This window comes from Gemmiger formicilis, assembly GCF_018784445.1.
In the GTDB taxonomy this organism is placed as follows: domain Bacteria; phylum Bacillota; class Clostridia; order Oscillospirales; family Ruminococcaceae; genus Gemmiger.
The window spans coordinates 103,649-151,340 of the sequence record NZ_WQOH01000031.1; the positions used below are offsets into that span (position 1 = coordinate 103,649).

At 59.8% G+C, this 47,692-nt stretch carries 37 protein-coding genes, 1 tRNA gene and 1 rRNA gene; 17 read left to right on the forward strand and 22 right to left on the reverse strand.

Going from position 1 to position 47,692, the window contains the following annotated elements; genetic code table 11:
* The first annotated feature begins 338 nt into the window (after positions 1-338).
* The 3 genes from GPK89_RS10580 (at position 339) to GPK89_RS10590 (ending at position 1,562) form a co-directional block, all read left to right on the forward strand.
* Positions 339-539, forward strand: coding sequence for a hypothetical protein (locus tag GPK89_RS10580; protein ID WP_215692959.1), 201 nt, complete (start codon positions 339-341; stop codon positions 537-539).
* 64 nt (positions 540-603) lie between these two features.
* The gene (locus GPK89_RS10585) at positions 604-1,014 is read left to right on the forward strand and encodes a peptide deformylase (protein WP_215692961.1); all 411 of its coding nucleotides are present in this window, start codon (positions 604-606) and stop codon (positions 1,012-1,014) included.
* Positions 1,015-1,313: 299 nt separating this feature from the next.
* Positions 1,314-1,562, forward strand: coding sequence for an AbrB/MazE/SpoVT family DNA-binding domain-containing protein (locus GPK89_RS10590; RefSeq protein WP_215692963.1), 249 nt, complete (start codon positions 1,314-1,316; stop codon positions 1,560-1,562).
* Positions 1,563-1,679: 117 nt separating this feature from the next.
* Here the strand turns inward: GPK89_RS10590 and GPK89_RS10595 are convergent, their stop codons facing one another.
* On the reverse strand, positions 1,680-2,378 hold the full coding sequence (locus GPK89_RS10595; RefSeq protein WP_215692965.1) for a helix-turn-helix domain-containing protein: 699 nt from the start codon (positions 2,376-2,378) through the stop codon (positions 1,680-1,682).
* 339 nt (positions 2,379-2,717) lie between these two features.
* Here GPK89_RS10595 and GPK89_RS10600 point away from each other — a divergent pair, with 339 nt between their 5' ends.
* The gene (locus GPK89_RS10600) at positions 2,718-3,353 is read left to right on the forward strand and encodes a histidine phosphatase family protein (protein ID WP_215692967.1); all 636 of its coding nucleotides are present in this window, start codon (positions 2,718-2,720) and stop codon (positions 3,351-3,353) included.
* A 152-nt stretch (positions 3,354-3,505) separates the two neighbouring features.
* On the opposite strand, the gene GPK89_RS10605 is transcribed toward GPK89_RS10600, so the two are convergent.
* The 3 genes from GPK89_RS10605 to GPK89_RS10615 all read right to left on the reverse strand — a co-directional run bounded on the left by GPK89_RS10605 (position 3,506) and on the right by GPK89_RS10615 (position 7,135).
* Positions 3,506-4,951 (reverse strand): DUF3048 C-terminal domain-containing protein, encoded by a 1,446-nt coding sequence (locus GPK89_RS10605; RefSeq protein WP_215692969.1) that lies wholly within the window; start codon positions 4,949-4,951, stop codon positions 3,506-3,508.
* 68 nt (positions 4,952-5,019) lie between these two features.
* Positions 5,020-6,513 carry a DUF3048 domain-containing protein gene (locus tag GPK89_RS10610; protein ID WP_215692971.1) on the reverse strand — a complete coding sequence of 498 codons (1,494 nt, stop codon included), beginning with the start codon at positions 6,511-6,513 and terminating at the stop codon, positions 5,020-5,022.
* Between the two features lie 100 nt (positions 6,514-6,613).
* The gene (locus GPK89_RS10615; protein WP_215692973.1) at positions 6,614-7,135 is read right to left on the reverse strand and encodes a hypothetical protein; all 522 of its coding nucleotides are present in this window, start codon (positions 7,133-7,135) and stop codon (positions 6,614-6,616) included.
* A gap of 414 nt (positions 7,136-7,549) precedes the next feature.
* On the opposite strand from GPK89_RS10615, the gene GPK89_RS10620 reads away from it, so the two are divergent.
* From GPK89_RS10620 to GPK89_RS10630, 3 genes are all read left to right on the forward strand, one after another.
* Positions 7,550-9,640: a glutamine synthetase III gene (locus GPK89_RS10620; protein WP_215692975.1), complete on the forward strand. Its 2,091-nt coding sequence runs from the start codon at positions 7,550-7,552 to the stop codon at positions 9,638-9,640.
* A 234-nt stretch (positions 9,641-9,874) separates the two neighbouring features.
* On the forward strand, positions 9,875-11,185 hold the full coding sequence (locus tag GPK89_RS10625) for a glutamine synthetase family protein (protein ID WP_215692976.1): 1,311 nt from the start codon (positions 9,875-9,877) through the stop codon (positions 11,183-11,185).
* Between the two features lie 77 nt (positions 11,186-11,262).
* Positions 11,263-11,835: an ANTAR domain-containing response regulator gene (locus tag GPK89_RS10630; RefSeq protein WP_215692978.1), complete on the forward strand. Its 573-nt coding sequence runs from the start codon at positions 11,263-11,265 to the stop codon at positions 11,833-11,835.
* Between the two features lie 245 nt (positions 11,836-12,080).
* Here the strand turns inward: GPK89_RS10630 and GPK89_RS10635 are convergent, their stop codons facing one another.
* On the reverse strand, positions 12,081-13,427 hold the full coding sequence (locus tag GPK89_RS10635) for an MATE family efflux transporter (protein ID WP_215692980.1): 1,347 nt from the start codon (positions 13,425-13,427) through the stop codon (positions 12,081-12,083).
* Positions 13,428-13,526: 99 nt separating this feature from the next.
* Positions 13,527-13,985 carry a MarR family winged helix-turn-helix transcriptional regulator gene (locus tag GPK89_RS10640; protein ID WP_215692982.1) on the reverse strand — a complete coding sequence of 153 codons (459 nt, stop codon included), beginning with the start codon at positions 13,983-13,985 and terminating at the stop codon, positions 13,527-13,529.
* A gap of 159 nt (positions 13,986-14,144) precedes the next feature.
* Between GPK89_RS10640 and GPK89_RS10645 the strand changes: the two genes are divergently transcribed.
* Positions 14,145-15,134, forward strand: coding sequence for an aldo/keto reductase (locus GPK89_RS10645; RefSeq protein ID WP_215692984.1), 990 nt, complete (start codon positions 14,145-14,147; stop codon positions 15,132-15,134).
* A 537-nt stretch (positions 15,135-15,671) separates the two neighbouring features.
* On the opposite strand, the gene pflA is transcribed toward GPK89_RS10645, so the two are convergent.
* The 3 genes from pflA to eno form a co-directional block, all read right to left on the reverse strand.
* Entirely contained in the window at positions 15,672-16,433 is a 762-nt protein-coding gene (pflA, locus tag GPK89_RS10650) for a pyruvate formate-lyase-activating protein (RefSeq protein ID WP_215692986.1), read from the reverse strand.
* 329 nt (positions 16,434-16,762) lie between these two features.
* Positions 16,763-19,015 (reverse strand): formate C-acetyltransferase, encoded by a 2,253-nt coding sequence (gene pflB / locus GPK89_RS10655; RefSeq protein ID WP_215692988.1) that lies wholly within the window; start codon positions 19,013-19,015, stop codon positions 16,763-16,765.
* 224 nt (positions 19,016-19,239) lie between these two features.
* Positions 19,240-20,535 (reverse strand): phosphopyruvate hydratase, encoded by a 1,296-nt coding sequence (gene eno, locus GPK89_RS10660; protein WP_215692990.1) that lies wholly within the window; start codon positions 20,533-20,535, stop codon positions 19,240-19,242.
* 501 nt (positions 20,536-21,036) lie between these two features.
* On the opposite strand from eno, the gene GPK89_RS16625 reads away from it, so the two are divergent.
* The 3 genes from GPK89_RS16625 (at position 21,037) to GPK89_RS10675 (ending at position 24,916) form a co-directional block, all read left to right on the forward strand.
* On the forward strand, positions 21,037-22,050 hold the full coding sequence (locus tag GPK89_RS16625; protein WP_215692992.1) for an HD domain-containing phosphohydrolase: 1,014 nt from the start codon (positions 21,037-21,039) through the stop codon (positions 22,048-22,050).
* Positions 22,051-22,371: 321 nt separating this feature from the next.
* Positions 22,372-22,638: a DUF6110 family protein gene (locus GPK89_RS10670; RefSeq protein ID WP_215692994.1), complete on the forward strand. Its 267-nt coding sequence runs from the start codon at positions 22,372-22,374 to the stop codon at positions 22,636-22,638.
* Between the two features lie 205 nt (positions 22,639-22,843).
* Entirely contained in the window at positions 22,844-24,916 is a 2,073-nt protein-coding gene (locus tag GPK89_RS10675) for a heavy metal translocating P-type ATPase (protein ID WP_215692996.1), read from the forward strand.
* 220 nt (positions 24,917-25,136) lie between these two features.
* Here the strand turns inward: GPK89_RS10675 and GPK89_RS10680 are convergent, their stop codons facing one another.
* The 4 genes from GPK89_RS10680 to glpK form a co-directional block, all read right to left on the reverse strand.
* Positions 25,137-25,505: a DUF1667 domain-containing protein gene (locus tag GPK89_RS10680; protein WP_215692998.1), complete on the reverse strand. Its 369-nt coding sequence runs from the start codon at positions 25,503-25,505 to the stop codon at positions 25,137-25,139.
* A gap of 2 nt (positions 25,506-25,507) precedes the next feature.
* Positions 25,508-26,761: an NAD(P)/FAD-dependent oxidoreductase gene (locus GPK89_RS10685; protein ID WP_215693000.1), complete on the reverse strand. Its 1,254-nt coding sequence runs from the start codon at positions 26,759-26,761 to the stop codon at positions 25,508-25,510.
* 16 nt (positions 26,762-26,777) lie between these two features.
* Positions 26,778-28,214, reverse strand: coding sequence for an NAD(P)/FAD-dependent oxidoreductase (locus GPK89_RS10690; protein WP_215693001.1), 1,437 nt, complete (start codon positions 28,212-28,214; stop codon positions 26,778-26,780).
* A gap of 318 nt (positions 28,215-28,532) precedes the next feature.
* Positions 28,533-30,035, reverse strand: coding sequence for a glycerol kinase GlpK (gene glpK / locus GPK89_RS10695; RefSeq protein WP_215693003.1), 1,503 nt, complete (start codon positions 30,033-30,035; stop codon positions 28,533-28,535).
* Positions 30,036-30,440: 405 nt separating this feature from the next.
* Here glpK and GPK89_RS10700 point away from each other — a divergent pair, with 405 nt between their 5' ends.
* From GPK89_RS10700 to nagA, 3 genes are all read left to right on the forward strand, one after another.
* Positions 30,441-31,910: a PTS transporter subunit EIIC gene (locus GPK89_RS10700; protein WP_215693006.1), complete on the forward strand. Its 1,470-nt coding sequence runs from the start codon at positions 30,441-30,443 to the stop codon at positions 31,908-31,910.
* Positions 31,911-32,129: 219 nt separating this feature from the next.
* On the forward strand, positions 32,130-32,858 hold the full coding sequence (gene nagB, locus GPK89_RS10705; RefSeq protein WP_215693008.1) for a glucosamine-6-phosphate deaminase: 729 nt from the start codon (positions 32,130-32,132) through the stop codon (positions 32,856-32,858).
* 19 nt (positions 32,859-32,877) lie between these two features.
* The gene (gene nagA / locus GPK89_RS10710; RefSeq protein ID WP_215693010.1) at positions 32,878-34,005 is read left to right on the forward strand and encodes an N-acetylglucosamine-6-phosphate deacetylase; all 1,128 of its coding nucleotides are present in this window, start codon (positions 32,878-32,880) and stop codon (positions 34,003-34,005) included.
* Between the two features lie 311 nt (positions 34,006-34,316).
* Here the strand turns inward: nagA and GPK89_RS10715 are convergent, their stop codons facing one another.
* Positions 34,317-35,651: an alanine/glycine:cation symporter family protein gene (locus GPK89_RS10715; RefSeq protein WP_215693012.1), complete on the reverse strand. Its 1,335-nt coding sequence runs from the start codon at positions 35,649-35,651 to the stop codon at positions 34,317-34,319.
* A 215-nt stretch (positions 35,652-35,866) separates the two neighbouring features.
* On the opposite strand from GPK89_RS10715, the gene GPK89_RS10720 reads away from it, so the two are divergent.
* Both GPK89_RS10720 and GPK89_RS10725 read left to right on the forward strand, forming a co-directional pair.
* Positions 35,867-37,102, forward strand: a complete 1,236-nt coding sequence (locus tag GPK89_RS10720) for a hypothetical protein (protein WP_215693014.1) — start codon at positions 35,867-35,869, stop codon at positions 37,100-37,102.
* Positions 37,103-37,104: 2 nt separating this feature from the next.
* Positions 37,105-38,334, forward strand: coding sequence for a hypothetical protein (locus GPK89_RS10725; RefSeq protein WP_215693016.1), 1,230 nt, complete (start codon positions 37,105-37,107; stop codon positions 38,332-38,334).
* A 168-nt stretch (positions 38,335-38,502) separates the two neighbouring features.
* On the opposite strand, the gene typA is transcribed toward GPK89_RS10725, so the two are convergent.
* On the reverse strand, positions 38,503-40,332 hold the full coding sequence (gene typA / locus GPK89_RS10730; protein WP_215693019.1) for a translational GTPase TypA: 1,830 nt from the start codon (positions 40,330-40,332) through the stop codon (positions 38,503-38,505).
* A 191-nt stretch (positions 40,333-40,523) separates the two neighbouring features.
* Here typA and GPK89_RS10735 point away from each other — a divergent pair, with 191 nt between their 5' ends.
* On the forward strand, positions 40,524-42,179 hold the full coding sequence (locus GPK89_RS10735) for a putative manganese-dependent inorganic diphosphatase (protein WP_215693021.1): 1,656 nt from the start codon (positions 40,524-40,526) through the stop codon (positions 42,177-42,179).
* A 596-nt stretch (positions 42,180-42,775) separates the two neighbouring features.
* Here GPK89_RS10735 and GPK89_RS10740 read toward each other — a convergent pair.
* The 7 genes from GPK89_RS10740 to rrf form a co-directional block, all read right to left on the reverse strand.
* Positions 42,776-43,774 (reverse strand): acyltransferase family protein, encoded by a 999-nt coding sequence (locus GPK89_RS10740; protein WP_215693023.1) that lies wholly within the window; start codon positions 43,772-43,774, stop codon positions 42,776-42,778.
* Positions 43,775-44,254: a COG2426 family protein gene (locus GPK89_RS10745; RefSeq protein WP_215693025.1), complete on the reverse strand. Its 480-nt coding sequence runs from the start codon at positions 44,252-44,254 to the stop codon at positions 43,775-43,777.
* A gap of 163 nt (positions 44,255-44,417) precedes the next feature.
* On the reverse strand, positions 44,418-45,176 hold the full coding sequence (locus GPK89_RS16630; protein WP_215693027.1) for a ComF family protein: 759 nt from the start codon (positions 45,174-45,176) through the stop codon (positions 44,418-44,420).
* Positions 45,163-45,465, reverse strand: a complete 303-nt coding sequence (locus GPK89_RS16290; RefSeq protein WP_252261632.1) for a GGDEF domain-containing protein — start codon at positions 45,463-45,465, stop codon at positions 45,163-45,165. The genes GPK89_RS16630 and GPK89_RS16290 overlap by 14 nt, the downstream gene beginning before the upstream one ends.
* A 261-nt stretch (positions 45,466-45,726) precedes the next feature.
* Positions 45,727-46,713 carry a zinc ribbon domain-containing protein gene (locus GPK89_RS10760; RefSeq protein ID WP_215693029.1) on the reverse strand — a complete coding sequence of 329 codons (987 nt, stop codon included), beginning with the start codon at positions 46,711-46,713 and terminating at the stop codon, positions 45,727-45,729.
* A gap of 656 nt (positions 46,714-47,369) precedes the next feature.
* Positions 47,370-47,444, reverse strand: a tRNA-Glu gene (locus GPK89_RS10765).
* Positions 47,445-47,458: 14 nt separating this feature from the next.
* A 5S ribosomal RNA gene (gene rrf / locus GPK89_RS10770) occupies positions 47,459-47,575 on the reverse strand.
* Positions 47,576-47,692 lie beyond the last annotated feature (117 nt).

A 47,692-nucleotide genomic window follows, 5' to 3' on the forward strand; every position in this document is an offset into this window, starting at 1 on the left:
GGAATTGATTATCGTAGGTTTCCAAACCCACGTTCAAGGTTCCACAAGTTTCAGTTTTGTTCAATTTTCAAGGTCCTGCTGTGCTGTCGCGTCTCCGTGACAGCTTGTATATTATAGCCTGTCCAACCAAAAATGTCAATAGGGTTTTTAAAAGTTTTTTAATTTTTTTGAAGGCTGTGTGGTCACGCACAATTCTTTACAAAACACTTACACGTTTCCCCTTGATGTGACAAAGCTTATGGTGTATACTATAAGCATAAGAACGGTTCTTTCCCACTATATCTTGTGCCAGTTATTCCCATTCTGTTGCCTGATCTGCCGAAAGGAGCGTGTTCTCTATGCTGCCTTGTCAAAAAGGCTGTCATGCCTATTGCCCCGGTTGCCACAAGTCCTGCCCGCATTTCCGCGCGATGCAAGAGGCCCAGCGCCGCGACCTGGCTCGCAAGAAGGAGTACTTACGCCGCGCTGATGAATCCTGCCGCACCGTGCTGCACCAATGCCGCGCGGCGGGCGGGTATCTGGGGCCGCTGCCCTATTGAGCTTTACAGCGTACTCTGCCTGCGGTATACTACTATAAAATAGCACACGCAGGAGGTTTCCCCCATGGTTCGACCGCTTATGACCAATACCGTTTTCCTGGCGCAGAAGGCCCAGCCCGCTGACGCCGGGGATGTTGCTGTTGCCGATGATTTGCTCGACACGCTGAAAGCCCACGAGGACGGCTGTGTCGGCATGGCCGCCAACATGATTGGCGTGAACAAAGCCATCATCGTGTTCGACAACGACGGCACACCCCTTGAAATGTTCAACCCGGTCATCCTCTACCGCAAGGGGCTGTACCTGGCTGAGGAAGGCTGCCTGTCCCTGCAAGGGCAGCGCAAGACCAAGCGCCACCGCACCATCAAAGTGCAGTGGCAGGACCGCACCATGCAGACCCACGTAAAGAATTTTACCGGCTGGACGGCGCAAATCATCCAGCACGAGGTCGACCACTGCAACGGCATTCTTGTATAATAAGGTAAGGCGATGCGCTTTTCGGAGCGCATCGCCTTTTGTTATCTCCTATCCAATTTAACAAATATCCTGTCTGTGTCAAATTTGTTACAAAACGCATTGACTGCGCAACAAACGCTATTGCCTATTCGTGTGGATAACAAAAATTCACGAAATATCCTCATTTTTGTTTTCTTCCAAATATTGACAATGTTTCCAATAGCTCGTATAATAGAGACAACAAGTCCGACTGTACGACAGGAACGGACACCGTTTTTCGGCATTTGTTATGTCGAAACGTAAAATAGGAGGTTAGAAAGATGATTTCTACCGGCATCGTCCGCAGTATTGACAACCTGGGGCGCGTGGTATTACCCAAGGAGCTGCGCAACACCTACAGCATCACGCCCGACACCCCGCTGGAGATTTTCACCGATGGGGAATCCATTGTGCTGCGCAAGTACCGTGCCCAAGGCGCCTGTGTATTCTGCGGCGAGATTTCGCCCGACGCAGTTTTGCTGCACGGGAAGTATATTTGCCCGGCCTGCCGCAAGGCACTGGGGAAATAAGGCCTCGATAAAAAGTAAAGCAGGGCATCCGCGTTGGATGCTCTGCTTATTTTTTGTGTCCGTTTTGTTGGCGGGCGAGCCATGTTCGCCTCCTACATTTTCTATGAGGCAACGGCTTCATTCTCCCTTTTTCAGCCCGCGCATAGATTCCTCGGCGTTTTTGACGAGGTTGAACAGGCTGGTGGCGTGGCGTGGGTAGTCCCGGGCCAGCTGGTCGGTGCTCAGGGCCAGGGTGGCAGGTTCCAGGCTGTCCTTCGTGCCGTCCTCGCCGGTCAGGGTGGCCGCCAGGTCGCCCTCGGCCATGTGCATGGCGGCGTCGGCGCTGCTGTTCCAGCGGGCCGAGCCGACGCGGAACATACCACTGATATTTTTCGGCGATGCCTCGTACATCTGGCGGAACATCTTGTAGACAGCCAGCATCAGGTAGTTGCTGACGCCCACGACCAGCTGCTTGTCCTTGCTCTCCTGCAGTTTATCGTAGAGGATATCTAACGAATTTTCGATCAATTTTTTGTACATTGTGGGCAGGACACTGCCTCGGTAGACGCTGCCGCCGGTGGCGGTGTTGCCCTCGGGCAGGTCGTCCACGTTGATGGTCTGGCCGCTGCGCTCGGCACTGCGGCCCAGCAGGTAGTCACAGCTGACGTCGTAGTAGTCCGCCACCTGCACCACGAAGGCCAGGCCGCACTCGCGGATGCCTTTTTCATAATGGGAAAGCTGAGCCTGGCTGATGCCAAGGTCCTGCGCCGCCTGCTTTTGGGTGATGCCGCGCTCTTTGCGCAGCAGCGTGATGATCCGATTAAATTCGATCCCCATGATCTATCCTGTTCCGGGGCATTGCCGGCTTGCACCGGGCCGCAGTATGCCCCTGCTATGTTTTCTACACGCTGTATATTATAGCGGGTGGAAAACGCTTTGTAAACCCGAAAATTCGACAGATTTTTCGCTGAAAAAGCCGTCAAAGCGCCGAAGTGCAGGACTTTTCCCACATCTAGTCATTATACAGCGAGTACAGCTATAAATATTGTGGGCAAATTTTGGCAGTTGGGCGCAGCCGGCGTCGGCTGTAACCAAATTGTAACATTTTATAGTTGCGCAGGACACGATTTTAGGGTATGCTGATAGGTAGACATTTACGAAAGTGAGAGCTGCATAGTGAAATATTACAAACTGCATTTGATCCGTCACGGCCTGACGGCGGGCAATTTACAGGGGCTGTACATTGGCAGCGGCAGCGACCTGCCTCTGTGCGATGAGGGCCGCGCCCAGCTGAAAACGCTGGTGAAGGATTTTGATTACCCCCAGGTGCCGCTGGTGTTCACCAGTCCGATGAGGCGCGCCACCGAGACGGCGGAGATTTTGTTCCCGGGCGTGCGGCAGATCGAGCTGGACGACCTGCGCGAGATGGCCTTTGGCAAGTTTGAGGGCCGTGCCGTGCAGGAGTTGGTAAAGGACCCGGAGTTTGCCCAGTGGATGGACCCGACGAGCCGCACGGTGCCTGAAGGTGCCGAGGACCGGCAGATGTTTTTCAACCGCACGTCCTCGATGCTGATGAAGATGTTTGAGTACATGCTGCGCACCCATACCGAGGAGGCCGCCTGTGTGACCCACGGCGGCGTTATCATGAATATGCTGTCCCAGCACGCGCTGCCTTTCCGCAAGCCGGAGGAGTGGATGACCGACCCGGGCGCGGGGTACAGTGTGCGGCTGGACGCCGAAATGTGGATGCGTGATCATCTGGCCGAGGCGTACGACGTCGTACCTCACGGGTATCTGGACGGGATGGAATAATGCGGGGTTTTGTTCCTTCTTTACAAAGAAGGAAGCAGAAATTCCAAACAAAAAAGCACCTGCTTATGGTAAGCAGGTGCTTTTTTATTGCAGGGGGCGGCGTCCTCGACGCCCCGCGGGCGGATGCAGGCATCCGCCCCTGCAAGTCGTTTTTATTCTGCCGGGTTCTCGGACTCGGATCCCGATTCTGCCGGTTGTTCTTCCTCGGGGGCCGGGGTTTCCTCCGGTGCGGCGGCGTCGAGGATAGCCTGATTGTCAGCGATGGTCTGATTCAGCTCGTCGATTTTGGCCTGAACAGCGTCGCGGGCAGCCAACAGGTCGGCATTCTCACTGTCGGCATCGCAGGCAGCCTGAGCCTCCTGCAATTCGTCCAGCGCGTCGGCCAGATCAGCCTTGGCCTGATCCACGGCAGCCTGTGCGTCGATGATCCGCTGTGCCGCGCTCAGTTCTTCCTCGGCGGCTGCGGCAGCCTCATCGGAGACACCGCTTTCCAGCAGAATGGGCTTTTCCGGCAGAGTCTGCTCGCTGCCGTCGGCGGCGGTCAGGGTCAGGCCCTGACCGTAGTAGCCGCCCCAGATAGCGATAAAGCTCTTGCCGGGGGCCACAGTCAGCGGCGCACCGTCGGCATCCGTCAGAGTGAACGGCCCGGTGGCATCCTCTTTCGTCCAGTTGATCTGCTCCCACGCGCCGCCCTGCAAGTACAGGCCGGTGCCGCCGGTCATATCGTACTGGCGGGTGTAGCCGTCGTCCTTGATGCCGCTGGACGCGTAGAGCACGAACACGTTGGTAAAGCCCACCTGTTGGCCGTTGTCGGCGTCGGTCATCGGGCTGCCGTCTGCGTTCAGCTTCTCATACAGGCCGGTGCCGGTGTTGTAGTTCAGCTGTTCGCTGTCGGTCTTGGAAAAGGTAACGGTCAGGTTCATGCCGTTGCGGTTCTCGGGGCTGACTTCGGGCCGGGTGCCAAAGCGGAACAGCGGCGTGTTGTCGCCCTCAGCCGATGCGCCGTAGTTCGTCAGGCCGGTGCGGATCAACTCACCGGTGGTATACCAGCAGTTTTCCTCGCGGTAGCCTGCGTCCTGGCGGCCCTGGTCAAAGGCGAAGGCTGCCTTGCCGATGTGGTAGCCATCCAGGTCCTGATAGCCCAGCGTGTTCAGCAGGTTGGAGGCGTAAATGTTCTTGTCGATGGACACCGGCACAGCGTTCAGCGGCAGGGCCACCTGCAAAAACAGGTCGCGCCCCGCCCCGACCGGGCCGACTTTGCTGATGCTGTCCACATCGGCAAAAATAGCGGTCAGTCCTGCGGTGCTGCCCTCGGTCACGCCCTCGACCAGCACATCCGCGGAGGCAACGCCCCACTGAGGCTGTGCGCCGTCCAGCGTGCGCAGCGTCACGGCCACCGGGCGCTTGCCGGTGTAGTCGCCGTCGTCCAGGCCGGTCAGCGGGTTGGTGCTGGGAGCCGGGGCGGGTTCCGCCGTGGCTTCGGGGGCGGCGGTGGCCGCCTGTTCAGGCGTGGCAGGCACAGCCGTCTGGCTGCAGCCGCCCAGCAACAGTGCGGCCAGCAAAGCCGCCGCGCCGCCCAATGCCTGCAATTTTCTCATACAAAACCTCTTTCACAAAAACAACGCGGCCCGCCGCCGGGCGAGCCACGTTGTCGGGTTAGACCTGTTTAGCCTACGTTGTTTTCCTCTGCGGGGGCCTCAGTGTTCTCCACGGGGGTTTCCTCAGCCGGGGCCTCTTCGGCGGGTGCCTCTTCCACAGGGGCTTCCTCCTGGGCAGGGGTCTCGTTCGCGGTGGTCTCCTGGGCGGGTGCCTCGGTGACGGTCTCAGCCTCGCCGCTGCCGGTGGCAGCTGCAGTCAGGTCGTCGGTGGAAGAGCCCAGCGTCTCACCGGCCTTGGCGTCGTCCTCGACGTAGCTGCGCTCGTAAGTGACGGTGGTAGCGCTGGACAGGTCCACACCATCCAGGCTGCTGTGGACAAAGTTCTCGGCAAAGTCAACGTCGGTCACGGCCACATAGCTCTTGCCGGTGTTGATCTCCAGCGGGGTATCGCTGCAGGTGCCGTCCTCGTTCAGGTAGTACAGGCGCAGAGCCTCCAGCGGGGTGCCCTTCTGCCAGTAGATCTTCTCGCACTTGCCGCCGTAGCAGTAGTAGCCAACGCCGCCCCAGGCGTACTCAGCATACTGCAGATCCTTGGCCTCGTGGCCGGGGTAAACGTGGATATCGGTGTAGAGCACGATGACGTTGGGGAAGGTCAGCACCTGGTTGTCGGCAGCCTCGTCGACGGTATCGCGCCACTGACCGTCGGAGTAGTTCTGCTGCATCTTGTACTGGTTGGTGCTCTCGTCGTAGATGAAGCGGGTCTTGTAGGACTGGCTGTGGACGATCTCGATATACTGACCGTCGGAGACGACCGGGCCGTACTTATCGCTGTAAGCGCTGTCCAGGCTGTTGGACAGGTCGCGGGTGGTGCCCAGGCGGTAGTCCACAAAGTTGAAGAAGGTGGAATTGTAGGTGCGGTTCATATCCACGTTCTGGCTGGTGATATAATTCGCGATGTTGTCGGAGTTCGTGTACATCGTGTGCTCCAGCGCCAGCGTGCCGGCGTTGTAGCTCTTGCCGGCCCAGTTCACGCGGCCATAGTCGCGGTAGCCGTTGGCGCCGTCGTTGTTGTTCAGCTTGCCGTAATCGTAGTCGATGCCGTACTGCTGCATGACGACGGACTGGCCTTCATGGATATACAGTGCCTGCCAGGGCAGGATGAGACGGAAGAACTGGTCACGGCCGGAACGGACCGGGCCAATTTCGCCGATGGTCTTATAATCGGTAAAGACCGGCATAAAGCGGGTGATGCCGCCCTCGACCTTGATTTCAAACAGGATGTCGGCTTTGGACAGGCCGCGCTGGGGGCGGGCCGCCACGATGTTGTTGACCATGACCGCCGTGATGCGCTGGCCTTCGGGGTAGTCGGCCCCCTTCGGCTCGCCGGTCAGGACGTTGGCCTCATAGGGGGGCAGTTCGGTGGGCGCGGGGGTCGCCTCGACCTGGGCAGGGGTGCTGCCCGGGTTGGTGGCTGCAGAGGAGGTATCGTCGCTCTTTTTGCAGGCTGCCAGCAGCACAGTCAGGGAGAGCAGCGTCGCGATCACAAGCAGAAGACGTTTCATTCCATAGCTCCTTTTCGGGTTTCCGTATCGGTTTAGTAGTTATTTCTTATTGTATCCGTTTTGGGGGCATTTGTAAAGGTAGGCGGGGAGATTTTACAAATTAAAAATTCCTGCCTTCCCCTTTGGGGGCAGGCTCTTCCCCCCGCGTCTTGAGCCAGTATTCTCCCATGCTGCTGCCGGGTTTGCCGGTGCATTCATCGTGGAGGTAGTCGGCCAGGCCGCAGGTAGCCGGGTCCCAGGCGAGGGCCTGGGCTTCGGTTTCGTACTCGACCTCGGCATACCAGAAGGCGGTGGGCAGGTCGGGATCCACGCAGTTGACTTCCAGCGTCAGCCCGCCGGGCAGCCGATAGCCGCGGCGCTCCTTGTGGATGAGCGGCTTACCTATTAAATGTTCGAGCTTGGCGAACAGTTCGGCATTGATTTCCGTTTCGATTTCCTCCCGGCTCAAACCGCCCGCACCTTTAAAGCAGAGCACCAGCGCCGTGCGCCCGCCCTGCAAAGCCTCGCGCCGGATGCGCACCGTGGGCCGCACGCTGATGTAGCCTTGATCCATTTTATACACTTCGGTCTGTTCCAGCCCTTCCGGCCAGCCAACGACCATCCATTTGCGTTCGATTTCCATGTTGATCCTTGCCTCCCCTGTAGGGGCCGGACATGTCCGGCCCTCAACCTATCCGTTATCGCTGCAATGCCGTACAGCAGCGGGCCGGGCATGCCCGGCCCCTACGGCGCTGCGCGTAGGGGCGGATTCCATATCCACCCGCAAAGTTCCCGCTGCCATAAGGTCCACGGGAGGGATGAATCCCTCCCCTGCTATCTTTTATACCTTATCTGAAATTATACCACATTCCGTCCGCCGCACGCACCTCACAATCCTGCCAGTTTTCCACAAAAAATTTCGCCTTTCTTTCGTCAAATTGCCACTTGCATTTTGCGGGCTTACCCCGTATAATAGAGGCATAACAGCAAGGGCGCTGCGAATGTGTTTTCGCAGCGTCCTTTTTCTGTAAATAGAGGAAATAAAGGAGTAAGAAGTATGGCAGCAACCGTTATGGAACTTTACGGCAGCAAAGTCTTCAACGAGCATGAGATGCGCGAGCGTCTGCCTAGCTCGACCTACAAGAGTCTGAAAGCGACGATTGAAAAGGGTCAGCCGCTTGACCTTGAGGTCGCCAATGTCGTGGCCAGCGTCATGAAGCGCTGGGCCATTGAGCAGGGCGCGACCCATTACACCCACTGGTTCCAGCCCCTGACCGGCATCACCAGTGAGAAGCACGACGGCTTTGTCAGCCCCCAGCCGGACGGCACTGCCATCATGGAGTTCTCCGGCAAAGAGCTGATCAAGGGCGAGCCGGATGCTTCTTCCTTCCCCTCTGGCGGCCTGCGCGCCACCGCCGAGGCCCGCGGCTATACCGCCTGGGATCCCACCAGCTACGCTTTCGTGAAAGACGACACGCTCTGCATTCCCACAGCGTTCTGCTCCTACACCGGCGAGGCTCTGGACAAAAAGACCCCGCTGCTGCGCTCGATGCAGGCCATCTCCGACCAGGCCTGCAAGGTGCTGCATCTGTTCGGCAAGGATGTTGACCGCGTGGCCACCACCGTCGGCCCCGAGCAGGAGTACTTCCTTATTAAGAAGGAAGACTACGAGAAGCGCCTTGACCTGGTGCTCTGCGGCCGCACGCTGTTCGGTTCCGCCCCCTCCAAGGGCCAGGAACTGGAGGAGCACTACTTCGGCACCATCCGCCCCATCGTCTCCGGCTTTATGAAGGAGTTGGACGAGGAGCTGTGGAAGCTGGGCATCCCCGCCAAGACCAAGCACAATGAGGTTGCCCCCTGTCAGCATGAGCTGGCCCCCATCTACGACACCACCAACGTCGCCATCGATCACAACCTGCTGACGATGGAGATGATGAAGAAGATTGCCGACAAGCACGGCCTGGTCTGTCTGCAGCACGAGAAGCCTTTCGAGGGCGTCAACGGCAGCGGTAAGCACAACAACTGGTCCATCAGCACCAAGCACGAGAACCTGCTGGATCCCGGCGACACCCCGATGGAGAACCTGCAGTTCATGGTGTTCCTGACCGCGGTCATCAAGGCTGTTGACGACTACGCCGACCTGCTGCGCACCTCCGTCGCCACCCCGGGCAACGACCACCGCCTGGGTGCTAACGAGGCACCCCCGGCCATCATCTCTATCTTCGTCGGTGAGGAGCTGGAAGCTGTCATTGATGCCATCTGCACCGACTCCCCCTATGCGGGCCCGATCAAGATGAAGATGGATCTGGGTGTTGACGTCCTGCCCAAGTTCAGCAAGGATACCACCGACCGCAACCGTACTTCTCCGTTCGCTTTCACCGGCAACAAGTTTGAGTTCCGTATGCCCGGCTCTGCCGAGAACCTGTCCGACGCGAACACCATCCTGAACACCGCCGTGGCCAAGAGCCTGAAGGAGTTCGTGGCCGAGACCGCCGACGCCGCCGATTTTGAGTGCGCTGCCGCCGCCTGGGTCAAGAAAACGCTGAACGCCCACCGCCGCGTCATCTTCAACGGCAACGGCTACAGCGATGCGTGGGAGCAGGAGGCTGAGCGCCGCGGCCTGCCGAACCGCAAGTGCACCCCCGATGCTATGATTGCCCTGAAGGACGACAAGAACATCGCCCTGATGGAGGAGTTCGGCGTCCTGACCAAGACCGAGATGCTGAGCCGCTACGAGGTCGAGATGGAGCATTACTCCAAGATCCTCAACATCGAGGCCCGCACGATGCTCAAGATCGCCAACAAGCAGCTGATCCCCGCCGCCACCGCTTACATGGGGGAGGTCGCATCCAGCGCTGCTGCCAAGACCGCCGCAGTCGAGGGTATCTCCACCAAGGCCGAGACGAAGGTCCTGACCCGCCTGAGCAAGTACACTGACGAAATGTCCGACGCTGCCGATACCCTGACCGAAGTCACCGACAAGGTCAGCGCCATGGACGACGAGGCCGCCAAGGCACACGCCTTCCACGACGAGGTCATTCCCGCTATGGACGCCCTGCGTGCCGCCGCCGACGAGGCCGAGAGCCTGGTCGACGAGGACTACTGGCCGCTGCCCTGCTACTCTCGTATGCTGTTCTATACGGAGTAATTTAACCGTCACCCTCATGTTGTAGGGGTCGATGCCAGGCATCGGCCCGCACCCCCGCGGGCGGATGGCAAGCATCCGCCCCTACGACCAATCGCGGTTCCTACCGCATTTTACAATCGCCATTCTCCTTTTCCTATTTCTTACACCAGCTCGGAAGGCCCGCCTCGCACAAGGTGGGCCTTTCGAGTATGTGTGGCTTCCCCCTTGGGGGAAGGCTTTTACAGGAGGTTCCCTATGAAACGCACCGCACAGGACATTCTCAATTTTGTTGAGGACAACGACGTCAAGTTTGCCAAACTGACGTTCTGCGATATCTTCGGCAACCAGAAAAATGTCTCCCTCTTCGCCAGTGAGCTGCCCCGCGCTTTTGCCGAGGGCGTCAGCTTCGACGGCTCGTCCATCGCCGGGTTCATGAACGTGGAAGAGAGCGACCTGGTGCTCTGGCCCGACCCTGACACCGCCACCGTGCTGCCCTGGCGGCCTACCGAGGGCCGCGTCATCCGTATGTACTGCGATATCACGCTGCCCAACGGCAAACCGTTCGAGGGCAACTGCCGCGGCTACCTGCAATCCGTCGTCAAGCGCGCCCGCGCCATGGGCCTGACCTGCAATGTGGGCTGCGAGTGCGAGTTCTATCTGTTTGAGACGGACGAGAACGGCAACCCCACCCGCATCCCGCTGGATATGGGCGGCTATTTTGACATTCCGCCGCTGGACAAGGGCGAGAACATCCGCCGGGAGATCTGCTTTGCCATCGAGGAAATGGGCCTGCATCCCGAGCACAGCCACCACGAGAGCGGCCACGGCCAGAACGAGGTCTGCTTCCGCTACACCACGGCGCTGAAATCCGCCGATAATCTGAATACTTTCAAGAGCACGGTCAAAGCCATTGCGGCCCGCAACGGCCTGTTTGCCAGCTTTATGCCCAAGCCCCTTGCCAACCAGCCGGGCAGCGGCCTCCACGTCAATGTCTCGCTGCTGCGGGACGGCAAGAACCTGTTTGACGGTGATTTCACCCCCGACAGCGAGGCCGGGCATTTTGTGGCGGGCATCCTTGCCCACGCACGGGAGCTGACGGCCTTCTGCAACCCGGTTCCCAACTCCTACGCGCGGCTGGGTGCCAACGAGGCCCCGCTCTACGTGAGCTGGAGCCGCCAGAACCGCAGCCAGCTGGTGCGGCTGCCCAGCGCCCACGGCGAGTTCTGCCGCGTGGAGCTGCGCGGCCCGGACCCTGCGGGCAACCCGTATCTGGTCATCGGGCTGATTCTGGCAGCCGGCCTGGACGGCATCCAGCGCAAGCTGCCCCTGCCTGAGGCCGTGAACCGCAACCTGTTCCACCCCAGCGCTGCTGCCGGTCTGGAAAGTCTGCCCCACACCCTGCGCGAGGCCATCACCGTAGCAGGCCAGAGCGAGTTTATCAGCGCCGAGCTGCCGGTCGCGCTGCAAAATAAATACTTTGAGTACCAGACCCAGCTCTGCCACGACGCCGAATCCGCTCCCGACACCGACAGCTGGGAAAGAGCGCATAGCTTCCTGATTATTTGACCCTGCGACCCACCCGGAAATTTTCCGCCGCCCGCACACGGCAGGCACAAAAATTTATCAGGAAGGGAGGGCGGCCCATGGCCAAAGCATTGATCGTTTCGGCCGGGAACAACGCCAATGAATATTTAGCGCGGCATATCGGGGAACTGGGCTACACCCGCCCCACGATCGTTGCCAGCGGCGGTGAGGCACGCCGCCGCATGGACACAAACGACTATGAGGTCATCATCATCAATACGCCCCTGCCTGACGAGTTCGGCCATGAGCTGGGCACCGACGCGGTGCAAAAGACCGACGCCGGCGTCATTCTGCTGGCCAAGACCGGCACTGCCGAGCAGATCGCCGACAAATTGCAGGATTTCGGCGTGCTGGTGCTGGGCAAGCCGTTCACGGCGATCCAGTTCCGGCAGGCCGTACAGATCGCCGCCAGCAACTACAAGCGTTTGGCCGTGCTGCGCACCGAGAACGCCAAGCTGCTGGATAAGATCGCCCAGCTGCGGCTCGTTGACCGCGCAAAGTGCTATCTGATCGAGAAAAAGGGCATGACCGAGACCGAGGCCCACCGCCTCATCGAGAAGGGCGCGATGGATACCCGCCGCAGCCGCGGCGAGGTCGCGCAGGAGATTTTGGAGGCAGAAGAGGAAGAGTAACGCCTCAAGCCTTCCCCCTTCGGGGGAAGGTGGCCGAAGGCCGGATGAGGGGCGAGTTTGCCGCTATTGAGCCGCAAAAGGGCAAAAAGGCAAGCTCGCCCCTCATCAGTCCGCTTACGCGGACAGCTTCAGTCTCCGCGCTAAGAGCCGCCTCCGGCGGTTGCGCTTCGACACGCGCCTGCGGGCGCAGTCCCGAGGGGGAAGCCTTTTGGCGTAAAAAAGAGGACGCTTTCGCGTCCTCTTTTTTACATATACCCATATTTCCGGCGTCCCCACACAATAAACCCCGCCGTACACACCAGCGCCATGGCCTCGGCGGCCACGACAGCCAGCCAGATGCCGTCCACACCGATGAGGAGCGGCAGGGTCAAAATCGACACGATCTGGAACAGCAGCGTGCGCAAAAAGCTGATGGCCGCCGACACCGCGCCGTTGTTCAGCGCCGTGAAGAACGCCGAGCCGAAAATGTTGAACCCGGACAGAATAAAGCTGATGGAATACAGCTTCATGCCGTGTATCGTCAGCGCCAGCAGGCCCGCATCGTAGCCGACAAAGATTTTTGCCAAGGGGCCTGCCAGCAGCTCACTGGAAGCCAGCATCGCCACCCCGGCCACCGCAATGATGCCCGCACTTTTGCGCAGCAGGTTTTTCAGTTCGTCCTTATTGTCCGCGCCAAAGTGGTAGCTGACGATGGGCGCACAGCCCTGCGCATAGCCGATGAACACCGCCGCGAACACAAAGCCCACATACATAAGCACGCCGTAGGCCGCAACGCCGTCCGCGCCAAACAGCTTGAGCAGCTGGATGTTATACAGCGCGCTGACCAGCGACATGGAGATGTTCGTCATCAGCTCGCTCGCGCCGTTTGTGCAGGCCTTGAACAGCTCCCGCAGACTGAACAGCGGCTTGGTGAAATATAAGCGGCAGCCGGGGCGTCGCTTGATAAAGTAGAAGATGGGGGCCACGCCGCCGACCATCTGGCTGATGACGGTAGCCGCCGCCGCGCCGGCCAGGCCCAGCCCCGCCACACCTACAAGGACGAAGTCCAGCACCATGTTGGTCGCGCCCGCCGCCACCGTGAAGAACAGGCCCAGCTTGGGCTTTTCCGCGGCAATAAAGAAGCTCTGGAACAGGTATTGCAGCATGAACGCCGTCTGGAACGTCAGCAGAATGCGGCCATACAGCAGACAGCTGGGCAGCAGCTCCGGTGTTGCGCCCAGCAGCAGGGCCACAGGCTCCAACAGCGCAAGGCCGAAAGCGCTGAACAGCACACCCAGCACGGCGGTTGCCACCACCAGCATACTGAACAGCCGGTTTGCGCGCTTCTCATCGCCGGTGCCCAGCGTCATGGCAACAAGGGCGCTGCCGCCCGTGCCGATCATAAAGCCGAGGCAGCCCAGCATCTGAAGATACGGGTAGATGAGGTTCAGCGCTGTAAACGCCGTTTTACCCGCATAGTTCGAGACAAAGAAGCCATCCACGATGGTGTAGATGGAGGTAAAGATCATCATGATAATGGGCGATGCCGTGAATTTCAGCAGCCGCCCGGTGGTAAAGTGGTCGGATAGTTGGATCCGGTTTGATTTTGACATAAATGCTCCTGTTTTTACGGTAAACACGCTTGTAGGGGCGACCATTGGTCGTCTCAACAAGCGTTTTTCGACAGCCTGCGGGCCGGGCATACCCGGCCCCTACCGCGCAATTTTTTCAAACTCCTGCCGTAAGCATTCCAGATACCGCTGGGTCAGTCGGCAGTTCTGCTCGACCTCAGCAAGACCCTGACGGGTCATGGCCTGCTGCTCGGCTGCGATGACCGGCTCCACCGTGCGCTCGGCCAGGGCACGCCCCTCGTCCGTCAGGGTCACGATCTTACCGCTGTGCGCGCCATTTCCCGGGCAAAGCTCCACCAGCCCCTTTTTCACCATGGCGGCAACGGCAGAGTTCAGCGTCTGCTTGGGCTGCCCCCACTCTGCCGCCATACGGTTCTGGGTCTGCGGCTCATGCGTAGTGCGCAGCGCATACAGCACCCAGAACGCTGCGTCCGACAGGCCGCACCGCTGCGCCACCGCGTGGTACAGGGCGTTGCACTCATTGAACTGGCGGTTCGTTATTTCAAGCAGATCATATACCTGCCGCTGTTTCTCCTGCATAGGGCGCCTCTTTTCAAAATCCGATTTCGGATTTTTATTATAATCCGAAATCAGATTTATGTCAAGCCTACAAATTTTAACGCAGTTTTTTGTACACCTTTGCCATTGTGTGTCCGTTTTTCTGCTTTTATAATAGGAGTATAAAAGGGGGTTTTTACCATGTATCAGGCATCCCAGAACCGTTACTGTGTCCTGCCCTACCGCCGCTGCGGCGATAGCGGCCTGCTGCTGCCCGCCGTCTCGCTGGGGCTGTGGCATAATTTTGGCGACACGGCACCCTACGAAAATATGCGCGCGCTCTGCCGCACGGCGTTCGACAACGGCATCACCCATTTTGACCTTGCCAACAACTACGGCCCCGAGCCGGGCGCGGCCGAGCGGAATTTCGGTAAAATTCTGCGGGACGACCTCGGCGTCTACCGCGACGAGCTGATCATCTCCACCAAAGCCGGGTTCGAGATGTGGGACGGCCCCTACGGCAACTGGGGCAGCCGCAAGTACCTGTTGGCCAGCCTTGACCAAAGCCTGCGCCGCATGGGGCTGGACTATGTGGACATTTTCTACCACCACCGTATGGATCCGAACACCCCGCTGGAAGAGACAATGGGTGCGCTGGCACAGGCCGTGCGCAGCGGCAAAGCGCTGTATGTGGGCCTGTCCAACTACGACGGCCCGACACTGGAAAAGGCAGCGGCCATTCTGGACGAGCTGCACGTGCCGTTCGTCATCAACCAGAACCGCTATTCGATTTTCGACCGCACGGTGGAAAACAATGGGCTGAAAGAGACCGCCGCGAAGCTGCACAAGGGCATCATCACCTTCAGCCCGCTGGCGCAGGGCTTGCTGACGAACCGCTACCTGGACGGCATCCCGGCCGACAGCCGCGTACACACCGACGGGCGTTTTTTGAAGGAGAAGGACATCACGCCGGAGAAAATCGCAAAGATCCGCGCGTTGAATGAGATCGCCGCCGCCCGCGGCCAGACCCTGGCCGAAATGGCGCTGGCCTGGCTGCTGGGCCACGAGGAGATCACGACCGTTTTGATCGGCGCGTCCAAGACGCAGCAGATTTTGGATAACATCAAGGCCGTGCAGAACATGAAGTTTACAACCGAAGAATTGGCGGAAATCGACAGGATCAGCAAATAGAAAACGGCTTCCCCATGGGGGGAAGCCGTTTTTGTTGTAGGGTGGCCAGTCCTCTGGCCGCCGTGGCCGTTTGCGGCGGCGGGAAGTGCCCGGGAGGGATGAATCCCTCCCCTACAATGCGAACCGCAAAAAGGGATTTGGCGCAAGCTTGCGGGCCGGGCATGCCCGGCCCCTACAGGGCCGTCTCCTTTCCTTGCCCGCGTTCGCGGGCGGGGTCATCGGAACAACCGCTGTACGCGGTTGTTTTTTATTGTTGCGCCCTCTAAGGGGGTGCACCAATAAAAAATCCCCCATCGTCCGGAGCAGAGAACGATGAGGGCAAAACGCAATAAGCAGACCGCTAAAAAGGCGCAGAGCAAAACGCCAAAACGGAGGCGCAGCCTGTTATTGGCAGGAACCGTACCGGAGAGGCAAACAGCCGGTTGACGGTTCGAGGTTGGTTATGGTTAGCAGTTCCTAACCACGAGTATACTTTACCATATGGAAGCGCTGGTGTCAAGGGTTTTTCAAAAATAATTCCCACTATTTTTGTAGAAATTAGTTTTTCGGGGCATCGGGGTAATCCTGTACGTGCAGCAGCTGCTCCGCCGCAGCGATTTCCTCCGCCGTGGGCACGCGCACGCCGTCCAGCGGATAGGGAATCCCCAAATTCTGCCACTTGAACAGCCCCAGCGTGTGGTAGGGCAGAATTTCCACCCGGCGCACGGTGGGCAGCGCCTTGATAAACGCATCCAGCTGGCGCAGGCCGTCGGCATCGTCTGTCAGGCCGGGTACCAGCACATGGCGTATCCAGAGGTCAACGCCCCTGGCCGCCACATACTGCGCCATGGCCAGGATGTTTTTGTTGCTGTGGCCGGTCAGCTTCTTGTGCTTTTCGTCGTCAATTTCTTTTAAGTCGAGAATCACAAGGTCGGTGTTTTCCAGCAGTTTATCAAAGCGAGCCATCCACTCTGCGTCGTCAGGCGCAAAGGGCTGGGCGCTGGTGTCCAGCGCGGTCTGCACCTTTTTGGCGTGGGCCAGGCGGAACACCTCGCTGACAAAATCCATCTGCAGCAGCGGCTCGCCGCCGCTGATCGTCAGGCCGCCGTTGCTGCGCCAGTAGTTGCGGTAGCGGTAGGCGGCAGTAAAGGTCTCCTGCGGGGTCTTGGCGGTATCTTTGGTAAAGGCCCATGTCTCGGGGTTATGGCAGTATTGGCAGCGCATGGCGCACCCCTGCAAGAAGATGATATACCGCACGCCGGGACCATCGACCAGGCCGAAGGTCTCAACGGAATGGATGTAGCCTAAGGTTTCGGACATAAAGTGTGCCTCCGTTTATTGGGAAAATGAATTGGTAGGGGGCGGCGTCCTCGACGCCCCGCGGCTGCCGCACACGTCCCGGGAGGGATAAATTCCTCCCCTACGCATTCCTTTTGCGGGCGCTTGTAGGGCGGCCAGCCCTCTGGCCGCCGCGGAGGGGTCAAGACCCCTCCCTACAATGCAATTTGAAAAGGGGTGCTGTAAAACGTGAACGGGTAGCTTGCGTAAACCTGCGGGCCGGGCATGCCCGGCCCCTACCGGGTGGTATAACACAGTATACCACAAAAAGGCCCGCAGCCGCAGCTGCGGGCCTTTTTCAGCGCAGGAAATTACAGGACCTTATGGCAGGTACGCGCAATAACATCCAGCTGCTGCTCCTTGGTCAGGTCGATGAACTTGACCGCGTAGCCGGAAACACGGATGGTGAAGTTGGCGTACTCCTCCTTCTCGGGGTGCTCCATGGCGTCCAGCAGCTTCTCGGTGCCAAAGACGTTGACGTTCAGGTGGTGGGCACCCTGGTCAAAGTAGCCGTCCATGACCTGCACCAGGTTGTTCACACGCTCGCCCTCGCTGTGGCCCAGGGCATCAGGGTTGATGGTCTGGGTGTTGGAGATGCCGTCCAGCGCCCAGTGGTAGGGCAGCTTGGCAACGGAGTTGAGGGACGCCAGCAGGCCGTGGGTCTCGGCGCCGTAACTCGGGTTGCCGCCGGGGGCAAACGGAGTGTACGCCTTGCGGCCGTCGGGCATAGCACCGGTGGCCTTGCCGTAGACAACATTGGAGGTGATAGTCAGGATCGAGGTGGTAGCCTCGGAGTTGCGGTAGGTGTGGCGGCGCTTGATCTTTTCGAGGAAGCTGCGCAGCAGCTCGACGGCGATATCGTCGGCGCGGTCATCATCGTTGCCGTACTTCGGGAAGTCGCCCTCGATCTCGTAATCGGTGACGAGGCCCTGCTCATTGCGGATGCACTTGACCTTGGCGTACTTGATGGCGGACAGAGAATCGACCACATGGCTGAAGCCGGCGATACCGGTCGCGAAGGTGCGGCGGACCTCGGTGTCGATCAGGGCCATCTCGGCAGCCTCATAGTAGTACTTGTCGTGCATATACTGGATGAGGTTCAGGATGTTGACGTACAGGCCAGCCAGCCAGTCCATCATGACATCGTACTTGGCCATGACCTCATTGTAGTCGAGATACTCAGCGGTGATGGGCGCGTAAGCGGGGCCGACCTGCTCGCCGAGTTTCTCATCGACGCCGCCGTTGATGGCATACAGCAGGCACTTGGCAAGGTTCGCGCGGGCGCCGAAGAACTGCATCTCCTTGCCGGTCTGGGTGGCGGAAACGCAGCAGCAGATGGAATAGTCATCGCCCCAGACAGGCTTCATGACATCATCGTTCTCATACTGGACACTGGAGGTGTCGATGGAGATCTTGGACGCATAATCCTTGAAGGTCTTGGGCAGGGCGCTGGAGTACAGCACCGTCATGTTCGGCTCGGGGGCGGGGCCCATGTTCTCGAGGGTGTGCAGGAAGCGGAAGTCGTTCTTCGTGACCATGGAGCGGCCATCCATGCCGATGCCGCCGACCTCGAGGGTCGCCCAGACGGGGTCGCCGCTGAACAGCTGGTTGTAGCTGGGGATGCGGGCGAACTTGACCATACGGAACTTCATGACCATATGGTCGATCAGCTCCTGCGCCTCGGTCTCGGTCAGGGTGCCGTTGTCGAGGTCGCGCTGGATGTAGATATCCAGGAAGGTGGACACGCGGCCGACGGACATAGCCGCGCCGTTCTGGGTCTTGATGGCGGCCAGATAGCCGAAGTACAGCCACTGGACAGCCTCCTTGGCGTTGGCAGCAGGCTGGGAGATGTCGAAGCCGTAGGCGGCAGCCATCTCCTTCATGCCTTTCAGGGCAGAAATCTGCATTGCAATTTCTTCGCGCTGGCGGACGACCTCCTCGGTCATCGTGCCGTCGCCGCAGTTGGCAAAGTCGTTCTGCTTGGCCTTGATGAGGTAATCGATGCCGTACAGGGCTACGCGGCGGTAGTCGCCGACGATACGGCCGCGGCCGTAGGTGTCGGGCAGACCGGTGACGATGTGGCTGTGGCGTGCCTTCTTCATCTCGGGGGTGTAGGCATCAAACACAGCCTGGTTATGGGTGCGGGTGTACTTGGTGAAAATCTCGTGCAGCTTTTCGCTGGGCTGGTAGCCGTAGGTCGTGCAGGCCTGCTCCGCCATCTTGATGCCGCCGTAGGGCATGAAGGCGCGCTTTAGGGGCTTGTCGGTCTGCAGGCCGACGACCTTTTCCAGATCCTTCAGCTCGGGGTCGATATAGCCGGGGCCGTAGGCGGTCAGACCGGAGACGACTTCGGTCTCCATGTCCAGAACGCCGCCCTTGGCGCGCTCGGCCTTCTGCAATTTCTGCAGAGCGCCCCACAGCTTGTTGGTAGCGTCGGTCGGGCCGGCGAGGAAGCTCTCATCGCCGTCATAAGGGGTGTAGTTCTTCTGGATGAAGTCACGGGTGTTGACTTCCTCTTTCCAAATGCGGCCTTCAAAGCCTTCCCACTGTTTGAAATCTGTCATTATGCACCTCTTTTAAGTTATGGACAGCCGGGTTTTCCCACCCAGCAAAGATACTATACCAAAAAATCAGGGTTTGCGTATGTTGTCTCGGCAACATTACAGAAATTTTACAAAGCTTCTTGCGCCAAAAACGCGCGATCTTTTCTACAAATGCGGTAGGGGCGGGGCTCTGCTCCGCCCCTACCGCACGCTTTTTGTCGAGCCCGAAGATTTTTCCCTGTTATTTACTTTTTAATATTAAACGCCCCAAATCCCGGGTACTGCGCAGCGCCGCCAAGCTCTTCCTCGATGCGGAGCAGCTGGTTGTACTTGGCAACGCGCTCACTGCGGCTGGGGGCACCGGTCTTGATCTGGCAGGTGTTCAGCGCAACGGCCAGGTCGGCAATGGTGGTGTCCTCGGTCTCGCCGGAGCGGTGGGACGCAATGGCGGTGTAACCGGCCTTGTGGGCCATCTTGATGGCCTCCAGCGTCTCAGAGACAGAACCGATCTGGTTCAGCTTGATGAGGATGGAGTTGCCGCAGCCCAGGCTAATTCCCTTGGACAGGCGCTCGGTGTTGGTGACAAACAAGTCGTCGCCAACCAGCTGCACCTTGCCGCCCAGCTCCTTGGTCATGTGCTGCCAGCCTTCCCAGTCCTCCTCGTCGAGGCCGTCCTCGATGGAGTAGATCGGATACTTCTCGACCAGCTGCTTCCAGTGCTCGACCAGTTCCTCGCTGGTAAAGACCTTACCGCACTTGGGCAGCTTGTACTCGCCCTTCTTACTGCCCTTCCACTCGCTGGAGGCGGCATCCATAGCCAGGACGAAGTCCTTGCCGGGCACGTAACCGGCCTTCTCGATAGCCTCGAGGATATACTGGATGGCCTCCTCGTCGCTGGCCAAATCAGGCGCAAAGCCGCCCTCGTCACCGACGGAGGTAGCCAAGCCCTTGCTCTTCAGCAGTGCCTGCAAGGCGTGGAACACCTCGGTGCACCAGCGCAGGTCCTCTTTGAAGCTGGGGGCACCGGCGGGCATGATCATGAATTCCTGCACATCCACGGTGTTGGCCGCGTGTGCGCCGCCGTTCAAAATGTTCATCATGGGCACAGGCAGCTTATTGCCGGACACGCCGCCCAGGAAGCGGTACAGGGGCACATCCAGAGAGATGGCGGCTGCGCGGGCCGCGGCGATGGAGACGGCCAGGATGGCGTTTGCGCCGAGGTTGGACTTATCCTTGGTGCCGTCGGCTTTCAGCATAGCGGCATCGACGGCGTAGATGTCAGCGGCGTCCATGCCGACAAGGGCCTCGTTGATGGTGGTGTTGATGTTCTCCACGGCCTTGCTGACGCCCTTGCCTCCGAAACGGCTCTTATCGCCGTCGCGCAGCTCCAGGGCCTCAAATTCGCCGGTGGAAGCGCCGCTGGGGGCAGCGCCGCGGCCGATGGTGCCGTCCGCCAGCCAAACCTCGGCCTCAACGGTGGGGTTGCCGCGGGAGTCGATGATCTCGCGGCCAATGACTTTCTCAATTTCCAGATAGCTCATGATGCAAAGTCCTTTCTCTATAAAATACTTTTTACAGTATGCCCGGAAGGGGACAAAGCGATACCATTTGGTTAGCTACTTCTAACCAGCCATAAGATAGCATAGACTAACCGTATTTGTCAAGGGGTATAAAAAAACAGCCGTCCGGCACATCAGACAGCTGAAACCGATAGTAAATTTGGCACAGCGAACATTTTGCCCTGTATCACGCTAGTTGTAGGGGCGGCGTCCCCTACGCCCCGCAAGTTGACACGCGGTTTCCTCAGAGATTGTAGGGCGGCCTGCCCTCATGCCGCCCCGGAGGGTTCAAGACCCCTCCCTACAATGGCAACAGATAAATGGGTAGCCGCCTCAAGGTCGCAGGCCGGGCATTGTATCACAACCACACTCTTTTTCCAAGGTGTTTGCCGCGCACTTGACAAATTTTGCGCCGCGCAGTAAGATAGTCTAAACTAACAGTTAATCCATACTAACCACAACCACTGGAAGGGAGACGCGGCTATGGCAAACCAGACACAGCGGCCGGACACCGCGCTGCACAATACAAGCCATCTGATGCAATATCATGACCTGATTGAGAGCATCGTCGCCGCCATGGACGCCCGCGATGCCTACACCGCCAAGCACTCCGACCGGGTAGCCGACATGGTACTGGTGCTGGCCACCGCCCTGGATTTGAGCGAGGATGAGACGACGCTCCTTCACATGGCCGCCCACCTGCACGATATCGGCAAGATTGCCGTGCCGGATTCCGTGCTGCGCAAGGCCGGGCCTTTGACCAACCCCGAGTGGGAGGAAATGCGCCGCCACCCCGTCACCGGGTATGAAATTCTGCGCAAGGTCGATGATTTCAAAGAGATTGCCGTGCTGGTGCGCCACCATCATGAGCGGTGGGACGGCCGCGGCTACCCCGACGGCCTGCGCGGCGCCGATATCCCGCTGGGGTCGCGCATTCTGGCGGTGGTGGATTCCATCGACGCCATGATGAGCAGCCGCAGTTACCGCCCGGCCATGACCAGCGCCGCCTGCCGCCGCGAAATTGAACGCAACAGCGGCATTATGTATGACCCCTGCGTGGCCGCCGCCGCGCTGGAGCATTGGGACGAGCTGGTCAGCCGCTATGCCGAGGCCGACACACCCCAGACGCCCTACTTTGACCGGATGCAGCTGGAGCACACCCGCCAGGCCCACGACTACCTGCTGACCCACCAAGGCAGCCGTATTACCCTGCCCGAGCTGGCCGCACGGTTCCATCTTTCCCAAAGCTCGCTGAAGATCTGCTTTAAGGCGCTATACGGCGTGCCGGTGGCCAGCTACCTGCGCGGGCTGCGCATGGACACCGCCGCCCAGCTTTTGCAGGAGAGCGACCTGCCGGTGGCCGAGATCGCGCACCGTGTCGGCTACGAGGACCCCAGCCGGTTTGCCGCGGCCTTCCGCCGCCACACCGGCCGCCGCCCCACAGAGCTGCGGCGGGTAGCGTGCCCGACGGTCCAGCGGCCCGCCAGCGGTGTGTAATCCACACATAAAATCCAATCTGCACATCACCCGTCTTTTTGGTCTAACTCAGTCATAACTAACTGTTGTAGAATTATACTTAAACCTTACAGGTTCGCCCTTTAGGGCACAATTTATATAAGACAACACCGCACAATTCCCGCCTGACGGCTTAAGCACCGCTCCGGCGGCTGCGGCACGGCATCTGCGTTGCCAAAATGCTCGATAAGACATCCAGTATTATCTGCGCTTTTGGCTTAGCAGCTGCCGCACCTCGCTCGCCGTATCGGCACTTAGAATTATGCGGTATTGCCATAACTTTTTGTAAAGGGGATTTGAACTATGAATTGGGCAAAGATTGGTTTGTTTGCAGGCGGCGCACTGTTTGGTTCCGCCGGTATTGAGCTCCTGACCAGCAAGGACGCGAAGAAGGTGTACACCCAGTGCACCGCCGCCGTGCTGCGCATGAAGGACCAGGTCATGAAGACCGCCACCAGCCTGCAGGAGAACTGCGGTGACATCCTGGCCGACGCCAAGGAGATCAACGAGCAGCGCGCCGCCGAGGATGACGCCGTTGTTGAGGACGCCGCCGACAAGGCCGCCGAGTAATTTTTGACAGATTACTGCAAATGCAGCCGACGCCATGTAGAGGCGGCATATAGGCCGCCCGCAACCACACGGCGGACGACTGCTAGCGGGTAGGCTGCGGGGCGCATATATGCGCCCCCTACACCTCTACTGCGTTTTAACGCTTGCTAAAAAAGCCTTCCCCACCTACCGGGGAAGCCTTTTTTATTTCTTGGGAGAGTAGCTTATGAAATGGAATATTCTGCACGAGAGCCGCGGGCGGATGCGCCTGCACCTCAACAAAAAGCGGATGTCTTTAGCCGAGGCAGACCAGCTGCAGGACTACCTGACTGCCCTGCCCGGCGTGCGCACTGCCGCCGTGTATGAGCGCACCTGTGACGTCGTGGTCGTCTACACCGCTGACCGCGCCGGGGTCGTCAAGGGGCTGGCCGCTTTCAAGTTCGATGTGGAGGCCCTGGCCGAAGTCCCAGCCAACAGCCCCCGCGCCGTCAACCGCGAATATCAGGAAAAGCTCGTCAATATGACGATCTTCCACTTTGCGCGCAATCTGTTCCTGCCTGCACCGCTGCGCATGGCCTACACACTGGTGCGCAGCGTGCCCTACGTTTTCCGCGGTCTGCGCTGCCTGTGGCGGCGCAAGCTGGAAGTCGAAGTGCTCGACGCGCTGTCCATCGGCGTTTCGATGCTGCGCGGCGACTTCTCGACCGCCGGGTCGGTCATGTTCCTGCTGCGCCTGGGCGAACTGCTGGAAGAATGGACCCGCAAGAAGTCCCTGGGCGACCTGGCCCGCTGTATGTCGCTGAATGTCGACCGCGTCTGGCAGCAGACCGCCGAGGGCGAAGTGCTGGTGCCGATTTCCCAGGTCCGCGCAGGCGACGCCATCGTCGTACACACCGGCAGTGTCATCCCGCTGGACGGCAAAGTGCTGGACGGCGAGGCCAGCGTCAACCAGGCATCGCTGACCGGCGAGGCCGAGCCTGTGCGCAAGTCGAACGGTGCCGTCGTCTACGCCGGCACCGTCGTCGAGGAAGGCCAGATCACCGTGACCGTGGAGCAGCAGGCCGGCAACGGCCGCTATGACCAGATCGTCAAGATGATTGAGAACTCCGAGAAGCTGAAGTCTGCCAGCGAGACCCGCGCTGCGGCCCTGGCGGACAAGCTGGTGCCGTACAGTCTGCTGGGCACCGCTGTGACCTACGCGCTGACCCGCAACGTGACCCGTGCGATCTCGATTCTGATGGTCGATTTCTCCTGCGCGCTCAAGCTGTCTATGCCGCTGGCCGTGCTGTCCGCCATGCGCGAGTGCGGCAGCTACCACATCACGGTCAAGGGCGGCAAATATCTTGAGGCCTTGGCCAACGCCGACACCATCGTGTTTGACAAGACCGGCACGCTGACCCACGCGACCCCCACCGTCGTGCAGGTAGTACCCTTCGGCACCCGCACTGAGGACGAAGTCCTGCAGATCGCGGCCTGCCTGGAAGAGCACTACCCCCACTCGATGGCGAACGCCGTCGTCCAGGCGGCCGCCGCGAAGGGCATCCGCCACGACGAGATGCACAGCGAGGTGCAATACGTCGTCGCCCACGGCATCGCCAGCCAGATTGGCGGCGAGAAGGCCGTCATCGGCAGCCAGCACTTTGTCTTTGAGGACGAGGGCTGCTGCATCCCGACGGCCGAGTGCAATAAATTCGACGCATTACCGCCAGAATATTCCCACCTGTATCTTGCCATCGGCGGTGTGCTGGCCGGTGTCATCTGCATTGCCGACCCCCTGCGCGAGGAAGCCGCCGAGGTGCTGCGCCAACTGCGCAGCTTAGGCATCCGCAAGGCCGTCATGATGACCGGCGACAACGACCGCACGGCGTCGGTGATTGCCAACCAGGTCGGCGTGGACCGCTACTACTCCGAGGTCTTGCCCGAGGACAAAGCCAACTTTGTGGAGGCCGAAAAAGCCGCCGGGCACACCGTTATCATGCTGGGCGACGGCATCAACGACTCCCCTGCCCTGTCCGCCGCTGACGTCGGCATTGCCATCAGCGACGGCGCGGCCATTGCCCGGGAAATTGCGGATATCACGATTGCCGCCGACAGCCTGCGCGAGCTGGTGATTTTGAAGAGCATCGCCAACGGCCTGCAAAAGCGCACGAAGGCGAACTACCGCTTTATCATGAGCTTCAACAGCACCCTGATTGTGCTGGGTGCCATGGGCATCCTGCCTCCCGCCACCTCCGCCCTGCTGCACAACGCCTCGACCCTCGGCGTCAGCTTAAAGAGCATGACGAATTTGCTGGGGTAAAATTTCCCAGCCTTCCTCCGAGGGGGAAGGTGGCCCCGCAGGGCTGGATGAGGGCCGGATGTGCCGGTGTTTCCCGGTAAAAGGGTTGCCGCTGCGTGGTTCTGCGGGCGAACAATGTTCGCCCCTACACGCTCTGCCCCGGTGCCCACCATCACAACCAAAAATTTTTCCCATAAAAACCACCCCGCCCGGGCCATCACGCCCGGGCGGGGTTTCTGTGTTATCCTCGTTTTTCCACATTCTTGGTTGCGATCACATCCACGCCGGTGTCGGCGGCATTGGGCAAAATCACCTGCCCGATCACCACCGGCGCAGCGACCTCCACCGCTTTCAACGCGCGGATGATATCGAAAATCTTGCCCTTCGGGATATCGCCGCGGGTCTTGCAGCTCACGGCAGCCAACACGCCGTCTGTCACGCGCACCGTCGTGGTCACGATGCGGGTGGGGGCCGTCACTTCCTTGCGGGCGTAGGCGTCGCCCCGCGGGCAGGTGTTGCCGCGCACCGACACCACCGCGCCACCGTCCAGTTCCACCGTCAGGGCGCAGCCCATCGGGCAGCCGATGCAGATCAATTCACGTTTTTCCATCGTCAGCCCTCCTCCAAAGTCACGGTCACGGCGTCGCCTGCGCCGCGCAGCAGGTCGGCTTTCAGCCGCACGGTCTCCATCTCACCGGGGGCCAGCACAGGCCGGCGACGGCTGAAAATGCAGGTATCGCCCAGGTAGACCGCGATTTTTTTGTTTTTGTACACGCCGCCCACCCGGAACCGCAGCGTCACGGTGTCACCCGCGCAGTCGGGGCGGATGGCCGTGGGCACGGTGTAGCGCACACCGTTTTCGCAGCGCACAGGCAGTGTACGCCCGGCTGCGTGTTCGCCTTTCAGAATGTACGCGGCGGCGTGTTCGCCCGCTGCCCCCGCTTCCTCGGAGACATAGTCCACCAGGTCATGTACGTGGAGCACGTTGCCCGCCGCAAACACGCCGGGGATGTTCGTCTCCAGGCTCTCGTTCACGCTGGGGCCGCCGGTGATGGGACTGAGCGCCACCCCCGCCGCGCGGCTCAGCTCATTCTCGGGCAGCAGCCCGCAGGAGAGCAGCAGCGTGTCACAGTCGTAGTGTTCCTCGGTGCCGGGGATGGGCTTGCCGTTTTCGACCTGCGCGATCGTGATGCCGGTCACGCGCTCTTTGCCCTGGATATCCACCACGGTATGGCTCAGTTTCAATGGGATGTCGAAATCATCGAGGCACTGTACAATATTGCGCTTCAACCCGCCGGAGTAGGGCATCAACTCGGCCACGCAGAGGACTTTTGCGCCCTCCAGCGTCATGCGCCGCGCCATGATAAGCCCGATATCGCCGCTGCCCAGAATCACGACCCGCCGCCCGGGGAGATACCCTTCCATGTTGACGAGCCGCTGCGCCGTGCCTGCGGTAAAGATGCCCGCCGGGCGGTAGCCCGGGATGTTCAGCGCACCGCGCGGGCGCTCACGGCAGCCCATGGCCAGAATCACGGCCTTGGGGTGCAGCTGGAACAGGCCGTCCGATTTGTTCATGGCTGTCACGGTCTTGTCCGCCGCCAGATCCAGCACCATGGTGTTGAGCTTATATTCGATGCCCAGCTCTTGCACCTGCGCGATGAACCGCGCGGCGTACTCAGGGCCGGTCAATTCTTCTTTGAATGTATGCAGCCCGAAACCGTTGTGGATGCACTGGTTCAGGATGCCGCCCAGCTCACTGTCGCGCTCCAGAATCAAAATGTCCTGCACGCCGTTTTTGCGTGCCGCCACGGCTGCCGCCAGCCCGGCAGGGCCGCCGCCGATGATGACCAAATCTACATTTTTCATTGCCGCAGCCCCCCTTTCAAAACGCATCTTTATTTGTGCCGACGATGATTTTGGAGTCGCCGCCGGATTTTGTGATTTCACTTTGGGCCACGCCCAGCTCCCGCGCCAATATCTCCATGACGCGGGGGCTGCAGAAGCCCGCCTGGCAGCGGCCCATGCCCGCGCGGGTGCGCCGTTTGACACCGTCCAGGCTGCGTGCGCCGGGCGTGCGGTGGATGGCGTCGATGATTTCGCCCTCGGTCACGCTCTCGCATCGGCAGATGATTTGGCCGTAGGCCGGGTTTTGTTTAATAAGTTCGGCCCGCGCGGCAAAATCCAGCGCCTTGGGATCCAGGATGCCCTTGCGTATCGGGTCAAAGGCCGGGTTTTCCTTTAGCTGCAAGCTGTCCCGCACGATGCCCGCCACCATCGCGCCGATGGCCGGGGCGCTGGACAGGCCCGGGGACTCGATGGCCGCGCAGTCCACAAAGCCGGGGGCGATCTCACCGATGAAAAAGTCATGCCGTGCCTCGTGGGCGCGCAGGCCCGCAAAGCTCGTGATGGTCTGGCGCAGCGGGATATCCTTGACCGCCAGCCCGGATTTTGTGCGCACCTCGTCCAGGCCCGCCGCCGTTGTGGCGGTAGCCTCCTTGTCGTCCACATCGATGGCCGTGGGGCCAACCAGCAGGTTGCCGTGGACCGTGGGCGTGACCAGCACGCCCTTGCCGTACTTGCCCGGCAGCTGGAACACCGTGTGTCGCACGTGTTGTCCGGCCGTGTGGTCCAACAGGAAGTAATCCCCGCGCCGCGCGGTAATTTTCATAGGGTGGGCAGCGTCGGCCAGGTTGTGCAGCGTGTCGGCGTAGACGCCCGCCGCATTGACGATGCAGCGCGCCTGGCAGCTGCCGCGGTCGGTATCGACCTGCCAACCGCCCCCGGGCAGTGGGTGCAGACCGGTGACTTTGGTGTCAAACCGGAACTGCACGCCGTTTTTGGCTGCGTTTTCGGCCAGGGCGTAGGTCAGGCCAAAGGGGCAGACGATGCCGCCGGTGGGTGCCCACAGGGCGGCGACGGCAGTGTCGGCAATGTTCGGTTCCATCGTGACCAACTCGTCGCGCTCGACGATGCGCAGCCCTTCCACGCCGTTGGCGACGCCGTTCTCGTAGAGTTTTTGCAGCGCGGGGCGGTCGTCCTCACTCAGGCAGACGACAAGACTGCCGCACTGGTCGTAGGCAAAGTCCAGCTCCTTGGCAAGGGCAGGCATACGGCGGCTGCCCTCGACGTTGAGCTGCGCCATCAGGCTGCCGTTTGCGGCGTCGTACCCGGCGTGAACGATGGCACTGTTGGCCTTGGACGTGCCGCAGCAGACGTCCTCCTCTTTCTCCAGCACCAGAATATCCGCGTTATAGCGCGAAAGTTCCCGTGCGCAGGCACACCCGGACACGCCCGCGCCAATGATGATGATATCGTGCATATATTGTACCTCGTGTTGTTTGTTTGCAGAGCATGTAGGGGCGACCATTGGTCGCCCGCAGAGAGTGTGCGGTGCTGGAAGCCCTCCGGGTCGATGCGAGCATCGCCCCCTACAGCGTAGGGGCGGATTCCATATCCGCCCGGGGGCCTTGCCACTGCCGCAGGTCAGGCCTTTCCGCAAGCGTAATTTTGCCTTTTGGCAGAGGGCCGGACATGTCCGGCCCCTACCGGGAGGCACGTTTTTAAAAGACCTCTTCCGTAAGTTCTCCCCTCATCCGGCCCTGCGGGGCCGCCTTCCCCCTAAGGGGAAGGCTTTGGGTCAATCCTCCTTCGCCCAGCCGTAGCTGCAGCGCACGGCCTTATTCCAGCCCTGGATGCGCCTGGTGCGCTCGGCTTCGGTCAGGGCGGGCACAAATTCGCGATCCACCGACCAGTTTTTCAGTACGTCGTCTGTGGACTGCCAGTACCCCACCGCCAGCCCGGCCAGATAGGCCGCGCCCAGCGCCGTGGTCTCCACGCAGCAGGGCCGCTTGACCGGCCGGGCGCTGATGTCCGCCATCGTCTGCATCAAATAATTGTTAGCGCACGCGCCGCCGTCCACCTTCAGCGCTGTCAGCGGAATGCCGGCATCCGCCTGCATCGCGGTCAGCACGTCGTTGATCTGGTAGCACAGGCTGTCCAGTGTCGCGCGGATGATGTGGTTTTTGTTCACGCCGCGCGTCAGCCCCACGATGGCCCCGCGGGCGTACTGGTCCCAGTGGGGTGCGCCCAGGCCGGTGAACGCGGGCACAACGTAACAGCCGTTCGTGTCCTTGACCTTCTGGGCCATGTACTCGCTGTCGCGGGCGTCCTCCAGCAGATGCAACTCGTCCCGCAGCCACTGGATGGCCGCGCCGGCCACAAAAATAGAACCTTCCAGCGCGTAATTTACCTTGCCGTCCAGTCCCCACGCCACCGTCGTGACCAGTCCGTTGTGGGAGAATACCGGCTTTTCCCCGGTGTTCATCAGCAGAAAGCCGCCGGTGCCGAAGGTGCTTTTCGCCTCGCCCTTGGTAAAGCAGGTCTGGCCGAACAGTGCGGCCTGCTGGTCACCCGCCGCGCCCGCAATTTTGATCTCGCCGCCAAAGTGCATCGGGTCGGCGTACTCGTAAAATTCGCTGTTGGGCACAGGCTTCGGCAGCATACAGCGCGGTATATCGAGGATTTGCAGAATCTCGTCGTCCCAGTCCAGCGTGTGGATGTTGAACAGCATCGTCCGGCTGGCGTTGGAGTAGTCGGTCACGTGGATCTTGCCGCAGGTCAGCTTCCAGATCAGCCAGGTCTCCACCGTGCCGAACAGCAAATCGCCCCGCTCGGCCCGCGCGCGCACGCCGGGGACGTTATCGAGTATCCACTTTAACTTTGTGGCCGAGAAGTAGGCATCAATGACAAGGCCGGTCTTTTCGCGGAACTTTTCGGTCAGGCCGCGGGCTTTCAGCTCGTCGCAGTATTCGCTGGTGCGGCGGCACTGCCAGACAATGGCGTGGCAGACCGGCTCGCCGGTGTCACGATCCCAGACGATGGTCGTCTCGCGCTGGTTCGTGATGCCGATGGCAGCGATATCCTCCGCCGACGCGCCGATCTGGTTCATGGCCGAGAGCGCCACGCCGAGCTGGGTGGTCCAGATTTCGTTGGCGTCATGCTCGACCCAGCCCGGTTTTGGGAAGTACTGGGTAAATTCCTTTTGTGCCACACTGCACATTTCGCCCCGGGCGTTAAAGAGGATGCAGCGGTTCGACGTCGTACCGGCGTCCAGCGCCATAATGTACTTTTGGTTAGCCATCGCAATTCTCCTTTATCCTTTATAATAATGGAAAACCGATATTTGCCTTTATTATACAGGATGTTCATCTTTTATGCGCGTGGCAAATGTACCAAAGATTTGTGCAGATTTTTGGTATTGCGACACCAAAAGTGAAGAATTTCCCCTCTGAACGCCTATGCTATGAAAATCACTTTCTTAATAATCATTGATTTTTTAACATTTTTGGGCAAAAATCAATGGTCTGTTTGAATTATGCACAAAAAGTCCGTCGAAAATTCAGCTTTTCGCTGATTCTGCGAAAAACGCTTTCTTTTTTGTGAAGAATATGTTAAGATGAGATTAACAAAGTGCGCTGTTCGCAGAACCAGGCGGCCCCGCACCGAGTTGGGAGAAACCCACTCAAAAATTTGGAGGAATGCTTTTATGATGAAGTATCTGCAGAAGCTCGGCAAAGCTCTTATGCTTCCCGTTGCTGCACTGCCCGTCTGTGGTATCCTGATGGGCATCGGTTACGCTTTCGCTCCCGCTGTTATGGGTGCTGAGGGCGCAACTTCCGGTTTCGCTTACACGCTCGGTTTCCTGCTGATCAAGGCCGGCGGCGCCCTGATCGACAACATGGCATGGCTGTTCGCCATCGGCGCTGCCGTGGGTCTGTCTGACGACCACGACGGCACTGCCGGTCTGGCCGGTCTGGTCAGCTTCCTGATGATGCAGCAGCTGCTCAGCCCCGGCGTTGTCGGCGCTGTCCGCACGCTGGAGGAAGGCACCGTCGATTACATTGCTTTCAGCAAGATCGCCGGCAACTCCTTCATCGGCATCCTGGCCGCCATCATCGGTGCTGCCTGCTACAACAAGTTCAAGAACACCCAGCTGCCTGACTGGCTGGCATTCTTCAGCGGCAAGCGCAGCGTTGCTATCGTGACCGCCGTTGTTTCCATCGTGGTTTCCGTTGTTCTGCTGTTCGTCTGGCCCATCATCTTCGGCGCTCTGGTTGCCCTCGGCAACGGCATTGCCAAGATGAGCGGCATCGGCGCCGGCATCTACGCTTTCCTGAACCGTCTGCTGATCCCCACCGGCCTGCATCACGCTCTGAACAACGTGTTCTGGTTCGACACCATCGGTCTGGGCGACCTGAGCCACTACTGGGCCGGTGACACCTCCGCCGATGTGGGCTGGAGCCTCGGTATGTACATGTCCGGCTTCTTCCCCTGCATGATGTTCGGCATTGCCGGTGCTGCTCTGGCCATGGTCCAGACTGCCAAGAACAAGAAGGCTGCTATCGGCCTGGTTGTTTCCGCTGCTATCTGCGCCTTCGTCTGCGGCGTTACCGAGCCGTTCGAGTTCGGCTTCATGTTCCTCTGCTTCCCCCTGTATGTTGTCTATGCTGCTCTGTACGGCATCTTCACCATCATCACCTACTACACCGGCTTCCGCGCAGGCTTCTGCTTCTCCGCCGGTGCTACCGACCTGATCTTCTCCGCCAGCCTGCCCGCACATGCTAACACCTGGATGATCATCCCTCTGGGCATCGCCGCTTTCGTTGTCTTCTACCTGGTCTTCAAGTTCGCTATCGTCAAGTTCGACCTGAAGACTCCCGGCCGTGAGGACGAGGATGCCGAGGCTGCTGAGGCCAACATCACCCTCGCCAACAACGACTTCACCGCCATCGCCTCCGGCGTTCTGGCTGCTGTCGGCGGCAAGGACAATGTTGCCAACGTTGACTACTGCGCCACTCGTCTGCGCTTTGAGGTCAAGGACAGCACGGGTGTCAACGAGAAGGCCGTCAAGGCTGCTGGTGCTGCTGGTGTCATCCGTCCCAGCAAGACCGCTTGCCAGGTCGTTATCGGACCCAAGGTTCAGTTCGTGTATGACGAGCTGAAGAAGATGCTGTAAAAATCAGCACTGCCAGGTAAAGGTCTGGTTCCCTTTATCAAATCCGCCGCGGGCGGGCGTCAAGCCCACCCGCGGCTTTTATTTTTACCATAGCAAAAACTGCTGCGGAATTTTGGGATAAAAAGCAATTTCTGCTTATAGTATCCCACCCGCAGCGTGGTATAATGAAGATAGGAGAACCGGGGCAACGCGCCCCGAAAAAACAGGAGGTATTGTCTTATGAAGATCATCCGTGCAAAAGATTACTACGATATGTCCCGCAAGGCCGCCAACATCATTTCGGCCCAGGTCATCATGAAGCCCAACTGCGTGCTGGGCCTGGCTACCGGCGGCACCCCCGTGGGCACCTACAAGCAGCTGGTCGAGTGGTACAACAAGGGCGATATCGACTTCTCCGAGGTCACGACCGTCAATCTGGACGAGTACCGCGGCCTGCCGAAGGAGCACCCCGAGAGCTATTGGAGCTTCATGCACCGCAACCTGTTTGACCATGTGAACATCCGCCCCGAGGCCATCAACCTGCCCGATGGCACGAACCTCGACGCTGCGGCCGAGTGTGCCCGCTATGACGCCATCATCCACAGTGTCGGCGGCGTTGACCTGCAGCTGCTGGGCATCGGCAACGACGGCCACATCGGCTTCAACGAGCCGAACGAGGCCTTCGAGCTGGGCACCCACTGCGTTGACCTGAAAGAGGAGACCATTGAGGCCAACAAGCGCTTCTTCGACGGCAACGCCGACCTGGTCCCCAAGCAGGCCTACACCATGGGCATCAAGACCATCATGCAGGCCCGCAAGGTCCTGATGGTCGCCAACGGCAAGGGCAAGGCCGACATCGTCAAGAAGGCGTTCTTCGGCCCTGTCACGCCGGAGGTCCCCGCCAGCATCCTGCAGATGCACCCCGACTTCATCCTGGTCGGTGACGAGGAAGCCCTGAGCGAGATCTGATCAGCGGAGGAATACTGCTATGATCATCAAAAATGCAAAAGTGTACAGCGACGGCTGCCGCTTTGTGGAAAAAGACCTCATCATCCGTAACGGCCGTATCGTGTTTGGCGCGGCGGCCCAGGAGGGCGAGGAAATCATCGACGCAGGCGGTGCCTACGCGCTGCCGGGTCTTGTGGATATCCACTTTCACGGCGCGGTCGGCCATGATTTCTGCGACGCTGACGAGGCAGGCCTGCAGGCCATCGCCGACTTTGAGGCCAGCAAGGGCGTTCTCGCTATCTGCCCCGCCACGATGACTTTCAGCGAGGAGATCCTGAGCGGCATCATGGATGTGGCCGCCGCCCACAAGAACGACCACGGTGCAGATTTGGTGGGCATCAACATGGAAGGCCCCTACATCAGCCCGAAGAAGGTCGGTGCCCAGAACCCGAAGTACGTCATGGGCGCGGACGCTGCGATGTTCCGCCGTTTGCAGGCGCGCAGCGGCGGGCTGATCAAGCTGGTGGACGTAGCCCCCGAGGAGCCGGGCAACCTGGATTTCATCAAGGAATGCCGCGACGAGGTGCGTATTTCCATCGCCCACACCTGCACGAGTTACGACACGGCCAAGGCCGCGTTTGCCGCCGGTGCCACCCACATGACCCACCTGTACAACGCGATGCCGGGCATCACCCACCGTGAGCCGGGCCCCATCATTGCCGCGCTGGAAGAAGGTGCCGAGGTCGAGCTGATCACCGACAACGTACACATCCACCCGGCCATGGTGCGGTTTACCTTTAACACGTTTGGCGACGACCATGTGATCCTGATTGCCGACAGCATGATGGCCTGCGGCCTGCCCGACGGCCAGTACAGCCTGGGCGGCCAGGCTGTCACGGTGCGCGGTCCCCGCGCGACCCTGACCGAGCAGCCCGGCACGATTGCGGGCAGTGCGACCTGCCTGTTCGACTGCATGAAGCGTGCGGTGCTGGAGATGGGCGTCCCCCTCGAGAGTGCCGTCCGCGCCGCTACCCTGAACCCGGCCCGCAGCATCGGCATCGATGCCGATTACGGCAGCCTGGATGCCGGGCGGATCGGCAATGTTGTCCTCGTTGACGATAAGCTGGATATCCTGAAGGTGATTCGCCACGGCGAGGTGCTCTGCTAAAGTGTAAACGGCAGTCTCCCGGGAGATATTTTTCGACGGAGCGTACCCACGCCCCTAGGAATCCCAAAGAGGAAGCCGGGTGTTCCCCCGCGCACTTTAGGGAAAAACTAAAGTATGTAGAGTTGTAGGGCGGCCAGCCCTCTGGCCGCCGCACTGTGCCCTTACTGCAACTCACCACTTTAGTTGTAGGGGGGCGGCGTCCTCGACGCCCCGGGCCGTTTGCCTTTACCACCCCTTCCATCATACAAAAAATCCTGCCGACAATTTCATCGGCAGGATTTTTTGCTTTATTCCTATCTATCCATCCGTTCTTACTTCCGGTCGATCGCCACGACCACACCCGACAGCGCCAATAGCGCCAGCAGGTTGGGCACAGCCATCAGGCCGTTGAACAGGTCGGCCAGCGCCCACACCAAATCCACTTTCAGCGTGGAACCAACCAAAATAAACACGACCACGATAAGGCTGTACACCGGCAGCATCTTCTCACCGAACAGCGTTTTAAAGTTCGACTGGCCGAAGAAATACCAGCCGATGATCGTCGAAAACGCGAAGAAGAACATACACACCGCAATGAAAATCGGCCCAAACCCGCCGAACGCCTGGCTGAACGCAGCCTGGGTCAACGCCGTGCCGGTCAGTCCCTCAGGGATCAGCCCCGACGTGATGAGCACCAGGCCGGTCAGCGTCAGCACAACGAACGTGTCGACAAACACACCCAGAATTGCCACTGCGCCCTGATCCTGCGGCTGCTTGACCTTTGCCAGCGCGTGGGCATGCGGCGTCGAGCCAAGGCCCGCCTCGTTGGAGAACAGGCCGCGGGCCACGCCAAAACGCATGGCCTGCTGCACGGTCACACCGGCCAGGCCGCCTGCCATCGCCTGCGGCTGGAATGCCAGCACAAACACCTGCTTCAAAGCGTTGGGCAGGACCTTCGCGTTCATGACCAGGATAACGATGCAGCCCACAATGTAAAACGCCGCCATGACAGGTACGATTTTTTCCGTTACAGCGGCAATTCTCTGCACGCCGCCCAGGAAGATGAACGCCGCAATGGCCGCCACAACGACGCCCACCACCAGCCGGTTCACGCCAAAGGCGTTGTGGAATGCGTCGCCGATGGAGTTGGACTGGACCATGTTGCCCATGAAGCCCAACGCCAGAATGATAAGTACCGAGAACACGGTCGCCAGAATCTTGCCGAGCTTGCCCTTGAATGCCGCCCGGATGTAGTACGCCGGGCCGCCGGTCACATGGCCGTTCACGGTCGTCTTGTAGTGCTGCGCCAGCACGGCCTCGGCATAGATGGTCGCCATGCCGAAGAACGCCGACATCCAGGTCCAGAACAGTGCACCCGGGCCGCCGCTGACCAGCGCCGTGGCGCAGCCGGTGATGTTGCCGGTGCCCACCTGCGCCGCAATGGCCGTCGTCAGCGCCTGAAAACTGCTCATGCCCTCGGCGTCCGCCTTTTTGCCGCGCAGCGTGAACCCGCCGAACACGCGGCGGAAGCCCTCGCCAAAGCGGCGCACCTGCACGCCCCGCAGCCGAATCGTAAAGAAAATGCCTGTGCCTACGAGCAAAAACAGCAGAAACGAGTTCCAGACAATGTCGCTGAACTGCTCAACAAACGTGGTAAATGCCGTCATATTGACCCCCTATTTCTTTCACATCCCAATACCCCGCCGCAATGCGGGTGCCTTATTACTATACTATGATTTTTGTGTAAAGTCAAGTGTATTTATTCGGCGCACAGTTTAACAAAAAAATTTGTAAATACTGCCAAAATCGCCCTTCTGTGTAACAAGTAGGACACAACCCCATGGTATACTACCCGCAAATCAAACCAGAAAGGGGAATCACCATGAAAAAACTTGCTCTTGTATTTGCGGCTGCGCTGGCCCTGACCGCCTGCACCGCTGCGCCGACCGAGACAGCAATCGTCCCTGCTGCCGCCGACCCGCCCGCCGAGGCAGCGGCAACCGAGGAAAATGCGGACGCGGAGCAGTTTCCGGTGGGGGAGCTGCGGCTGACTGCCTTTGATAACACGGATGGCACGGCCTTGTACGGCGGTTTCAGCAGCGGGAACAACACAGTGTGGACGGTTCTGCGGCTGGACTACGCCACCGGCGTGCAGAGTAAGCTATGCGACCTTACCTTCACGGATGGCCTCAATATGAACTGCATGATCACTATGGGCGAAAACGAGGTCGCGTTCTGTTCGGACGAGGATGACACGCAGCACCGCTACATAATTGTCCGCCCGGACGGCACAACGGACGACCACATCATCAACCGGGCATTCACCCCCACCGTCTATGACGAGTATGCCGCCTACGAAGTCAACGGCACTAGCTGCGCCCGGCTGGACTTGAATACCGGCGAAGTAACGGACTTTACCGCACCGCTTTTGCAGCTGGCCGCGGTGGAGGGCGTGGTGGACAATCGGCTGCTTGTCACCCGCATTGTGTCAGATACGCCCCTTCCTGCCGAGGGCGAGGACGAGGAAATGCGCGAAGCTATCCTGCAAAATTCCCTGCGGGAGTACGATCTGTACGACTTGGCAACAAACACGGTTGAAAAATTATTTGATGAACCGTACTATCCCGAGGATGGGTCATCATCCTGGAAAACTTACGAAGGCTGCCGGGGCGGCACGTTGTATTTTGTGCATACGCTTTGGGACAGAACCACCCCAGACAACACCGACAACACACTGTTAGCCTACGACCTGGCCAGCGGTACCTGGCAGGAGCTATGCACGCTGACCGACAAGCAAGGCAGCTGGTGCCCGGGGTTTTCCAAAAACGGACAGTTGGAATATGTGCTGCTTTGGCAGTCGGCGGACACCCTGACGCTGTACAACCTGGCCGATGGCACGACCCACGATGTACCGTACCAAGTACCTGCGGGTGGACAATACGGAAGCGGCAAAAACTACGGCTGGCCGTTAGACCTGACGGGCGACGGCCGCATTCTAGTGACCGACGGCTACGCCCAGCAGGGCGGTTATGCGACGGATGGATACGCGCTGGTTGATGTTGATGATTACCTTGCAGGCAGCACCGACTACCAACCCGTGCAGATGTGGGAGGAATAGTCATGAAAAAACTTGCTCTTGTATTTGCGGCTGCGCTGACCCTGACCGCCTGCACCGCTGCGCCAACCGAGACAACAACCATCCCTGCCGCCGACCCGCCCGCCGAGGCAGCGGCAACCGAGGAAAATGCGGACGCGGAGCAGTTCCCGGTGGGGGAGCTGCGGCTGTGTGATGACCGGCGGTGTGACACGGACACTGCCTATTACACGCTGTATGGCCACGTAGACACGACTGAGCTTACGGGGCTAAGGCTGGACTATGCCGACGGCGTGCAGACCAAGGTAACGTCGCTTGCTATTGCCGATTCCCTGTACTCCGATTTGCTTGTCACAAACGATAATGTAGTTCGCGTGTTTTTGGCGAATGCGGACGGATCAGAGTTTTGCTTTAAGAGTTTTTACCCGGATGGCCGCAGTGAAGAATGGACTGCCAGCCAGGAAATTACGCCAATGGTTTATGACGAGTACGCGGCCTATGTCCTGCGCGACAACTGTATCGCCCGGCTGGACTGGCAAACCGGAGAAGTTACGACGTGGGACACATCGATTCCGCAGATAGATGAGATACTCGGTGCGGTTGGGAACAAGATATTGTTGACCCGCATCGTCTCTGATATGCCGCTGCCTACGGATCCGGAAATGTATGAGGCTGTGATACAGAACTCCCAGCGAGAATTTGATTTATACGATATAGCAACAAATACGCTGGAAAAGCTATTTGCCGAGCCGCGCTATCCGGAGGACGGCGGCAGCTGGAAAATTTACCGGGGCTGCCGCGGAGATATACTGTATTTTGCGCAGCGAAAATCGGATGGCGACGGCTGCAAAGAGGCTTTGCTGGGGTACGACCTCACGACGGGCACCATGCAGGAGCTGTACGCGGAGGCGTCCAGCGATTGGGTGGGCGGCACCGGCAGCCCGAAGAGCTTTAGCCGCGGCGGGCAGTTGGAATTGGTGTTCCTGCAAAGCACGCCGGACGCGCTGCATATCTATAACATCGCCGACGGCCAGATGTACAACGTACCCTGCCACGACCCGACGCTGAACGCCGCCTATGGTATCGAGGAAAACTACGGCCGCCCCATCGCCGTGACCGGGGATGGCCGTGTGCTTGTGATTGACGGTTACGCCCAACGCGGCGGCTACACGGTGGATGCCTATGGACTGATCGACCTGGATGATTATCTGGCAGGCAGCACCGACTACCAACCCGTGCAGATGTGGGCACAGTAGGGGCGGCATATATGCCGCCCGAGGACTTCCCATAAACGACCGTTTTCCGTACACGCGCGGGCGGCACATGTGCCGCCCCTACAATGCGGCAATGTTTTAGCGCAGAATCGTAAATAAAAAAGCAAGAGCCGCTCCACTCGGGGGCGGCTCTTGCTGTATCGTGCAAAATTACTTATTCTTCTTGCTGGCGGCCTTCATGCGCAGGTCGTGATCCAGAATGCGCTTGCGGATGCGCAGGTTCTCGGGGGTAACTTCCAGCAGCTCGTCGGGGGCCAGGAATTCCAGGCAGCCCTCCAGGCTGAACTTGGAGACCGGTACCAGGCGCAGGGCGTCGTCGCTGCCGGAGGCGCGGGTGTTGGTCAGGTGCTTCGTCTTGCAGACGTTGACCGTGATATCCTCGCCGGTCGGGGTGTAGCCGACGACCTCGCCCGCGTAGACCTTCTCGCCGGCGTTGACGATCAGGGTGCCGCGCTGCTGGGCGTTGAACAGGCCGTAGGTGACGGCGTCGCCGGTCTCAAAGCTGATGAGGGAGCCGGTGGAGCGGGTCTGGATATCGCCGCACCATTCCTCGTAACCGTCGAAGATCGTGTTCATGATGCCCTCACCGTGGGTGTCGGTCAGGAACTGGCTGCGATAGCCGAACAGGCCGCGGCTGGGCATACGGAACTCGATGCGGGAACGGCTGTTCATCATCTGCATATTCATCAGGATGGCCTTGCGGGCACCCAGAGCGGTCATGACGTTGCCCTGATAGACCTCGGGCACGTCGATGACAACGCGCTCCATAGGCTCCATGACCTTGCCGTTCTCCTCGTGAGTCAGAACGTGCGGGGGGCTGACCTGCAGCTCATAGCCTTCGCGGCGCATCGTCTCGATCAGGATGGACAGATGCATCTCGCCGCGGCCCATGACGCGGAAGGAATCGTTGGTGGCGGAATCCTCGACCTTCAGGGCGACATCCTTCAGCAGCTCGCGCATCAGGCGGTCACGGATCTGGCGGGAGGTGACGTACTTGCCCTCCTTGCCGGCGAACGGGGAATCGTTGACCGAGAAGGTCATCTCGACCGTGGGGTCGTTGATCTTGACGAAGGGCAGGGGCTGCACCTTGCTGGGGTCGCAGATGGTGTTGCCGATGGAGATATCGGGCAGACCTGCGAAGGCGACGATATCGCCCGCCTGGGCGCTCTCGATCGGCTCACGGCCATTGGCCTTGAAGTCGAACAGCTTGGTGATGCGGCCGCTCATATGCACGTCGGGGTTGTGCCAGTCGCAGACCTGGATGGGGCTGCCGACCTTGATAACGCCGTTCTGCACGCGGCCAACGCCCATGCGGCCGACGAAATCGTTGTAGTCAACGCTGGAAACCAGCATCTGCAGCGGCTCGTCAGGCTCACCCTCCGGCGGCTGCACATATTTCAGGATGGTGTCAAACAGGGGCTTGAGGTCCGTGCCGGAGGAAGGATCGGTCCAGTCATAGCTGGCCGTGCCGTTACGGCCGGAGCAGAAGACCATCGGGCTGTCCAGCTGCTCGTCGGTAGCACCCAGGTCCATCAGCAGCTCCAGAATCTCGTCGATGACTTCCGCAATGCGGGCGTCGGGGCGGTCGATCTTGTTGACCGCGATGACGAGAGACAGGTTTTGCTGCAAAGCCTTCTGCAGAACAAAGCGGGTCTGGGGCATGCAGCCCTCGGCTGCATCGACCAGCAGCAGAACGCCGTTGACCATCTTCAAAACGCGCTCGACCTCGCCGCCGAAGTCCGCGTGGCCCGGGGTGTCGACGATGTTGATCTTAACGCCGTTGTACTCGCAGGAGCAGTTCTTGGCAAGGATCGTGATGCCGCGCTCGCGTTCGATATCGCCGGAGTCCATGACGCGCTCGGCGACCTGCTGGTTCGCACGGAAAGCACCGGACTGCTTCAGCATCTGGTCGACCAGCGTCGTTTTGCCGTGGTCAACGTGCGCAATGATTGCAACGTTGCGGAGATTTTCCTGAATCATATACGTTCCCTCTCAAATTAAAAATGCCGATATACTGATATTTGCAGGGGTATAACCCCAATATCCACATACTATTTTATAATACGCTATTATGTTCAATTTGTCAAGAATCGCAAAACGCAAAAAAGTGTGCTATAATACAGAATATTATAGTTATATTTTACACTAATCATGCAATGAGGGGAACCACTATGGCAAATACGATGCGCCACATCAATATCATTGGTCACCAGAACCCGGACACGGACTCCATCTGCTCCGCGCTGGCCTATGCGTGGCTGAAAAACCGCGGCAGCCTGACCGGCCTGTATGAGGCCCGCCGCGCCGGGCACGTCAATCGCGAGACGAAATTTGTTTTGCAGCATTTCGGCGTCGAGCCGCCGCGCCTGTGTACCGATGTCAGCCCGCAAATTAAAGATATCGACATCCGCAAGCAGGCCGGCATTGACGGCGAAATGAGCCTGCGCGCCGCCTGGAACCTGATGCGCGATGTGGAAATCGACACGCTCTGCATCGTCGATGACGAGAACGAGCTGCAAGGCCTTATCACCATCAAGGACATTGCCGACGCAAACATGGATCTGTTTGACACGGCCGTGCTGGCCGCCGCCAACACCCGCTGCACAAATGTGTTGGAGACATTGGAAGCGGAGCTCATCGTCGGCAACGCCGACGCCCACATTGACAGCGGCGTCATCTGCATCGGCACCAGCCCGGAAATCATGGAAGAACTGGTCAAGCCCGGCGACATCGTGCTTGTCTCCAACCGGTACGAGACGCAGATGTGCGCCATCGACTGCGGCGCACAGGCCATCATCGTCTGCTGCGGCTCGGCGGTGCCCCGCACCATCGTGGCCCGCGCCCAGGAGAAGGGCTGCGCCGTGCTGGCGACCCCCTACGACACCTACGCCGCCGCGCGGCTCATCTCCACCGCCGCGCCGGTGCGCCACTTTATGCGCACGAAAGAGCTGCTGAAATTCAGCGTCAATACGCCGATCGAGGACGCGAAAAAGGTCATGGCCAGCGTGCGCCACCGCTACTTCCCGATTCTGGACGAGAACGGCAAGTACTGCGGCGTCGTCAGCCGCCGTAACCTCTTGAACCTGCACCGCAAGCAGCTGATTTTGGTTGACCACAACGAGCGCACCCAGGCCGTGGACGGTCTGGAACAAGCGGATATTTTGGAGATCATTGACCATCACCGCATCGGCAGCCTGGAAACGACCGGGCCGGTCTATTTCCGCAATGTGCCGGTGGGCTGCACGGCAACGATTTTGTACCAGATGTACGGCGAGCAGGGCCTGACGCCCAGCCGCGAGATCGCGGGCCTGCTGCTGTCGGCCATTCTGTCCGACACACTGGTGTTCCGCTCGCCTACGTCCACCCCGCAGGACGAGGCCACCGCCAAGGCGCTGGCCGAGATTGCGGGCGAGGATATCCAGATCTACGCCGAGCAGATGTTTGAAGCGGGCGCGGACCTGACCGGCCGCACAGCCGAGGATGTGTTCAGCTCGGACTTCAAGGCGTTCAGCCGCGGCGACGTCAAGTTCGGCGTCGGCCAGTCCACCTACATGACCGACAAATCCCGCGCCGCCGCTGAGGCGCTGGTGGAGCCGTATCTGCCCGAGGCCAGCCGCCGCGAGGGTCTGCCGCTGATTTTCTATATGTTCACTGACATGAAGACCCAGAGTACGGATTTGATGTTCTACGGCCACAACGCCGAGGAGATCATCCGGGATGCGTTCCATGTTGAGCCGGAAGGCGATATTGCCAAGCTGCCCGGCGTCGTCAGCCGCAAAAAACAGCTGATTCCCCCGCTGCTGGCCGCGCTGCAGGCGCGGCAGTAAACGGCAGCCTCCCGGGAGGTCTTACTTTCTTTTGTGACCAAAAGAAAGTAACAAAGAAAAGTCTCGCTGTTGCGACGAGGTGCGGGGTTGCGAACACGGGGCCACAGTTGAGCGGAGCGAAACTGGGGTAGTGAGCAATGCTTGCCCCTGCGGGGCAAGCAACCGCAAGAGCGGGTTTGCGTAGCAAACTGGCGGCGCTCGTTGTGCGCCGCCAAGCGGGACCCGCGCCTCGGGGGCTGCACGCCCCCGAGACCCCCAAAGCGGAAGTCGGAAGCTTCGGCGGCTAAACGGACGCAGTATTACTGTCCGTTCTTAACGCCGCCGAACCTTCCTCCACTTTAAATTCGGGTGTTCCCCCGAACCCCCGTTACCGGAAACAGCAGTCCGTAGGGGCCGGGCATGCCCGGCCCGCAACTTATCGAAAAATCCCTTTCACGGCCAATCCGTAGGGGAGGGATTCATCCCTCCCGGGCACTTTTCCATCGCCGCAAACGGCCACGGCGGCCAGAGGACTGGCCGCCCTACAACCCCACTTAAAACCCCGCCCCACACACAAAAAAGGACGCACAACCGTTAAGGTCATGCGCCCTTTATTTTTATGCCAGCTTTTTTATGGCCTTGCTGATTGGCCCGCTCACCGCCATCAGCACTGCCGCCAGCGCAAAACTGACGACCAGATACACCGGGAACATCCCGGTCAGCGGCAGATCGAACCGCGCCGCGACCCGCAAGAACACCAGCGTCAGCAGCACGTGATGCACAAGGTACACGCCATAGCACCAGCCCGCCAGCCGCCGCAGGGCAGGGCAAAACCGCCGGGGCAGCCGCTGCCCGGCAGCATAGACCGCCCAGAACAGCACCGCCGCCAGCACCAGCAGCACGGCCAGGCGCGGGACCGCATCTACCCACAAAAGCGGGCAGACCGCCAGTCCGATGCAAATGCGATAGGACGGCTGCACGTTGTTTTTTAACGAGCTGCCAAACCACACGCCCAGCGCAAACGCAGGTAAACGGCCCATCACTGTGTGTCCGGCCTCCCACGGCGCAGGGCAGACCAGCGGCCAGACAACCGCCAGTACCGCCATCAAGACGCCCAGCGCCCTGCGGCGCAGCGGTGTTTCCATGCACCACAAAAGCAGCGGGAACACGAGATACAAAATCAGGATAACGCCCAAAAACCACTCGCCAATTTTGTAGAAAGTGACGGTCACAGGGGCTAAATATCCGTCCAGTCCCAGCACCGAAAATACAACGCGCCAGCGCGGGATATCGGCGTTGTTGCCGTGCAGGATCTCACCGTAGACAAACAGCGCCGCAAACCCCAGCCAGAATGCCGGGTAGGTGGCCGCCGCACGTCCCACAAAGTAGCGCCGGGCGTCAAACCGTCCCTGCCATTGCAGGCAGAGTGCCGCACCCGACAGCAGAAAAAACCACGCCAGCCCGATTTCTACCCAGTCAGCCATACCGCGCCCGATGAGCGCCGTCGGCACGGCAAAGCCCAGCCGCGCGGCCTCGATGCAATAGTGGTAGCACAGCACCGGTAGCAGCGCCGCCAGCCGCACCACATCCAGCCCGGGGCGATAGTTGCGGGGCATTTACGCCACGACCGCGCCGAAGGCGGAGACACCCAGCACGCTCAGCGCACCCATGATGCAGCCCGCCAGCAGCACGCCGCCCATGCAGGCGCGGACACTGGACTTGAAATCCATATCCAGCAGGCTGGCGGCCAGCGTGCCGGTCCAGGCACCGGTGCCCGGCAGCGGGATACCAACGAACAGCAGCAGCGCCCAGGGCAGGCCGCGGCCAGCCTTGGCCTTCAGCTTCTCGCCGCCCTTGTGGCCTTTTTCCAGGCAGAAGGTAAAGAATTTGCCGATGACCGGCTTACCCGCACCCCATTCCAGCACCTTGCGGGCAAAGAAGAAAATGATGGGCACCGGGATCATATTGCCGATGATGGCTATGATGTACACCTGCCACAGCGGCAGGCCCATGGCCACGCCCACCGGGATTGCGCCACGCAGCTCGATCAGGGGGACCATCGAAATAAAGAACACACTCAGGTATTTTGTCAGCATTTGAAAACCTCGCTTAAACGTTCAAAACCATAGTACAGACAAATTTAATTATACAAAATATTTATGTACTTGGCAAGAGGGCACACCCATAAAATTTGCCCAAAAATCCGGCGGGCACAAAAAATCCCACCCCCGCGCCGCGCGGAGGTGGGCGCATACAGTCTCATTTCGTTTTCTTCCGCTTTTCTTTCGGCAGCTCCTCCGCCACAGCCACGGCGGCCACCGTCACATCCGTGGCCCCGGCTTGCAGCAGGGCCAGCGCACAGGCCGACGCCGTCGCCCCGGTGGTGATGATATCATCCACCAGCAGCACGCGCTTGCCGGTCAAATCCGCACCCGGGTGGCAGACAAACGCGCCCCGAGCATTTTGCAGGCGCTCGTCCCGGGTCAGCTCCTTCTGCGGGCGGGTCCCGGGGCGGACTGAAAGCGGCGTTTCCACCGGGATCCTCAACACCTGCCCCAAGCGCTGCGCCAGCAGCAGCGGCAGGCCAGGCACACCGGGCAGCGGCTGGCGGGGCGGCACCGGTACAATGCAGTTGTACAGCGGCAGCATGGCGACGCCCAGATATTGCGGCAGCCCGCCCACCCGCCTGGCAGGCAGCGCACCGAACACCAACACCGCCATGCGGTCGGCCAGCTCCCGGGCACGCCAGGGGCTGCCGCCGCGCTTGCAGCGCAAAATCGCACTGCGCACCGTGTCGGCATAATAGTAGGCTGCGGCAGCCTGGCTCAGGGCATAAAAGCTGTGCTCCCCTTCCGGCAAGCGTGGTGGGATGTGCTGCAGCCGCATTTCTTCGGGCACGCAGGCCGGGCAGACGGTGCCCTGCAAGGCATCCGCGCCCAGCAGCGCCCCGCAAAAGGGGCACCGCCGTGGGAACAGCGCATCCGCCAGCCGGGGCAACCACTTTTTAATAGAATCCACAGCCGTGCCTGCCATTCTGTTTGACCTGGTACAACGCCTGATCGGCATCCTTGAAGATGCTCTGGCCGGGGTTCTCGCGGTCGGTAAAGATGGTCGCCGCGCGCCCCTGGTTGCTGCGGATCAGTTCTGTCAGGCTCTCAATGCCCTCCGTCACTTTGTTGGTGACGTCGTTGCGCATATTCTGATACTGGCTGTTGCAGACCAGCTGCTGGGCTTTGCGCATCTGCTCGGCGTCCGACATGGCAAGGTCGCTGTCATGCAGCGAGACCGCGATATCAAAGACACTCACACGTTGTATTCTGATTTTTTTCAACGGCAGTCCGGCTTTCCATCTGAAATTTCGACGGAACTTCAGGTTATTTTGTATATTGTGTATACCAGTATACCGAAAATCCCGCCGCATTGCAACCAAATTGCTTTGGGCATATCTTCCAAAATTGTACAGTGATTTTCAGCAGATTGCTCGCCGCCGCGCAGCAAAAAAGCGCAGGGGCCTTTGGGGAAAGGTTCCTGCGCAAGGTAGTTTATGTAGGGGGCGCCGGCTGTGCTTTTAGACAGTCTGCGCGGTGCGGCCTGCCATCAGCGCACGCATCTTGTCGCGATACTGGAAGAGGAACACGGCAAAGCAGATGCAGACCACCGCATTGCACAGGCTGCTCAGCACCGAGGGAACGCTGCCGAAGCCCAGCATGCCGATCACGGCACCGATGCCGTTGAGGAAGCTGACGACCGCTACGTAGGTTGAGATTTTGTCCGAGGGCTGCGCGGTCTGGGCGGTTTTCGCCATCACGCCAAGGGTGCTCAGGGTCTTGCTGTTCATCAGGATGCCCAGGCCCATGACGACCAGCAGAAGCAACATAATGATGATGCCGCCGCCAATCGCGGAATCATCGTATTTTGCCGCGGTTGCGGTGATCATGATGGCCAAAATTTCCGCCACGACCAGGCCCAGAATGCTCACGGCCAGACTGATGATGGTGCTGATCTTGACGAGGGTAAAGCCGGTGTTTTTCGTCACTGTGCTGATCTTGCCAGCCTCCGCAAGGTAGATGAGCCAGAGGCCCACGGCGATCAGGATAGCCGGGCACTGCCCCACCAAGGTCGCGCCCAGGGACGCCCCGGTGAACAGCGAGCCGATGCCGTCCAGCAGGCCGGATGCCTCCCGTGAGCTGTACCCGCCCAGGCCCAGGATCATCGAAAGATAGGTGCCCACCGTCCCCAGCAGGCCGCTTGTGCCCGCCATGGACGCGATGATGTTGAACAGCACCATGCCGCTCTGGGCAGCCGTCGCCGCCAAAAACAGCGGCGAGGTTGCCATCTGCTTTACGGTGTTCAGCACCGGGTTGGCAGGTGCGTAGTAGTGCTGCTGGGTGGGTTGCTGGGCGAACCGGGGCGCGGATTGTGTAGGCTGCGATGCAGACCAGACCGGCGGCTGGGGTGCAGGTTGGGTAGCCGCATTCGCCAAGGGCGTGCCGCACTGTGTGCAGAACGCCATAGAATCATTGAGCATCTTACCGCATTTAGGACATTGTTTCATCGTTATTTCCTCCGCTTCTGTGTTTTTTACTGTGGCTTTATTCTAGCACGCTGTCTGACATCAATGGGGCAATCATGGATAAAACGTCATTGAAGCGGGATGAATGACCGATTTCTAGGCTCGTAGGGGACGGGTTCATCACTCCCGGCCCGCTCGCCCCTATTGCAGCTTCGCTCATTGCCCCCCTGTAGGGGCCGGGCATGCCCGGCCCTCCACTGTATCTCTATCGCCCCCTTCCCTTTCACACCGTAGGGGCGGATTCCATATCCGCCCGCGTACCTTCGCCTTTACGCCCTACTACCCCCCGCGTTGCTTTACTCTACTCCCTCTACGTTCGTGCTCGTGCGGGAATCTCCCCCGCCCTAAAAACAGCCCGCAGGGCTGTTTTTGCCCCGCGGTACACGGACGCGGGGCCCGGGCTTTTCGATTCCTGCACGGGTCACCATTTACGCCCGACACCTATTGAAAAGCAAATACAAAGAAAAAAGCACTACCTCAAATGAAGTAGTGCTTTTTGGTGACCCATGCGTCCATCTCCCACGGACTAAAAAACAATCCGCAGGATTGTTTTTTGCCGCCTGCGGGCGGCCGTCCTGTTCGATTCCTCGCACGGAAGCACCAAAAAAACTCCCCAGCCTAAGCTGGGGAGCATTTTTTGGTGACCCGTGCGGGAATCGAACCCACGTTAACGGCGTGAGAGGCCGCTGTCTTAACCGCTTGACCAACGGGCCATAATAAAAAGAGAAGCCGGCATCTACCTATTTTCACAGGCCGTTTCCAGCCAACTATCTTCGGCACAAGTGAGCTTAACTTCTGTGTTCGGAATGGGAACAGGTGGAACCTCACCGTCATTGACACCGGCCAACGCGTGACCTTCGTCATGCTTCTCTTTTTGTTGAGGATGTACCCTCAAAACTGAATATCGAACTGCTTTCTTAGCAAATAGAGTATCTGATCAAGATGGGGTCAAGCCCTCGAC

Excerpts from the sequence above, each read along its gene's own strand:
- GPK89_RS10580 (WP_215692959.1), top strand. The coding sequence starts at position 339 with ATGCTGCCTTGTCAAAAAGGCTGTCATGCCTATTGCCCCGGTTGCCAC.
- GPK89_RS10585 (WP_215692961.1), top strand. The coding sequence starts at position 604 with ATGGTTCGACCGCTTATGACCAATACCGTTTTCCTGGCGCAGAAGGCC.
- GPK89_RS10590 (WP_215692963.1), top strand. The coding sequence starts at position 1,314 with ATGATTTCTACCGGCATCGTCCGCAGTATTGACAACCTGGGGCGCGTG.
- GPK89_RS10595 (WP_215692965.1), bottom strand. The coding sequence starts at position 2,378 with ATGGGGATCGAATTTAATCGGATCATCACGCTGCTGCGCAAAGAGCGC.
- GPK89_RS10605 (WP_215692969.1), bottom strand. The coding sequence starts at position 4,951 with ATGAGAAAATTGCAGGCATTGGGCGGCGCGGCGGCTTTGCTGGCCGCA.
- GPK89_RS10610 (WP_215692971.1), bottom strand. The coding sequence starts at position 6,513 with ATGAAACGTCTTCTGCTTGTGATCGCGACGCTGCTCTCCCTGACTGTG.
- GPK89_RS10615 (WP_215692973.1), bottom strand. The coding sequence starts at position 7,135 with ATGGAAATCGAACGCAAATGGATGGTCGTTGGCTGGCCGGAAGGGCTG.
- GPK89_RS10620 (WP_215692975.1), top strand. The coding sequence starts at position 7,550 with ATGGCAGCAACCGTTATGGAACTTTACGGCAGCAAAGTCTTCAACGAG.
- GPK89_RS10625 (WP_215692976.1), top strand. The coding sequence starts at position 9,875 with ATGAAACGCACCGCACAGGACATTCTCAATTTTGTTGAGGACAACGAC.
- GPK89_RS10630 (WP_215692978.1), top strand. The coding sequence starts at position 11,263 with ATGGCCAAAGCATTGATCGTTTCGGCCGGGAACAACGCCAATGAATAT.
- GPK89_RS10635 (WP_215692980.1), bottom strand. The coding sequence starts at position 13,427 with ATGTCAAAATCAAACCGGATCCAACTATCCGACCACTTTACCACCGGG.
- GPK89_RS10640 (WP_215692982.1), bottom strand. The coding sequence starts at position 13,985 with ATGCAGGAGAAACAGCGGCAGGTATATGATCTGCTTGAAATAACGAAC.
- GPK89_RS10645 (WP_215692984.1), top strand. The coding sequence starts at position 14,145 with ATGTATCAGGCATCCCAGAACCGTTACTGTGTCCTGCCCTACCGCCGC.
- pflA (WP_215692986.1), bottom strand. The coding sequence starts at position 16,433 with ATGTCCGAAACCTTAGGCTACATCCATTCCGTTGAGACCTTCGGCCTG.
- pflB (WP_215692988.1), bottom strand. The coding sequence starts at position 19,015 with ATGACAGATTTCAAACAGTGGGAAGGCTTTGAAGGCCGCATTTGGAAA.
- eno (WP_215692990.1), bottom strand. The coding sequence starts at position 20,535 with ATGAGCTATCTGGAAATTGAGAAAGTCATTGGCCGCGAGATCATCGAC.
- GPK89_RS16625 (WP_215692992.1), top strand. The coding sequence starts at position 21,037 with ATGGCAAACCAGACACAGCGGCCGGACACCGCGCTGCACAATACAAGC.
- GPK89_RS10670 (WP_215692994.1), top strand. The coding sequence starts at position 22,372 with ATGAATTGGGCAAAGATTGGTTTGTTTGCAGGCGGCGCACTGTTTGGT.
- GPK89_RS10675 (WP_215692996.1), top strand. The coding sequence starts at position 22,844 with ATGAAATGGAATATTCTGCACGAGAGCCGCGGGCGGATGCGCCTGCAC.
- GPK89_RS10680 (WP_215692998.1), bottom strand. The coding sequence starts at position 25,505 with ATGGAAAAACGTGAATTGATCTGCATCGGCTGCCCGATGGGCTGCGCC.
- GPK89_RS10685 (WP_215693000.1), bottom strand. The coding sequence starts at position 26,761 with ATGAAAAATGTAGATTTGGTCATCATCGGCGGCGGCCCTGCCGGGCTG.
- GPK89_RS10690 (WP_215693001.1), bottom strand. The coding sequence starts at position 28,214 with ATGCACGATATCATCATCATTGGCGCGGGCGTGTCCGGGTGTGCCTGC.
- glpK (WP_215693003.1), bottom strand. The coding sequence starts at position 30,035 with ATGGCTAACCAAAAGTACATTATGGCGCTGGACGCCGGTACGACGTCG.
- GPK89_RS10700 (WP_215693006.1), top strand. The coding sequence starts at position 30,441 with ATGATGAAGTATCTGCAGAAGCTCGGCAAAGCTCTTATGCTTCCCGTT.
- nagB (WP_215693008.1), top strand. The coding sequence starts at position 32,130 with ATGAAGATCATCCGTGCAAAAGATTACTACGATATGTCCCGCAAGGCC.
- nagA (WP_215693010.1), top strand. The coding sequence starts at position 32,878 with ATGATCATCAAAAATGCAAAAGTGTACAGCGACGGCTGCCGCTTTGTG.
- GPK89_RS10715 (WP_215693012.1), bottom strand. The coding sequence starts at position 35,651 with ATGACGGCATTTACCACGTTTGTTGAGCAGTTCAGCGACATTGTCTGG.
- GPK89_RS10720 (WP_215693014.1), top strand. The coding sequence starts at position 35,867 with ATGAAAAAACTTGCTCTTGTATTTGCGGCTGCGCTGGCCCTGACCGCC.
- GPK89_RS10725 (WP_215693016.1), top strand. The coding sequence starts at position 37,105 with ATGAAAAAACTTGCTCTTGTATTTGCGGCTGCGCTGACCCTGACCGCC.
- typA (WP_215693019.1), bottom strand. The coding sequence starts at position 40,332 with ATGATTCAGGAAAATCTCCGCAACGTTGCAATCATTGCGCACGTTGAC.
- GPK89_RS10735 (WP_215693021.1), top strand. The coding sequence starts at position 40,524 with ATGGCAAATACGATGCGCCACATCAATATCATTGGTCACCAGAACCCG.
- GPK89_RS10740 (WP_215693023.1), bottom strand. The coding sequence starts at position 43,774 with ATGCCCCGCAACTATCGCCCCGGGCTGGATGTGGTGCGGCTGGCGGCG.
- GPK89_RS10745 (WP_215693025.1), bottom strand. The coding sequence starts at position 44,254 with ATGCTGACAAAATACCTGAGTGTGTTCTTTATTTCGATGGTCCCCCTG.
- GPK89_RS10760 (WP_215693029.1), bottom strand. The coding sequence starts at position 46,713 with ATGAAACAATGTCCTAAATGCGGTAAGATGCTCAATGATTCTATGGCG.